Origin of the sequence: Staphylococcus sp. GDX8P114P-2 (assembly GCF_017892945.1) — a bacterium.
GTDB lineage: Bacteria > Bacillota > Bacilli > Staphylococcales > Staphylococcaceae > Staphylococcus > Staphylococcus arlettae.
Map to the genome: position 1 here is coordinate 115344 of NZ_JAESMB010000016.1, position 57671 is coordinate 173014.

The 57671-nt window shown below is 33.7% G+C and carries 49 protein-coding genes (2 of these 49 cut by a window edge); 46 read left to right on the top strand and 3 right to left on the bottom strand.

Annotation, left to right across the window (positions count from 1 at the left end):
- A protein-coding gene (locus tag KA845_RS09185; RefSeq protein WP_210127990.1) for a YfhO family protein crosses the window boundary here: on the bottom strand, positions 1-995 show its 5' portion. The gene continues 1603 nt to the left of window position 1, outside the view; 995 of the gene's 2598 nt are visible here — the first part of the coding sequence; the start codon lies at positions 993-995; its stop codon lies off the left edge, out of view.
- Positions 996-1289: 294 nt separating this feature from the next.
- Here KA845_RS09185 and ylqF point away from each other — a divergent pair, with 294 nt between their 5' ends.
- The 26 genes from ylqF (at position 1290) to KA845_RS09315 (ending at position 32623) form a co-directional block, all read left to right on the top strand.
- The gene (gene ylqF / locus KA845_RS09190) at positions 1290-2162 is read left to right on the top strand and encodes a ribosome biogenesis GTPase YlqF (RefSeq protein WP_210127992.1); all 873 of its coding nucleotides are present in this window, start codon (positions 1290-1292) and stop codon (positions 2160-2162) included.
- A complete protein-coding gene (locus KA845_RS09195; protein WP_052028142.1) occupies positions 2125-2940 on the top strand; it encodes a ribonuclease HII in 816 nt (271 codons plus the stop codon). The genes ylqF and KA845_RS09195 overlap by 38 nt, the downstream gene beginning before the upstream one ends.
- A gap of 95 nt (positions 2941-3035) precedes the next feature.
- Complete coding sequence (sucC, locus tag KA845_RS09200; RefSeq protein WP_002510974.1) at positions 3036-4202, top strand: ADP-forming succinate--CoA ligase subunit beta; 1167 nt, start codon at positions 3036-3038, stop codon at positions 4200-4202.
- A 21-nt stretch (positions 4203-4223) separates the two neighbouring features.
- Complete coding sequence (gene sucD, locus KA845_RS09205; RefSeq protein ID WP_002510975.1) at positions 4224-5132, top strand: succinate--CoA ligase subunit alpha; 909 nt, start codon at positions 4224-4226, stop codon at positions 5130-5132.
- 220 nt (positions 5133-5352) lie between these two features.
- Positions 5353-6228: a DNA-processing protein DprA gene (dprA, locus tag KA845_RS09210; RefSeq protein WP_021458863.1), complete on the top strand. Its 876-nt coding sequence runs from the start codon at positions 5353-5355 to the stop codon at positions 6226-6228.
- A 212-nt stretch (positions 6229-6440) separates the two neighbouring features.
- Positions 6441-8507: a type I DNA topoisomerase gene (gene topA / locus KA845_RS09215; protein WP_210127994.1), complete on the top strand. Its 2067-nt coding sequence runs from the start codon at positions 6441-6443 to the stop codon at positions 8505-8507.
- A gap of 174 nt (positions 8508-8681) precedes the next feature.
- Positions 8682-9989: an FADH(2)-oxidizing methylenetetrahydrofolate--tRNA-(uracil(54)-C(5))-methyltransferase TrmFO gene (gene trmFO, locus KA845_RS09220; RefSeq protein ID WP_002510977.1), complete on the top strand. Its 1308-nt coding sequence runs from the start codon at positions 8682-8684 to the stop codon at positions 9987-9989.
- 108 nt (positions 9990-10097) lie between these two features.
- Positions 10098-10988 (top strand): tyrosine recombinase XerC, encoded by an 891-nt coding sequence (xerC, locus tag KA845_RS09225; RefSeq protein WP_002510978.1) that lies wholly within the window; start codon positions 10098-10100, stop codon positions 10986-10988.
- Positions 10989-10990: 2 nt separating this feature from the next.
- Positions 10991-11533 carry an ATP-dependent protease subunit HslV gene (gene hslV, locus KA845_RS09230; protein ID WP_002510979.1) on the top strand — a complete coding sequence of 181 codons (543 nt, stop codon included), beginning with the start codon at positions 10991-10993 and terminating at the stop codon, positions 11531-11533.
- Between the two features lie 116 nt (positions 11534-11649).
- Positions 11650-13053, top strand: coding sequence for an ATP-dependent protease ATPase subunit HslU (hslU, locus tag KA845_RS09235; protein WP_103387951.1), 1404 nt, complete (start codon positions 11650-11652; stop codon positions 13051-13053).
- Positions 13054-13078: 25 nt separating this feature from the next.
- Positions 13079-13852, top strand: a complete 774-nt coding sequence (gene codY / locus KA845_RS09240; RefSeq protein ID WP_103387950.1) for a GTP-sensing pleiotropic transcriptional regulator CodY — start codon at positions 13079-13081, stop codon at positions 13850-13852.
- A 219-nt stretch (positions 13853-14071) separates the two neighbouring features.
- On the top strand, positions 14072-14863 hold the full coding sequence (gene rpsB / locus KA845_RS09245; protein ID WP_021458857.1) for a 30S ribosomal protein S2: 792 nt from the start codon (positions 14072-14074) through the stop codon (positions 14861-14863).
- A gap of 92 nt (positions 14864-14955) precedes the next feature.
- Complete coding sequence (gene tsf, locus KA845_RS09250; protein ID WP_210127996.1) at positions 14956-15834, top strand: translation elongation factor Ts; 879 nt, start codon at positions 14956-14958, stop codon at positions 15832-15834.
- Positions 15835-15969: 135 nt separating this feature from the next.
- Complete coding sequence (gene pyrH, locus KA845_RS09255; RefSeq protein WP_002510983.1) at positions 15970-16692, top strand: UMP kinase; 723 nt, start codon at positions 15970-15972, stop codon at positions 16690-16692.
- A gap of 15 nt (positions 16693-16707) precedes the next feature.
- Positions 16708-17262 (top strand): ribosome recycling factor, encoded by a 555-nt coding sequence (frr, locus tag KA845_RS09260; RefSeq protein WP_002510984.1) that lies wholly within the window; start codon positions 16708-16710, stop codon positions 17260-17262.
- A 253-nt stretch (positions 17263-17515) separates the two neighbouring features.
- The gene (locus KA845_RS09265) at positions 17516-18280 is read left to right on the top strand and encodes an isoprenyl transferase (RefSeq protein ID WP_002510985.1); all 765 of its coding nucleotides are present in this window, start codon (positions 17516-17518) and stop codon (positions 18278-18280) included.
- A gap of 16 nt (positions 18281-18296) precedes the next feature.
- A complete protein-coding gene (locus KA845_RS09270) occupies positions 18297-19079 on the top strand; it encodes a phosphatidate cytidylyltransferase (protein WP_031266489.1) in 783 nt (260 codons plus the stop codon).
- Positions 19080-19420: 341 nt separating this feature from the next.
- The gene (rseP, locus tag KA845_RS09275) at positions 19421-20707 is read left to right on the top strand and encodes an RIP metalloprotease RseP (protein WP_021458855.1); all 1287 of its coding nucleotides are present in this window, start codon (positions 19421-19423) and stop codon (positions 20705-20707) included.
- Between the two features lie 19 nt (positions 20708-20726).
- Positions 20727-22430 carry a proline--tRNA ligase gene (locus tag KA845_RS09280; RefSeq protein ID WP_002510988.1) on the top strand — a complete coding sequence of 568 codons (1704 nt, stop codon included), beginning with the start codon at positions 20727-20729 and terminating at the stop codon, positions 22428-22430.
- A 167-nt stretch (positions 22431-22597) separates the two neighbouring features.
- Positions 22598-26914, top strand: a complete 4317-nt coding sequence (locus tag KA845_RS09285; RefSeq protein WP_103387947.1) for a PolC-type DNA polymerase III — start codon at positions 22598-22600, stop codon at positions 26912-26914.
- Between the two features lie 215 nt (positions 26915-27129).
- Positions 27130-27597 (top strand): ribosome maturation factor RimP, encoded by a 468-nt coding sequence (gene rimP / locus KA845_RS09290; protein WP_002510989.1) that lies wholly within the window; start codon positions 27130-27132, stop codon positions 27595-27597.
- A gap of 19 nt (positions 27598-27616) precedes the next feature.
- Complete coding sequence (gene nusA, locus KA845_RS09295) at positions 27617-28795, top strand: transcription termination factor NusA (RefSeq protein WP_103387945.1); 1179 nt, start codon at positions 27617-27619, stop codon at positions 28793-28795.
- Positions 28796-28811: 16 nt separating this feature from the next.
- Positions 28812-29096 (top strand): RNase P modulator RnpM, encoded by a 285-nt coding sequence (gene rnpM / locus KA845_RS09300; protein ID WP_210127997.1) that lies wholly within the window; start codon positions 28812-28814, stop codon positions 29094-29096.
- Positions 29093-29410 (top strand): L7Ae/L30e/S12e/Gadd45 family ribosomal protein, encoded by a 318-nt coding sequence (locus KA845_RS09305; RefSeq protein ID WP_002510992.1) that lies wholly within the window; start codon positions 29093-29095, stop codon positions 29408-29410. Before rnpM ends, KA845_RS09305 begins: the two co-directional genes overlap by 4 nt.
- Before the next feature lie 4 nt (positions 29411-29414).
- The gene (infB, locus tag KA845_RS09310; protein WP_002510993.1) at positions 29415-31505 is read left to right on the top strand and encodes a translation initiation factor IF-2; all 2091 of its coding nucleotides are present in this window, start codon (positions 29415-29417) and stop codon (positions 31503-31505) included.
- Between the two features lie 140 nt (positions 31506-31645).
- Positions 31646-32623: a hypothetical protein gene (locus KA845_RS09315; protein WP_103387944.1), complete on the top strand. Its 978-nt coding sequence runs from the start codon at positions 31646-31648 to the stop codon at positions 32621-32623.
- Between the two features lie 45 nt (positions 32624-32668).
- Here KA845_RS09315 and KA845_RS09320 read toward each other — a convergent pair whose 3' ends face one another.
- Positions 32669-33538 carry a hypothetical protein gene (locus KA845_RS09320; protein WP_103387943.1) on the bottom strand — a complete coding sequence of 290 codons (870 nt, stop codon included), beginning with the start codon at positions 33536-33538 and terminating at the stop codon, positions 32669-32671.
- A 414-nt stretch (positions 33539-33952) separates the two neighbouring features.
- On the opposite strand from KA845_RS09320, the gene rbfA reads away from it, so the two are divergent.
- The 17 genes from rbfA (at position 33953) to rny (ending at position 53989) form a co-directional block, all read left to right on the top strand.
- Complete coding sequence (rbfA, locus tag KA845_RS09325; RefSeq protein ID WP_172604821.1) at positions 33953-34321, top strand: 30S ribosome-binding factor RbfA; 369 nt, start codon at positions 33953-33955, stop codon at positions 34319-34321.
- 94 nt (positions 34322-34415) lie between these two features.
- Positions 34416-35333 (top strand): tRNA pseudouridine(55) synthase TruB, encoded by a 918-nt coding sequence (gene truB / locus KA845_RS09330; RefSeq protein WP_021458848.1) that lies wholly within the window; start codon positions 34416-34418, stop codon positions 35331-35333.
- A gap of 13 nt (positions 35334-35346) precedes the next feature.
- Positions 35347-36318 (top strand): bifunctional riboflavin kinase/FAD synthetase, encoded by a 972-nt coding sequence (locus KA845_RS09335; protein ID WP_002510998.1) that lies wholly within the window; start codon positions 35347-35349, stop codon positions 36316-36318.
- 106 nt (positions 36319-36424) lie between these two features.
- Positions 36425-36694, top strand: a complete 270-nt coding sequence (gene rpsO, locus KA845_RS09340) for a 30S ribosomal protein S15 (protein ID WP_002510999.1) — start codon at positions 36425-36427, stop codon at positions 36692-36694.
- 184 nt (positions 36695-36878) lie between these two features.
- Entirely contained in the window at positions 36879-38978 is a 2100-nt protein-coding gene (pnp, locus tag KA845_RS09345) for a polyribonucleotide nucleotidyltransferase (protein WP_210127999.1), read from the top strand.
- Positions 38979-39203: 225 nt separating this feature from the next.
- Positions 39204-40877: a ribonuclease J2 gene (gene rnjB, locus KA845_RS09350; RefSeq protein WP_002511001.1), complete on the top strand. Its 1674-nt coding sequence runs from the start codon at positions 39204-39206 to the stop codon at positions 40875-40877.
- Positions 40878-41106: 229 nt separating this feature from the next.
- The gene (locus KA845_RS09355) at positions 41107-43518 is read left to right on the top strand and encodes a DNA translocase FtsK (protein ID WP_210128000.1); all 2412 of its coding nucleotides are present in this window, start codon (positions 41107-41109) and stop codon (positions 43516-43518) included.
- Between the two features lie 2 nt (positions 43519-43520).
- Positions 43521-44234: a GntR family transcriptional regulator gene (locus KA845_RS09360; protein WP_002511003.1), complete on the top strand. Its 714-nt coding sequence runs from the start codon at positions 43521-43523 to the stop codon at positions 44232-44234.
- A gap of 26 nt (positions 44235-44260) precedes the next feature.
- On the top strand, positions 44261-45526 hold the full coding sequence (gene yfmF / locus KA845_RS09365) for an EF-P 5-aminopentanol modification-associated protein YfmF (RefSeq protein ID WP_002511004.1): 1266 nt from the start codon (positions 44261-44263) through the stop codon (positions 45524-45526).
- On the top strand, positions 45526-46812 hold the full coding sequence (gene yfmH / locus KA845_RS09370; protein ID WP_021458845.1) for an EF-P 5-aminopentanol modification-associated protein YfmH: 1287 nt from the start codon (positions 45526-45528) through the stop codon (positions 46810-46812). Before yfmF ends, yfmH begins: the two co-directional genes overlap by 1 nt.
- 3 nt (positions 46813-46815) lie before the next feature.
- Positions 46816-47520 (top strand): elongation factor P 5-aminopentanone reductase, encoded by a 705-nt coding sequence (ymfI, locus tag KA845_RS09375; protein WP_210128003.1) that lies wholly within the window; start codon positions 46816-46818, stop codon positions 47518-47520.
- Between the two features lie 137 nt (positions 47521-47657).
- Positions 47658-48488 (top strand): DUF3388 domain-containing protein, encoded by an 831-nt coding sequence (locus KA845_RS09380; RefSeq protein WP_002511007.1) that lies wholly within the window; start codon positions 47658-47660, stop codon positions 48486-48488.
- A gap of 33 nt (positions 48489-48521) precedes the next feature.
- Positions 48522-48914 (top strand): helix-turn-helix domain-containing protein, encoded by a 393-nt coding sequence (locus KA845_RS09385; protein ID WP_002511008.1) that lies wholly within the window; start codon positions 48522-48524, stop codon positions 48912-48914.
- A gap of 44 nt (positions 48915-48958) precedes the next feature.
- The gene (gene pgsA, locus KA845_RS09390; RefSeq protein ID WP_002511009.1) at positions 48959-49537 is read left to right on the top strand and encodes a CDP-diacylglycerol--glycerol-3-phosphate 3-phosphatidyltransferase; all 579 of its coding nucleotides are present in this window, start codon (positions 48959-48961) and stop codon (positions 49535-49537) included.
- Positions 49538-49676: 139 nt separating this feature from the next.
- Entirely contained in the window at positions 49677-50825 is a 1149-nt protein-coding gene (locus KA845_RS09395; protein ID WP_167867913.1) for a CinA family nicotinamide mononucleotide deamidase-related protein, read from the top strand.
- A gap of 153 nt (positions 50826-50978) precedes the next feature.
- Positions 50979-52031 carry a recombinase RecA gene (gene recA / locus KA845_RS09400; RefSeq protein ID WP_107376835.1) on the top strand — a complete coding sequence of 351 codons (1053 nt, stop codon included), beginning with the start codon at positions 50979-50981 and terminating at the stop codon, positions 52029-52031.
- A gap of 398 nt (positions 52032-52429) precedes the next feature.
- Positions 52430-53989 carry a ribonuclease Y gene (gene rny, locus KA845_RS09405; RefSeq protein WP_002511012.1) on the top strand — a complete coding sequence of 520 codons (1560 nt, stop codon included), beginning with the start codon at positions 52430-52432 and terminating at the stop codon, positions 53987-53989.
- A gap of 77 nt (positions 53990-54066) precedes the next feature.
- On the opposite strand, the gene KA845_RS09410 is transcribed toward rny, so the two are convergent.
- The gene (locus KA845_RS09410; protein ID WP_107380317.1) at positions 54067-54282 is read right to left on the bottom strand and encodes a hypothetical protein; all 216 of its coding nucleotides are present in this window, start codon (positions 54280-54282) and stop codon (positions 54067-54069) included.
- 161 nt (positions 54283-54443) lie between these two features.
- Here KA845_RS09410 and KA845_RS09415 point away from each other — a divergent pair, with 161 nt between their 5' ends.
- The 3 genes from KA845_RS09415 to KA845_RS09425 form a co-directional block, all read left to right on the top strand.
- The gene (locus KA845_RS09415) at positions 54444-55235 is read left to right on the top strand and encodes a TIGR00282 family metallophosphoesterase (protein ID WP_002511014.1); all 792 of its coding nucleotides are present in this window, start codon (positions 54444-54446) and stop codon (positions 55233-55235) included.
- A 112-nt stretch (positions 55236-55347) separates the two neighbouring features.
- Positions 55348-57108, top strand: coding sequence for a 2-oxoacid:acceptor oxidoreductase subunit alpha (locus tag KA845_RS09420; protein WP_021458844.1), 1761 nt, complete (start codon positions 55348-55350; stop codon positions 57106-57108).
- Positions 57109-57671, top strand: partial view of a 2-oxoacid:ferredoxin oxidoreductase subunit beta gene (locus KA845_RS09425; protein WP_002511015.1) — the 5' portion only. The gene runs 304 nt beyond the window's last position; the window shows 563 of its 867 coding nt (coding positions 1-563); the start codon lies at positions 57109-57111; its stop codon lies beyond the right edge, outside the window.

Genomic DNA, 57671 nt, shown 5'->3' on the forward strand with positions numbered 1-57671 from the left:
ATATAAGGGATAAATGCAGCTATTATACAAAATAGAGTACATAAAGCAAATAATTTAAAATAAAAATGTTTATACAACTTAAATGCCAATAATGCTTGAATTGTAATAAAGATAACGACAATTAAGTAGTTATCATAAAATAAATTAGTGTTTTTATCTAACGGTTCAAACAAAGGGACCTCTCCGTTAAATGGGATACGACGATTATTTACAAAACTCATAACTCCATGGAAGAAGAAAAATAAGCTACAACCTAAACCTAATAATGCAGCTATGAATAACACACTAAAATGCTTAATAGAAAGTTTAATATCATTTTTATGTCTAAAAATTAAACGTAATGCCAAATAAATAATACCAGTTAAGCATTGGTAATATGCAAAATAAAAGTTATTAATCAAAGATATGGCAACTACGATGATAAATAAACCAATTTTTTTATGTTGTAAAAACCTTTCTATTGCTAGTAAGAGCAAAGGTAATAATATAAAAATGTCACTGAAAAATGGCCAATATACAGTGAATCTAAAATATAATGGTGATAAGACAAATAAAGCTGCAACTAAAATAGCAACTTGTCTATTACGTAATATGTAGTGAGCATAGTAAAAGGTTGCGCACATTGCTAAAAATGCTTTGGCAATAGACAGCACTATGGCATTTGTCATCCAAAACATTACATCAGAAGTTGGCATATGTATAAACAGTTTGCAAATAGAGATAATAATGACATTGATAATAAATAAAATATTAGTAGAAAAATAATATGCTAAATCAGTAAAAAAATCTCCACCTAATCCGAAATCTGTGGCGTAGAACCAATTGCCTTGAGACCAATTATCATATAAAAACATTTGTATTGGAATCATTTGTTCCATACCATCATTTGGGCCAGTAAATAAAATACCATCCACCCAAAATCTATAAATAATATAGCTATGTCCTATCACTGCTAGTACAAATAATAGCATGAATATTAGTAGTTTTTGTCTCATTCTATAACTCCTGTGAATTGGATATATAAAGCGATAAAAATTCAATTAAGAAATATGTAGTTACAAATCATTTTGCACTATAACAACGTATACAGTAACTATACCCGTATTTCTTAGAAGCAACAGCGTGATTTGAAAATTTGTGATTAACATCTAAATAAAATGTTGAACATAAAGAAATGCTATCATAATTTACGTTATCATATTAAAATATGTAATGGACATAATATAAACAAAGGTAAATTCGAAATAACTAAATCTAAATATAATTTTTAAAAGTGAAAGGTGATGTTTATGGTAATACAATGGTACCCAGGACATATGGCCAAAGCCAAAAGACAAGTGACTGAGCAACTTAAAAAAGTAGACGTAGTATTTGAGTTGGTTGATGCACGTATACCATATAGTTCGCGTAATCCAATGATTGATGAAGTGATACAACAAAAACCACGTGTAATTATTTTGAATAAAAAAGATATGGCAAACTTGAAAGAACTAGAAAAGTGGCAATCTTATTTTTCAGCACAAGGTAATTTTCCTGTAGCAGTTGATGCTAAGCATGGTAAAGAGTTAAAACAAGTAGAACAGGCAGCTATTCAAGCAACAGAAGATAAGTTTGCTAAAGAGCGTGAAAAAGGGTTGAAGCCACGTGCAATTAGAGCGATGATTGTAGGAATTCCGAATGTCGGCAAATCTACATTAATTAATAAATTAGCAAATCGAGCAATCGCTAAAACTGGAAATACACCAGGTGTAACGAAACAACAACAATGGATCAAAATTGGGAAGTCGTTACAATTATTAGATACACCAGGCATATTATGGCCTAAATTTGAAGACCAACTCGTAGGAAAAAAATTAAGTATAACAGGTGCGATTAAAGATAGTATTGTTCATTTAGATGAAGTTGCTATATATGGATTAGAATTTTTAAAACAACATGATTATGAAGGCTTAAAAAAACACTATAATATCGAAGTAGCGATAGATGCCGAAAACTTAGAATGGTTTGATGCTATTGGACGACGCAGAGGGCTATTACAACGTGGTAATGAAGTAGACTATGAAGCGGTTATTGAATTAATTATCAATGAAATTCGTAATGCTAAAATAGGCACTTATACTTTCGATGTTTTTAAAGAAATTGAGCGTGACTATTTTGAGTAAACAAACGATTAAAGATATCAAAAAAGAATTACAAACAATTACATCTTTAGAAAGTTTAGCGCAAAGTGAACATCAACTAGATGAACGAAAAGGTGTAAAACTAGCTATAACCCAAAGGCAGAAACAATTAGAAAAAGATGTAAGATTACGTGAACAATATGTTGAGATGACTCAGTTTGAGACTAATATAGCTAAACAACATCAGGACGCAGTGATATGTGGTATTGATGAAGTTGGCAGGGGGCCTTTAGCAGGACCAGTGGTGACGTGTGCAGTTATTTTAGATCCAACATATGACTTTATTGGAATTAATGATTCAAAGCAATTATCTGCCGATAAACGACAACAGCTACAACAAGAAATTCAAACAAACGCACTTGACTATGCCTATGGTGTCGCTTCAGTAAAAGAAATTGATACTTTGAATATATATCAAGCGACTAAACTGGCAATGCTCCGTGCAGTACAAAAGCTAACGGTAACCCCATCACACTTGCTTATTGATGCTATGGAAATTGATACAGATATTGCACAAACATCACTGATAAAAGGGGATGCGCGTAGTATCTCTATAGCAGCTGCTAGTATTTTAGCTAAGGAATATCGTGATCAATACATGAAAGATTTGGCAGAAACATATCCAGGTTATGCTTTCGAAAAAAATGTAGGTTACGGTACTCAAGCTCATTTAGATGGGATTACACGTTATGGTGTGACAGAGGTTCATCGAAAATCATTTGAACCGATAAAATCCAAGGTTAAAAACTTAGAAATTTAAAATAATTCTAAAGAAGATGGCTGAAACAGTTTACAATAGCGCTTACATTTCTTATAATTGAAATGCACTTAACCTAAGAAACAGGAGGATGGAGAATGAATATCCACGAGTATCAAGGTAAAGAAATTTTTCGTTCCATGGGCGTTGCTGTCCCAGAAGGACGCGTAGCATTTACTGCTGAAGAAGCGGTAGAAAAAGCAAAAGAATTAAGTTCAGAGGTATATGTGGTAAAAGCACAAATACACGCTGGCGGTAGAGGTAAAGCTGGTGGTGTAAAAATTGCGAAATCACTATCTGAAGTTGAAAGTTACGCTAATGAATTACTAGGTAAACAACTAGTAACTCATCAAACAGGTCCAGAAGGAAAAGAAATTAAACGCCTTTACATAGAAGAGGGCTGCGATATTCAAAAAGAATATTATGTTGGATTTGTTATCGATCGTGCGACAGATCGTGTAACACTTATGGCATCAGAAGAAGGCGGTACTGAAATTGAAGAGGTAGCTGCTAATACACCGGAAAAAATCTTTAAAGAGACTATTGATCCGGTAACAGGTTTAGCTCCTTATCAAGCTAGAAGAATCGCATTCAATATTAATATTCCAAAAGAGTCTATTAATAAAGCAGCGAAATTTTTAATTTCACTGTATAACGTATTTATTGAAAAAGATTGTTCAATTGTTGAAATTAATCCATTAGTAACTACAGGTGATGGTGATGTTTTAGCTTTAGATGCAAAAATTAATTTCGATGACAATGCGTTATTTAGACATAAAGATATCCAAGAATTACGCGATTTAGAAGAAGAAGATCCGAAAGAAATCGAGGCTTCTAAATACGATTTATCTTACATCGCATTAGATGGAGATATTGGTTGTATGGTTAATGGTGCAGGTTTAGCAATGGCAACAATGGATACTATTAATCACTTCGGCGGTAATCCGGCTAACTTCTTAGATGTAGGGGGCGGCGCTACAAAAGAAAAAGTTACTGAAGCTTTTAAAATTATTTTAGGCGATGATAATGTTCAAGGTATCTTCGTTAATATCTTCGGTGGTATTATGAAGTGTGATGTTATCGCGGAAGGTATTGTAGCTGCTGTTAAAGAAGTAGAACTAACATTACCATTGGTAGTTCGTCTAGAAGGTACAAATGTTAAAGAAGGTAAAGCAATCTTGAAAGATTCAGGACTTGCTATTGAACCTGCTGCAACTATGGCTGAAGGCGCACAAAAAATCGTTAAACTCGTTAAAGAAGCGTAAGGAAAGGATGGGAGCACTAAGATGAGCGTATTTATAGATAAAAATACAAAAGTAATCGTACAAGGTATCACAGGGTCTACTGCCCTTTTCCATACAAAACAAATGCTTGAATATGGTACACAAATTGTAGCAGGTGTAACACCTGGTAAAGGTGGACAAGTTGTTGAAGGTGTACCAGTATTTAACACAGTAGATGAAGCAAAAGAACAAACAGGTGCAAATGTATCAGTAATCTATGTACCAGCACCGTTTGCTGCGGATGCAATTTTAGAATGTATTGAAGCTGAATTAGATTTAGCAATCTGCATCACTGAGCATATTCCTGTAGTTGACATGGTTAAAGTTAACCGTTATGCAGAAGGTAAAAAGACACGTGTCGTAGGACCTAACTGCCCAGGTGTTATTACTGCTGACGAATGTAAAATTGGTATTATGCCTGGTTACATTCATAAAAAAGGTCACGTAGGTGTTGTATCTCGTTCAGGTACATTAACTTATGAAGCTGTACACCAATTAACAGAAGAAGGTATTGGTCAAACTACAGCAGTAGGTATTGGTGGCGACCCTGTCAACGGTACTAACTTCATCGATGTATTACAAGCATTTAATGAAGACGATGAAACAAAAGCAGTAGTAATGATTGGTGAAATTGGTGGTACTGCTGAAGAAGAAGCTGCAGAATGGATAAAAGCGAATATGACTAAACCAGTCGTTGGCTTCGTAGGTGGTCAAACTGCGCCTCCAGGAAAACGTATGGGCCATGCTGGTGCCATTATTTCTGGTGGTAAAGGTACTGCAGCAGAAAAAATCAAAACATTAAATGAATGTGGCGTGAAAACTGCTGATACACCATCTGAAATTGGAACAACATTAATTGAAGCTGCTAAAGAAGCAGGCATTTATGATCAATTATTAACTGTGAAACAATAATATTTAGAGTGCACAAATCCCGAAATATGTCGGGGTTTGTGCTTTTTGAGGTGCAGTAAATTCACGATGTAACACACTGTGACAACACAAGACAAACGTGTTGTCGCAGTGTGTTTTTACTTGTTAAAATTGGATGTCAATTCAGTGGAAAGTTAAATGTAATTGTAATATTAGAAAGTATAACGCCTTATCTATAATACATAGTAGAGGAGGTAACGTTATGTACCAAAAACAATATCTACGATTACTCTATAGTGGCTTAACTACCCAACAAATTTATAAATTAATAAATCAATTTCCTAATTTTTTCACAATTAATAACAGCAAACAAACCTCTGCTTTGAGAGGGTTTCTGACTACCACAAAGATCAATAACTATCATAAGCCACTGCAAAAATTTATATCGCTCGATGATAGTGATATTGCACAGCATTTATATCAATCACAAGTTAGCACAATATCCATTGATCACACTGCTTATCCCCAAATTTTAAAGGAAATAACTGATCCCCCATTTATATTATTTTATCAAGGACAGCGTGACTTGTTGCACAACATTCAAACAATCGCTATCGTCGGTTCAAGAAAAGCGAGTGCCTATACTACAAAAGTTTTGCAGAACTTATATCCTGCATTTAAAAACCATGGTTTAACTGTCGTTTCAGGTTTAGCAAAAGGTGCCGATCATATTGCACATCAGCTAGCATTAGATTATCGTATTCCTACCATTGCAGTATTAGCATTTGGACATCTCGTTCATTATCCTAAAGAAACTTTATGTACACGGAAAACGATGGAACAAATAGGGGTGGTTATTAGTGAATATCCACCATTTCAGCCAGTGCGCAAATATCACTTTGCACAACGTAATAGGCTAATTAGTGGGTTAGCAAAAGGATTGTTCATAACGGAATCAACTATTAAATCGGGGACTCAAATTACTGTAGATTGTGCTTTAGACCAAAATAGAGATGTATACGTAGCACCGGGAGATATGTTTAATGTATTAACACAAGGCAATATGTATATGGCTCAGCAGGGTGCAAAAGTTGTATTAAGTGCGAAAGATATTTTAATTGATTATATGGAAAATTGATATTTTTATTGAATTAATTGTATAAATGTACTAATGTATAGATACTTTGTAAAAATAAATGTGAAAATAGCGTAGGTTAACACTTTTTGCTTTAGGTAAATAAATAGTTGTTATTGATTTAATAATTAAAAACATTGACAAAATCAAAATACACCGTTTATTATTTATCTTTGTAAATTAGATGTAAAAAAATTGTGCAAGGGGGAACTACTTTGGCAGAAAATTTAGTCATAGTTGAATCGCCTGCAAAAGCTAAAACCATTGAAAAATATTTAGGTAAAAAATATAAAGTAATAGCATCTATGGGACATGTTCGAGATTTGCCTCGTAGTCAAATGGGCGTAGATGTGGATAATGATTATGAACCCAAATATATTACAATACGTGGGAAAGGTCCTGTTGTAAAAGAATTAAAAAAACATGCTAAAAAAGCGAAAAATGTTTATTTAGCAAGTGACCCAGACCGTGAAGGTGAAGCTATTGCTTGGCATTTAGCTAATATATTAGATTTAGAAAATTCAAATGAAAATCGAGTAGTCTTTAACGAAATTACTAAAGATGCAGTGAAAGATAGCTTTAAACATCCAAGAGGCATTGAAATGCAATTAGTGGATGCCCAACAAGCTAGAAGAATATTAGACCGTTTAGTAGGTTATAATATATCTCCAGTATTATGGAAAAAAGTTAAAAAAGGTTTGTCTGCCGGAAGAGTACAATCGGTGGCTTTACGACTTATTATTGATCGTGAAAACGAAATTAGAAACTTTAAGCCAGAAGAATATTGGAAAATTGAAGGTGAATTTAGATATAAAAAATCTAAATTTAACGCTAAATTTTTACATTTAAAAAATAAACCATATAAATTAACAAATAAACAAGATGTTGAAACAATAACGACACAATTGGATGGCGATCAGTTTGAAGTAACGAAAGTTACGAAAAAAGAGAAAACACGTTATCCATCAAATCCTTTTACTACGTCTACTTTACAACAAGAAGCAGCGCGTAAATTAAACTTCAAAGCACGTAAAACGATGATGTTAGCGCAACAATTATATGAAGGTATTGATTTGAAAAAACAAGGTACAGTAGGTTTGATTACTTATATGCGTACGGATTCAACACGAATTTCAGATCAAGCTAAAGCAGAAGCTAAACAATATATTCAAGATACTTACGGTAATACGTACACATCAAATCGCAAAGCTAAAGGGCAAGGCGATCAAGATGCCCACGAAGCTATAAGACCGTCAAGTACATTACGTACTCCAAATGAAATGAAAGATTTCTTGACTAGAGATCAACACCGTTTATATAAATTAATTTGGGAACGCTTTGTAGCAAGTCAAATGGCACCAGCTATTCTAGATACAGTTGCTTTAGATTTAACACAAAATGATTTGAAGTTTCGTGCGAATGGACAAACAATCAAGTTTAAAGGATTTATGACACTTTACGTCGAAGCAAATGATGATGGTGACAACAAACAAGAAAATAAATTACCTAAAATAGATGAAGGTGAAATGGTTACAGCTACAAATATCGAACCATCACAACATTTCACACAACCACCACCACGTTATACTGAAGCAAGATTAGTTAAAACATTAGAAGAATTGAAAATAGGTAGACCATCTACTTATGCACCAACGATTGATACGATTCAAAAACGTAATTACGTTAAAAATGAAAGTAAACGTTTTGTACCAACAGAACTTGGTGAAATAGTTTATGAACAAGTAAAAGAATACTTCCCGGAAATTATCGATGTTGACTTTACAGCTAATATGGAAACATTGTTAGATAAAGTTGCTGAAGGCGAAATCGAATGGAAGAAAGTAATTAGAGACTTCTTTAGTAGTTTTAAACAAGATGTAGAACGTGCTGAAGAAGAGATGGAAAAAATTGAAATAAAAGATGAACCAGCAGGGGAAGATTGCGAAGTTTGTGGCTCTCCAATGGTTATAAAAATGGGGCGTTATGGTAAATTCATGGCATGTTCGAATTTCCCAGATTGTAGAAATACAAAAGCTATCATTAAACCTATTGGTGTTACTTGCCCTAAATGTAAAGAAGGCGATGTAGTAGAACGTAAATCCAAGAAAAATCGCTTGTTTTATGGTTGTTCAAAATATCCAGAGTGTGACTTTATTAGTTGGGACAAACCGGTAGGAAGAGAATGTCCTAAATGTAGTGAATACTTGGTAGAACGCAAAAAAGGTAGAAGTAGTCAGGTTGTATGTTCAAACTGTGATTATAAAGAAGAAGTACAAAAATAATTGAATAATTGCTGTTATCTAGTATAGGAAAGATGTTAATATGTATTAGGATTAACTTTTGACTATCAAAGATAACAATAAGCAACTAACGATATCAGTAATGATTTTAGTTTTATAGTTATGTTATTACTATTGGTATCGTAGTTGCTATTTTAATGTATTGGAGGATTTTATATGTCACAAACAGTCAATGTTATAGGTGCAGGTTTAGCCGGCTCAGAAGCAGCATTTCAACTTGCTGAAAGAGGCATCAAAGTAAATTTAGTCGAGATGAGACCAGTTAAACAGACACCTGCACATCATACAGATAAGTTTGCAGAACTTGTTTGTTCTAATTCTTTACGTGGCAATGCATTAACAAATGCAGTAGGTGTATTAAAAGAAGAGATGAGACAACTTAACTCTTTAATTATCGAAGCTGCAGATAAAGCACGTGTGCCAGCTGGCGGAGCATTGGCAGTAGATCGTCATGATTTTGCTGGTTATATCACTGAAACTTTAAAAAATCATCCTAATGTTACGGTAATAAATGAAGAAATAAATAGTATTCCTGAAGGTTATACAATTATTGCAACGGGACCACTAACAACAGATAAACTAGCAGCTGAAATCGTGGAAGCGACTGGTAAAGATCAATTGTATTTTTACGATGCTGCTGCCCCAATCGTTGAAAAAGATTCAATTGATATGGACAAAGTATATTTAAAATCACGTTATGATAAAGGTGAAGCTGCATATTTAAACTGTCCGATGACCGAAGAAGAATTCAATCGATTTTACGATGCATTATTAGCAGCTGAAGTTGCACCAACAAATGAGTTTGAAAAAGAGAAATATTTTGAAGGCTGTATGCCATTTGAAGTAATGGCAGAGCGAGGACGCAAAACTTTACTTTTTGGACCGATGAAACCTGTTGGTTTAGAAGATCCTAAAACAGGTGAAAGACCATATGCAGTGGTACAGTTACGTCAAGATGATGCCGCTGGTACTTTATATAATATTGTTGGTTTCCAAACTCATTTAAAATGGGGCGCTCAAAAAGAGGTAATCCGTTTAATACCTGGCTTAGAAAATGTTGATATTGTACGTTATGGTGTGATGCATAGAAATACATTTATCAATTCACCGGATGTATTGTCGGAAACATATGCATTAAAAGGTAGAGACGGATTATACTTCGCAGGTCAAATGACAGGTGTAGAAGGTTATGTTGAAAGTGCAGCTAGTGGTTTATTAGCTGGTATAAATGTTGCGCACAAATTGCAAGATAAAGCTGAAGTTATTTTTCCACGAGAAACAATGATTGGTAGTATGGCTTATTATATTTCGCATGCGAAAAATGAAAAAAACTTCCAACCTATGAATGCGAACTTTGGATTATTGCCTGCCTTAGAAAATCGTATTAAAGATAAGAAAGAACGTTATGAAACATTAGCTCATCGTGCATTATCTTATTTAGAACACTACAAACAAACATTATAACTGTATACAGTGTTCGGAAAATTATGAATATTAGACACAATTTAATAGTTATTTTTAGCAGTCCCCTCCAACAATATGCTACAATGCTACATGATGGAGGGGTTTTTATTGGAAACAATTCAAGAAGCGTATCTTTATATGTTAAAAGTAGAACGTCAATTTTCCGAACATACACTAAAGTCATATTATGACGATATTGTGCAATTCAATTCATTTTTAGAGCAAGAATATTTGAATTTAAATACGTTTGAATATAAAGACGCAAGAAACTTTTTAAGTTTTTTATATTCAAAAAACTTGAAAAGAACTACAGTTTCGCGTAAAATTTCAACGCTGAGAAGTTTTTATGAATACTGGATGACACAAGATGAGACAGTTGTGAATCCATTTGTTCAGCTTGTACACCCTAAAAAAGAACAATATTTACCCCACTTTTTTTATGAAGAAGAAATGGAAGCATTATTTCAAACCGTTTCGACTGATGTTAAAAAAGGTATGAGAGACAGGGTGATATTAGAATTACTATATGCCACAGGTATTCGTGTATCAGAATTGGTAAATATTAAAATACAAGACTTAGATATGCAGACACCAGGAGTTAAGGTGTTAGGAAAAGGTCATAAAGAACGATTTGTACCTTTTGGTGAGTTTTGTAGACAAAGTATTGAAGTTTACTTGCAGGAATTTAAACCTAAACTAAATAGTAATCATGACTTTTTATTAGTTAATATGAATGGGGCACCTATTACTGAGCGTGGTGTACGTTATGTATTAAATGATGTGGTAAAAAGAACGGCAGGAGTTACAGAAATACATCCCCACAAATTACGTCATACATTCGCGACGCATATGCTTAATCAAGGTGCTGATTTGAGAACTGTACAATCGTTATTAGGACATGTAAACCTGTCAACGACGGGACGATATACTCACGTATCTAATGAGCAATTAAAGAAAGTATATTTAAATGCACATCCACGTGCAAAAAAGGAGAGTTAACAATGAGCACTTCATTACATGCAACAACAATTTATGCTGTGCAACACAATGGTCATTCTGCTATGGCCGGAGATGGACAAGTGACTTTGGGAGAACAAGTAATTATGAAGCAAACTGCTAGAAAAGTAAGAAGATTATACGATGGTAAAGTTCTTGCTGGTTTTGCTGGTAGTGTGGCAGATGCTTTTACATTATTTGAAAAATTTGAGACTAAACTCCAACAATTTAGTGGTAATTTAGAACGTGCTGCTGTGGAATTAGCTCAAGAGTGGCGTGGAGATAAACAATTGAGACAATTAGAAGCTATGTTAATCGTCATGGATAAAACTTCTATTCTTGTTGTGAGTGGTACTGGTGAAGTTATTGCTCCAGATGACGATTTAATCGCAATTGGCTCAGGTGGGAATTATGCTTTGAGTGCGGGAAGAGCTTTAAAACGCCATGCAACTCATATGTCAGCTAAGGAAATGGCCTATGAAAGTCTAAAAGTTGCATCTGACATTTGTGTATTTACGAATGACCAAATTATAGTAGAAGAATTATAGTCATAGTTGTTTAACGTAAAAAAAATCAGAATTACATGAAATTTGAAATTAATTCTAAAGTAATTCGTTGTTATAACATCAATTTTTGTGTTTAGAAGATGGAGGGAATCATTACTATGGATGATAATGGAATTAAATTAACGCCGAAAGATATAGTATCAAAATTAGATGAATATATTGTCGGTCAACATGATGCCAAACGAAAAGTAGCCATAGCATTGCGCAATCGTTATAGAAGGAGCTTGCTTTCAGACGAGGAAAAACAAGAAATTGCACCTAAAAATATTTTAATGATTGGACCAACAGGTGTTGGGAAAACAGAAATTGCCCGTCGAATGGCTAAAATTGTAGGCGCACCTTTTATTAAAGTTGAAGCAACAAAATTCACAGAAGTAGGTTATGTTGGTCGTGATGTTGAAAGTATGGTTAGAGATTTAGTTGATGTTGCTATTCGTTTAGTTAAAGAACAAAAGAAATTATTAGTTAAAGACGAAGCTGAACAAAAAGCTAATGATAAACTAGTGAAACTGCTTGTTCCGAGTATGAAGAAGAAAGCAAGTCAAACATCTAATCCGTTAGAATCACTATTTGGTGGTGCCATGTCAAACTTTGGTCAAAATAACGAAGAAGAAGAGGAACCACCTACAGAAGAAATTAAAACTAAAAGATCTGAAATTAAAAGTGAACTGTTGAAAGGTAAACTTGAAGAAGAAAAAGTTAGAATTAAAGTTGAACAAGATCCAGGTGCCATGGGTATGCTTGGTACTAACCAAAATCAGCAAATGCAAGATATGATGAATCAACTTATGCCTAAGAAAAAAGTAGAACGAGAAGTTCCGGTTAAAACAGCACGTAAAATTCTTGCAGATGAATTTGCAGATGAGCTCATTGACCAAGAAACTGCGAATCAAGAAGCGATTAATTTAGCAGAACAAATGGGTATCATTTTTATTGATGAAATCGATAAAGTGGCAACAAGTAACCAAAATTCTGGTCAAGATGTTTCACGTCAAGGTGTACAACGCGATATTTTACCGATTGTTGAGGGTGGCATGGTTCAAACTAAATATGGTACTGTAAGCACGGAGCATATGCTGTTTATAGGTGCCGGAGCCTTTCACGTATCTAAACCAAGTGATTTAATTCCTGAATTACAAGGTAGATTTCCAATTCGTGTTGAATTAGAGAGTTTATCAGTATCTGACTTTGTGAGCATATTAACTGAGCCTAAGTTATCACTTATCAAACAGTATGAAGCATTATTACAAACAGAAGATGTGACAGTGAATTTCACAACAGATGCAGTTCAACGATTAGCGGAAATTGCTTATCAAGTAAATCAAGATACAGATAATATTGGAGCTAGACGTTTACACACTATCTTAGAAAAAATGTTAGAAGATTTATCGTATGAAGCACCAAATATGCCAAACGCTGTTGTAGATATTACACCACAATATGTAGACGATAAATTAAAATCTATTTCAACTAATAAAGATTTAAGTGCATTTATTTTATAATTCAAATTAAAAAGGAGCAGCAATAATGAGTCTATTATTAAAAACAAGAGAGCTTAATACACTTTTACAAAAGCATAAAGGTATTGCAGTTGATTTTAAGGATATGGCGCAAACAATTAGTAGCGTTACAGTGACAAATGTATTTATCGTATCTAGAAAAGGGAAAATATTAGGATCAAGTTTAAATGAACTATTAAAAAACGAACGTATTATTCAAATGCTTGAAAATCGTCACATCCCTACAGAGTATACAGACAAATTAATGGATGTAAAAGAAACTCAATCTAATATCGATATTGCTAACGTATTAACAGTATTCCCACCAGAAAACCAAGAGTTATTTGCACAAAGTAAAACAACTATTTTCCCAATCTTAGGTGGGGGAGAACGTTTAGGTACACTTGTACTTGGACGTGTACAAGATGACTTCTCAGAAAATGATTTAGTCTTAGGTGAATATGCAGCGACAGTAATCGGTATGGAAATTCTACGTGAAAAACATAACGAAGTAGAACAAGAAGCTAGAGACAAAGCTGCAATTAATATGGCGATAAATTCTTTATCTTACTCAGAGAGTGAAGCTATCGATCATATCTTTGAAGAGCTTGGAGGCAAAGAAGGATTATTAATCGCTTCTAAAGTAGCTGATCGTGTAGGTATTACTAGATCAGTAATTGTAAATGCGTTAAGAAAACTTGAAAGTGCCGGAGTTATAGAGTCTCGTTCTTTAGGAATGAAAGGGACATTTATCAAAGTTAAGAAAGAAAAGTTCTTAGATGAACTATCGCGCTTTAAATAATTAAGACTAAAAACGACGTAATATTTTACAATGCGTCGTTTTTAATTTGAAAATCTTTAATATTATTTTATTGCTTTATATATTTTCTTATGATATATTTAATAACGGCTAAAGAGCCAATACGCACATAAACAGTAGAAGTATAAAGGGTGCGCTGTTAATACGTCGTGTTTATACGAGCTGTTTATGGAGGTAAAAACCAATAGGAGGATTTTAATTATGGCAGTAATTTCAATGAAACAATTACTAGAAGCAGGTGTTCATTTCGGTCATCAAACACGCCGTTGGAACCCTAAAATGAAAAGATACATTTTCACTGAAAGAAATGGTATCTACATTATCGATTTACAAAAAACAGTGAAAAAAGTTGAAGAAGCTTATAACTTCATCAAGCAAATCTCTGAAGATGGTGGACGTGTACTATTTGTTGGTACTAAAAAACAAGCACAAGAATCAGTTAAAGCTGAAGCAGAACGTGCTGGTCAATTTTACGTAAACCAAAGATGGTTAGGTGGTATTTTAACTAACTATAAAACAATTTCTAAACGTATCAAACGTATTTCTGAAATTGAAAAAATGGAAGAAGATGGCTTGTTCGAAGTATTACCTAAAAAAGAAGTAGTAGAACTTAAAAAAGAATATGACCGCTTAAACAAATTCTTAGGTGGTATTCGTGATATGAAATCTATGCCTCAAGCATTATTTGTTGTTGACCCTCGTAAAGAGCGTAACGCAATTGCTGAAGCACGTAAACTTAACATCCCAATCGTAGGTATCGTGGATACAAACTGTGATCCTGACGAAATCGATTACGTTATCCCAGCAAACGATGATGCTATCCGTGCCGTTAAATTATTAACTGGTAAAATGGCAGATGCAGTCTTAGAAGGTCAACAAGGTGTATCTAATGAAGAAGTAGCAGCTGAACAAAATATTGATTTAGAAGAATCAAAAGAAGAAGCTACTGAATCAGCATCAACTGAAGAAGACACTTCTGTTGAATCAAACTAAGAATAATGTAAAATGGGTGATAAGATAATGAAGCTTATCACCTTTTTTTAAAAATAAATATTATAATTCATGAAATAATGGAGGAATTCGAAATGGCAATTTCAGCTAAACTTGTTAAAGAATTACGTGAAAAAACTGGCGCTGGTATGATGGACTGTAAAAAAGCGTTAACTGAAACTGATGGAGATATTGATAAAGCAATTGATTACTTACGTGAAAAAGGTATCTCTAAAGCAGCTAAAAAAGCTGATCGTATCGCAGCAGAAGGCTTAGTACATGTAGAAGTTAAAGGAAAAGATGCAGCAATCGTTGAAATTAACTCAGAAACTGACTTTGTTGCTCGTAACGAAGGTTTCCAAGCATTAGTTAAAGAAGTTGCTACACAAGTACTTGAAACAAAAGTTGATTCTGTAGAAGCTTTACTTGAAACTAAATTAGCTGATGGTAAATCAGTAGATGAGCGCATGAAAGAATCAATTGCTACAATTGGAGAAAAATTAAGCATTCGTCGTTTCGCAATGAAAACTAAAACTGATAACGATGCTTTCGGTAGTTACAAACATATGGGCGGACGTATTGGTGTGCTTACAGTTGTTGAAGGTACAACAGACGAAGAAGCTGCTAAAGATGTTGCTATGCATATCGCAGCTATTAACCCTAAATATGTTTCATCTGAACAAGTTAATGAAGATGAAATTGCTCACGAAAGAGATGTATTAAAACAACAAGCATTAAATGAAGGTAAACCAGAAAATATCGTTGAAAAAATGGTAGAAGGTCGTTTACGTAAATATTTACAAGAAATTTGTGCTGTAGACCAAAACTTCGTAAAAGATCCAGATCAAACAGTTGAAGCTTACTTAAAATCTAAAGGTGGAAAACTTGTTGACTTCGTACGTTATGAAGTAGGCGAAGGTATGGAAAAACGTGAAGAAAACTTTGCTGATGAAGTTAAAGGGCAAATGAAATAATCTTTCATAATGTTGAACAAGAAAGAAGACACCTTTTGTGCCTCCGTATAAAAGACAACCTTTTGTATTGGAAGACCTATTGTGTCTTCTTTACTTGTATCAATTACATATCATTACAATAGAGAGGATAAGACAATGGCTGAAACTTCAAAATACAAACGTGTTGTTTTAAAATTAAGTGGAGAAGCACTTGCAGGTGATAAGGGTAGTGGTATTAACCCTATGATAATTAAAAGTGTTGCGAGTCAAGTTGCTGAAGTTGCAAAGATGGATTGTGAAATCGCTGTAATTGTAGGTGGAGGTAATATTTGGAGAGGTAAAACAGGTGCCGATTTAGGAATGGACCGTGGTACGGCTGATTATATGGGTATGTTAGCTACAGTAATGAATGCATTAGCATTACAAGATAGTTTAGAACAACTAGAGTGTGATACTCGAGTACTTACATCTATCGAAATGAAACAAGTAGCAGAACCATATATTCGTAGACGTGCGATTAGACACCTAGAGAAAAAGAGAGTAGTCATTTTTGCTGCTGGTATTGGTAATCCATATTTCTCTACAGATACAACAGCGGCATTGCGTGCAGCTGAAGTAGAAGCTGATGTAATTTTAATGGGTAAAAATAATGTTGATGGTGTTTATTCTGCAGATCCGAAAATCGACAAAGATGCGATTAAATACGAACATTTAACACATATCCAAATGTTACAAGAAGGGTTACAAGTAATGGATTCAACTGCTTCTTCTTTCTGTATGGATAATAATATTCCATTAAATGTCTTCTCAATTATGGAAGAAGGAAACATTAAACGTGCTGTAATGGGCGAGAAAATAGGAACATTAATTACAAAATAATTTGAGGTGTAAAAAATGAGTGACATAATTAACGACACTAAAAGTAAGATGACAAAGACTATAGACAGTTTTTCTAGAGAATTAGCTAACATTAGTGCAGGTAGAGCCAACTCAAATCTACTAAATGGTGTAACTGTAGATTATTACGGAGCGCCAACACCAGTTCAACAATTAGCGAGTATCAATGTACCAGAAGCACGTTTATTAGTTATTTCACCTTATGATAAATCATCAGTTGCAGATGTAGAAAAAGCAATCATCGCTGCTAATTTAGGTGTAAATCCTTCAAGTGATGGTGAAGTAATCCGAATTTCAGTTCCAGCTTTAACTGAAGAACGACGTAAAGAGTTAGTTAAAGAAGTTAAAAAAATCGCTGAAAATGCGAAAGTTGCTATTCGTAACGTGCGTCGTGACTCAAACGACTTCTTGAAAAAACAAGAAAAAGATGGCGATATCACTGAAGATGATTTAAGATCACAAACAGATGATGTTCAAAAATTAACTGATGATTCTATTAAAGAAGTTGACAGACTGTTAGAAGAAAAAGAAAACGATATTATGTCAGTATAATCATGGTTATTACTGTACCGATGACGATTTGTTCATGCATAAGTTAGTATACGTATTTGAAACTAGCATGTGTAATAATGCTTTCATACAAGTGTAGAGAGTATTATGTTATATATGGACTGTATCAAATCAGACTTTGGTACAGTTTTTTATTTGTTTATGCAACGTACTTATTTATTATGATAAAATGGTAGATAATTGTATAAATAAGCTATTATAATATACAGAGATGACCATGCTCGGAGGAAATACCATGTTTAAAAATCTTAAAAATAAGAAGAAATCACAGTCAATTCAAGAACATAGTGATTCAGACTTACATAATATACCAGAACATATTGCGATTATTATGGATGGTAATGGTCGTTGGGCAAAAAAACGAAAATTACCACGTATTAAAGGCCACTATGAGGGCATGCAAACAGTAAAGAAAATTACTAAAGCCGCAAGTGATATGGGAATTAAGTATTTAACACTTTATGCGTTTTCGACAGAGAATTGGTCAAGACCTGAAAGTGAAGTTAATTATATTATGAATTTGCCTGTAAACTTTTTGAAAACATTTTTGCCTGAATTAATCGAAAACAATGTTAAAGTAGAAACAATTGGATTCATCGATAATTTACCTTCTTCAACATTAAAAGCCATTGATAAGGCGAAAGAAGATACGAAAAATAATACGGGCATGAAATTAATTTTTGCAATTAATTATGGCGGACGCGCGGAAATTGTGCATAGTGTGAAATCACTATACGAACAGTTGTCAAAAGAACAAGCATGTGCTGAAGACATTACTGAAGCATTAATTTCAGAACATTTATTTACTAATAAGTATCCAGATCCTGACTTATTAATTAGAACATCTGGAGAACAACGTATTAGTAATTTTTTAATTTGGCAAGTGTCATATAGTGAATTTATATTTAATGAGAAACTGTGGCCAGATTTTGATAAAAATGAATTAGAAAATTGTATAAAAATTTATCAGTCACGCCAGAGACGTTTTGGTGGGCTATAAAAGATAGGAGAATAGTATGAAAGTTAGAACTTTAACTGCGATAGTTGCCCTTATTGTCTTTCTACCTATACTACTAAAGGGTGGATTCATACTGATGTTGTTTTCGTATTTGCTTGCTTTTATTGGATTAAAAGAATTGTTGAATATGAATATGATTAAGTTTTTATCAGTTCCTGGTATCATATGTGCACTAGGTATATTAATTATTATGTTGCCGCAAGATGCTGGCACGTGGGTCAATGACTTTCAATTAAAATCTTTAATTGCGATTAGTTTTATACTTTTAAGTTATACAGTATTATCTAAAAACAGATTCAGCTTTATGGATGCAGCTTTCTGTTTGATGTCAGTGGCATACGTAGGAATAGGTTTTATGTATTTGTATGAAACTCGCTCTGAAGGATTACACTTCATATTGTTTGCATTTTTAGTTGTGTGGTTAACTGATACTGGTGCATATATTTTTGGACGCTTAATGGGCAAGCATAAATTATGGCCTGTAATTAGCCCTAACAAAACGATAGAAGGATTTATTGGTGGATTATTCTGTAGTTTATTGGTGCCATTAATAATGATTTTATTTGTGGATTTTCAAACTGTAACATGGTTATTACTGATAATCACAATTATCTTAAGTGCATTTGGACAATTAGGTGATTTAGTAGAATCAGGATTCAAACGCCACTTTGGTGTAAAAGATTCTGGTAGATTGTTACCAGGACATGGTGGGATATTAGATCGTTTTGATAGCTTTATGTTTGTATTACCACTCGTTAACATTTTATTGATACAAGTGTAGGAGTTAATGAAATAGTTCAAGTTAAATGATCTGCACTCGTATGGAAATAAAATTGAATAATGTTTATAAAGTTGTAGCGAAGGAGTTAATGAGGTAAAATAACTAACAGTCATTGTAAAGTTATTTTATTTCTTAACTCCTTTTAACAAGGTGAAATTTAATAGTCACTGATTCATAGTAAAGTACTTTTATGTTAGTGTGAAAATTGCTTAACTAATGAAGTGTTATAATAATATTCATGTGTATAACATGATACAATTACTGTTCAACTTGAATGATTTAGACAGGTTGTAACACACATTTAAACATAATCTTAAATAAAAATACGAGGTGTAGTTAATTTGAGTTTCTTAGTAACGATATTTGCATTTATTGTCGTTTTTGGTGTACTCGTATCTGTTCATGAGTATGGACATATGTTTTTCGCTAAAAGAGCGGGTATTATGTGTCCTGAATTTGCCATAGGTATGGGGCCGAAAATTTTTAGTTTTAGAAAAAATGAAACATTATATACGATTAGATTATTGCCGGTTGGTGGTTATGTTCGTATGGCTGGAGATGGTTTAGAAGAACCGCCAGTCCAACCTGGTATGCATGTTAAAATAAAAACAAATGAGCAAGATGAAATTACGCACATTATTTTAGATGACCAACACAAGTTTCAACAAATCGAAGCGTTAGAAGTAAAACAGTGCGATTTTAAAGCTGGCATGTTTATTGAAGGTGTCACTGCACATGATCAAGAACGTCATCATTTTAATATTGCGAAAAAAGCTTATTTTGTGGAACATGGAAGTTTAATTCAAATTGCGCCACGTAATCGTCAATTCACATATAAAAAGCCATATCAAAAATTCCTTACACTATTTGCTGGGCCACTTTTCAATTTCTTGCTTACTTTAGCATTGTTTATTGGACTTGCCTATTATCAAGGAACACCAACCAATACAGTAGATAATGTACAAGGGAATTCACCAGCCGATAAAGCTGGCTTGCAAAGTGACGATACAATTGTAAAGATTGGTAGTCATAATATAGATGATAAAAGTGATATAGATGAGGCATTGCAAGACAATAAAGACAAAACAACACAACTTACCATTAAACGAGATGGTAAAACCGAAAATTTAAATATAAAACCAAAGAAAATAGAACAGCAATTAACAAAAACTAAAACAGAAACACGATATATTTTAGGTTTTGAATCTCAAACAGAACATACAATATTTAAGCCGATACTGTCAGGAATTACACAATCTGTAGAAGCTGGTAAATTGATATTTACTGCGATTGTAAGTATGATAGCAAGTATTTTTACAGGTAATTTCTCATTCGACATGTTAAATGGTCCGGTAGGTATTTATCACTCGGTAGATTCAGTGGTGAAAACTGGTATTATTAATTTAATTTCATGGACTGCATTATTAAGTGTTAACTTAGGTTTAATGAACTTGTTACCAATTCCGGCGTTAGATGGTGGCCGAATTTTATTTGTTATTTATGAAGCTATTTTTAGAAAACCTGTAAATAAAAAAGCTGAAACAACGATCGTAGCTATTGGCGCAGTCTTTGTTTTAATAATTATGGTATTAGTAACGTGGAATGATATACAACGTTATTTCTTATAAGATTAGGAGGAGCAATTAAATGAAACAATCTAAAGTTTTTATACCAACAATGAAAGAAGTACCTGCTGGTGCAGATGCATTAAGCCATCGTTTATTGTTGAAAGCTGGACTAATAAAACAAAGCACAAGTGGTATTTATAGCTATTTACCATTAGCGGCACGCGTATTAAATAATATTGAAACAATTGTGCGTGAGGAAATGGAAGCTATCGATGCAGTTGAAATTTTAATGCCAGCATTACAACAAGCGGAATTATGGGAAGAATCAGGTCGTTGGGGGTCTTACGGTCCAGAATTGATGCGTTTAACAGACCGTCATGGTAGAGAATTTGCCTTAGGACCTACGCATGAAGAAGTCGTAACATCGATTGTGCGAGATGAACTGAAATCTTATAAGCAATTACCATTAACATTATTCCAAATTCAATCTAAATTTAGAGATGAAAAGAGACCTAGATTTGGGTTATTACGTGGCCGTGAATTTATTATGAAAGATGCTTATTCATTCCATGCAGATGAAGCATCACTAGAAACAACATATCAGGATATGTCACAAGCATATACAAATATATTCCGTCGAGTAGGCTTAAACGTCCGTCCAGTAGTAGCTGATTCTGGTGCTATCGGTGGTAGCCATACACATGAATTTATGGCGTTGAGTGATATTGGAGAGGATACGATTGTTTACAGTGAAACAACAGACTATGCTGCCAACATTGAAAAAGCAGAAGTAGCTTATGTACCGAATGTTAAACACGATGATGTTAAAGAGTTAACAAAAATCGAGACACCTAATGTTCACACTGCTCAAGAGTTAGCTGATTTCTTAAATAAACCATTAGATGAAATTACAAAATCAATGATTTTCAAAGTTGATGGTGAATTTATCATGGTGTTAGTAAGAGGTCATCACGAAATAAATGATGTGAAACTAAAAGCTTACTTTGAAACAGATCACATTGACTTAGCGACACAAGCTGAAATTGTAAATTTACTTGGTGCTAATCCTGGTTCATTAGGTCCGATTTTTGAAAAAGATATTAAAATTTATGCAGATAACGCATTACAAGATTTAAATAATATTGTAGTCGGTGCCAATGAAGATGGTTACCATTTACTAAACGCTAATGTCGATAGAGATTTCACTGTAGAAAATTATGGGGACTTCAGATTTATTCTTGAAGGTGAATCATTAGCAAACGATGCTGGTATTGCAAAATTTGCAGAAGGCATTGAAGTAGGACAAGTGTTTAAATTGGGTACAAAATATTCTGAAGCAATGAATGCAACATTTTTAGATAACCAAGGCAGAGCACAACCATTATTAATGGGTTGTTACGGTATTGGAGTGTCTCGTACGTTGAGTGCAGCTGTTGAGCAAAATAATGATGATAGTGGTATTATCTGGCCAAAAGCAATAGCACCTTTTGATATACACGTCATAACATTGAATCCGAAAAAAGATGAACAACGTGAATTGGGTGACCAATTGTATGATGACTTACGTCAATCTTTTGATGTGTTATATGATGATCGTAAAGAACGTGCGGGTGTTAAATTTAATGATGCTGATTTAATTGGACTTCCAGTTAGAGTAGTCGTTGGTAAAAATGCGGCAGAAGGTATTGTCGAAGTAAAACGTCGTGACACTGGCGAAAGTGAAGATGTAGCTGTGTCTGAATTGGTAGATTATGTTACAGCATTGTATGCTCAAGTAAAATAAAACAGAAGCAAAACATACTAATTTTTGCTATAATATATAACGTATTTTAAATGTTCGAAAGTAAATGCATCATTGTAACTGTACAATGGTGCATTTATTATAGTTATAAATGCTAAATGTAGAGGTTTAATTATAAAAGTGTAATATAAAGTAAGGTGGTTTTCGTCATGACAATGACAAATCAGGAAAAATTTAGAATCCTAGCTGACCAAATAAAAATTGCAAACCAACTTGATTCTACTATCCTAGAAAATGGTGAATTAAAAAGGATAGATGTGTCATCAAAGAATAGGACATGGGAATTTCAAATTGCGTTGCCACATTTTTTATCCATTGAAGATTATCTGTTATTTACGAATGCTATAACTGAAGAATTTAAAACAATAGCCGATGTTAGATGGAGTTTTGAAATTACAGATACGTCACAACAAGATGAATATGTATTGAAGTATTTCAGTCATTGTATCGACCAAACACAACTTTCTCCAAAAGTAAAAGGACAGCTTAAGCAAAAACGTTTAATTATGTCAGGCGATGCTATTAAAGTTATGTGCCAAAATGATGTGGAACGTAACCATTTTGATAAAGCATGTAATGGTAGTTTAGTTAAAGCATTAAAAACATGTGGTTTTAACATTAATAAAGTGATATTTGAAACCGATAATGTCAGTACGGAAGATGATTTAGCTTCATTAGAAGCACATATACAAGAAGAAGATGAGAAAAGTGCTAAGGAAGCCACTGAAAAACTTGAAAAAATGAAAGCTGAAAAAGCCAAACAGCAAGATAATAATGAAAGTGCTGTAAGTAAGTGTCAAATAGGAAAACCAATTCAAGTTGAAAATGTGAGACCTATAGAATCGATTATTGAAGAAGAATTCAAAGTTGCTATTGAAGGTGTTATTTTTGATATTAACTTAAAAGAGTTAAAAAGTGGACGACATATTGTCGAATTAAAAGTAACAGATTACACAGATTCATTAGTATTAAAAATGTTCACACGTAAAAATAAAGATGATTTAGCACACTTCAAGGCATTAAGTGTAGGTAAATGGGTTAGAGCACAAGGTCGTATTGAAGAAGATACTTTTGTGCGTGACTTAGTGATGATGATGGCAGATATTGAAGAAATAAAAAAAGCATCAAAACAAGATAAAGCAGAAGACAAAAGAGTTGAGTTTCATCTACATACAGCAATGAGTCAAATGGATGGCATCCCTAATATTGGATCTTACGTAGAACAGGCTGCTAAATGGGGGCATAAAGCAATTGCTGTTACAGACCATAACGTAGTTCAAGCATTTCCAGATGCACATAATGCAGCTGAAAAGAATGGAATTAAAATGATTTATGGTATGGAAGGTATGTTAGTCGACGATGGTGTACCAATTGCCTATAAACCAACGGATAGAAATTTAAAAGACGCTACGTATGTGGTATTTGACGTTGAGACGACTGGATTATCAAACCAATACGATAAAATTATTGAACTTGCTGCGGTGAAAGTGCATGATGGTGAAATAATTGATAAATTTGAACGCTTTAGTAATCCACATGAGCGTTTATCAGAAACTATTAAAAATTTAACTCATATATCTGATGACATGTTAGTCGATGCGCCAGAAGCGGATGAAGTATTAACAGAATTTAAAGAATGGGTCGGAGATGCTATATTTGTAGCTCATAATGCATCATTTGATATGGGCTTTATCGACACAGGATATGAGCGTGCTGGATTAGGTGCATCAACAAATGGTGTTATTGATACGTTAGAGCTATCCAGAACAATTAATACCGAATACGGTAAACATGGATTGAATTTCTTAGCTAAAAAATACGGCGTAGAATTAACACAGCACCATAGAGCAATTTATGATACCGAAGCAACAGCATACATTTTCATTAAAATGTTGAAACAGTTAGAGTCACTGAATGTATCGAATCATCAAGATATTAATAAATCATTATCAAATGAAGATGCATATAAACGTGCACGTCCAAATCATGTAACATTAATTGTACAAAACCAAGAAGGTTTGAAAAATTTATTTAAAATTGTTAGCGCGTCATTGGTACAGTACTATTACAGAACGCCTCGTATACCGCGTTCTTTATTAGATGAACACCGTGAAGGCTTGTTAGTAGGTTCAGCATGTGATGAAGGTGAAATTTTTACTGCAGTTATGCAAAAAGATCAATCACAAGTGGAAAAAATTGCTAAATACTATGATTTTATTGAAATGCAACCACCTGCACTATATCAAGATCTAATTGATCGAGAATTGATAAGAGATAATAATACTTTACACGAAATATATGAACGTCTTATTCAAGCAGGTGCTGCGGCTAACATACCAGTGATTGCGACAGGTAATGCGCATTATTTATACGAACATGATGCCATCGCACGTAAAATTTTAATTGCCGCTCAACCTGGTAACCCATTAAATCGTTCGACACTACCGGAGGCGCACTTTAGAACTACAGATGAAATGCTTGATGAATTCCATTTTCTAGGTGAAGAAAAAGCTTATGAAGTAGTTGTAGCGAATACTAACGCACTCGCAGATCGTATTGAGCGTGTCGTACCTATTAAAGATGAACTTTATACGCCACGTATGGACGGTGCAAATGAAGAAATTCGCGAAATGAGTTATGGCAATGCTAAAGCGTTATATGGTGAGGATTTACCACAAATAGTTATCGACCGTTTAGAAAAAGAGCTAGCGAGTATTATCGGTAACGGTTTCTCAGTGATTTACTTAATTTCACAACGGTTAGTGAAAAAATCATTGGATGATGGCTATCTTGTAGGTTCTCGTGGTTCTGTAGGTTCAAGCTTTGTTGCTACTATGACAGAAATTACCGAAGTAAACCCATTACCACCTCATTATATTTGTCCTAAATGTAAAACAAGTGAATTCTTTAATGATGGTTCTGTAGGTTCTGGTTTTGATTTACCAGATAAATCTTGTGAAACATGTGGTAGCGAGTTAATTAAAGAAGGACAAGATATTCCATTTGAAACATTTTTAGGTTTTAAAGGCGACAAAGTACCTGATATTGACCTTAACTTCAGTGGTGAATATCAACCAGAGGCACATAACTACACTAAAGTGTTATTTGGTGAAGATAAAGTGTTCCGTGCGGGTACGATAGGTACTGTAGCTGAAAAAACAGCTTTTGGTTTTGTAAAAGGATTTTTAAATGACCAAGGCATCCATAAACGAGGTGCAGAAGTTGATCGTTTAGTAAAAGGATGTACTGGTGTTAAGCGTACAACTGGGCAACATCCAGGTGGTATTATCGTAGTGCCTGATTATATGGATATTTATGATTTTACACCGGTGCAATATCCAGCTGATGATCAATCATCTTCATGGATGACAACACATTTTGATTTCCATTCGATACACGATAATGTATTGAAGTTAGATATTTTAGGACACGATGATCCAACGATGATTCGTATGTTACAAGATTTATCAGGTATTGATCCAAAAACAATACCAGTAGACGATAAAGCAACTATGGGTATATTTAGTTCTCCTGAGCCTTTAGGTGTAACAGAAGATGAAATATTATGTAAAACAGGAACTTTCGGTGTACCAGAGTTTGGTACAGGATTTGTTAGACAAATGTTAGAAGACACAAAACCTACTTCTTTTTCAGAATTAGTTAGAATTTCTGGACTATCCCATGGTACTGACGTGTGGTTAGGTAATGCACAAGATCTTATTAGATCAGGAACATGTGATTTATCCAGCGTTATTTGTTGTCGTGATGATATTATGGTGTATTTAATGTATAACGGCTTAGAGCCATCATTAGCCTTTAAAACAATGGAGTTTGTGCGTAAAGGTAAAGGTTTAACAGATGACATGGTAGAGGCTATGGTAGATAACGAAGTACCAGATTGGTATTTAGATTCATGTCGTAAAATTAAATACATGTTCCCGAAAGCTCACGCAGCTGCATATGTATTAATGGCGGTAAGAATTGCTTACTTTAAAGTACATCATCCATTATTTTATTATGCAAGCTACTTTACAGTAAGAGCTTCTGACTTTGATTTAATTTCTATGATTAAAGATAAAGAAGGTATCAGAAATACGGTTAAAGATATGTATAGTCGATATATGGACTTAGGAAAAAAAGAAAAAGACACACTAACAGTATTAGAAATAATGAATGAAATGGCACAACGTGGCTATAGAATGCAACCTATCAGCTTAGAGAAAAGTAAAGCTTTCGAGTTTGTTATAGAAGAAGATAGTTTAATTCCTCCATTTATTTCGGTACCAGGATTAGGTGAGAATGTTGCGAAACGAATCGTAGATGCACGTGAAGAAGGTCCATTTTTATCGAAGGAAGATTTAAACAAAAAAGCCGGTTTATCACAAAAAGTTATTGACTACCTTGATGAATTAGGTTCATTACCAAATTTACCAGATAAAGCACAACTATCAATTTTTGATATGTAAAATTAAGCATGTATGAAGAAAATAAAGTTAAGCTAAATATTTATGTAAGATATGTAAATATACACTTCAGCTCAACGTTAATACGAGCTTGCATATATACTTATTTGTGCCCATCATGAACATATGGTATAATATATTTGTTAAAAGATTAGACTCAGGCAGGAAGAGTGGGCTTATTACCCGCTCTTTTCTATTTGCCAAAAAAGGAGGTCAGCATGAGTAAAATAATTCAACAAGTTGAAGCATTGATTCAACCTGTATTAACTGACTTAAATTATGAATTAGTGGACGTTGAGTTTACAAAAGAAGGTAAAGATCATTTTTTAAGAGTGTCAATCGATAAAGAAGGCGGCGTAGACTTAAATGATTGTACGTTAGCATCTGAAAAAATAAGTGAAGTTATGGATGAAAATGATCCAATTGAACAAATGTATTATTTAGATGTTGCTTCACCAGGAGCCGAAAGACCAATTAAAAATGAACAAGATTTCCAAAACGCTGTGAATAAACCTATTTTTGTCTCATTGTATGCACCAATCGAAAGTGAAAAAGAATGGTTAGGTACATTACAAGCTGTCAACGAGGAACATATAGTTATGGAAGTTAAAGATAAAGCAAAAACTAAAAATATTGAAATTCCAAGAAACAAAATTGCTAAAGCACGTCATTCTGTAATGCTTTAAGTGATTAGGAGGGGACAAAGTGTCAAGTAACGAGTTATTGTTAGCTACTGAATATTTAGAAAAAGAGAAAAAGATTCCAAGAGAAGTGCTGATTGATGCAATTGAAGCAGCTTTAATTACTGCTTATAAAAAGAACTATGATAGTGCGCGAAATGTTCGTGTTGAATTAAATATGGACGAAGGCGTATTTAAAGTTATAGCGCGCAAAGAAGTTGTTGAGGAAGTATTCGATGATCGTGACGAAATCGATTTAAGCACAGCACTTGTTAAAAACCCAGCGTATGAATTAGGTGATATATATGAAGAAGATGTGACACCTAATGACTTTGGACGTGTGGGCGCACAAGCTGCAAAACAAGCAGTTATGCAACGTTTAAGAGATGCAGAGCGCGAAATTTTATATGATGAATTTATCGATAAAGAAGAAGACATTGTTACTGGTCTAATCGATAGAGTAGATCATCGTTATGTGTATGTTAATTTAGGACGCACTGAAGCAGTACTTTCAGAAGCTGAAAGAAGTCCTAATGAAAAATACATTCCTAATGAGAGAATTAAAGTCTTCGTTAACAAAGTAGAACAAACAACAAAAGGACCTCAAATATATGTGTCTAGAAGTCATCCAGGCTTACTAAAACGTTTATTTGAACAAGAAGTACCAGAAATATTTGATGGCACAGTAGTTGTTAAATCAGTCGCACGTGAAGCGGGTGACCGTTCAAAAATTAGTGTGCACTCAGATAATCCAGACATTGATGCTGTAGGTGCTTGTGTAGGTTCTAAAGGTGCACGTGTAGAAGCAGTAGTTGAAGAGCTTGGTGGCGAAAAAATTGATATAGTGCAGTGGAATGAAGATCCAAAAGTTTTCGTTCAAAATGCGTTAAGTCCATCACAAGTGCTTGAAGTTATTGTAGATACTGAAAACCAATCAACAATAGTTGTAGTACCAGATTATCAACTATCATTAGCAATTGGTAAGCGTGGACAAAATGCACGTTTAGCAGCTAAATTAACTGGTTGGAAAATTGATATCAAATCTGAAAGTGACGCACGTGAAGCAGGTGTATATCCTCATGTTGCAACAGATGAAGATGAGGCAATTGCTGAAGAGGATACATTGTCATTATCTGAAGAAGCAGATGTAGCAATTGAACAAGATATAGACGCAACACCAGACGACGAAGAACAAGAAAAATAATTGGGGTGATTACTTTATGAAAAAGAAAAAAATTCCAATGCGTAAATGTATACTATCCAATGAAATGCACCCGAAAACTGACATGATTAGAGTGGTAATTAATAAAGATAATGAAATCTTCGCTGATGCTACAGGTAAAAAACCGGGACGCGGTGCATATGTTTCTAAAAATGTCCAACAAGTTGAAGAAGCACAGCAAAAAGGTGTATTAGAAAAATACTTTAAAGCTGATGCTGACACTTTAGCAACAGTATACCAAGAAATTATTCGATTGATTTATCGTGAAGAGATTCCAAAATGAATAAAGAAAATATCGTGAATTTTTTAGGATTAGCTATGCGTGCAGGCAAAGTAAAAACAGGTGAAGCTGTAGTTCTTAATGAAATAAAAAAGAACAAAGTTAAGCTTGTTATTATTGCTTCAGATGCTTCTGACAATACTACAAAAGTAGTGCAAAATAAATGTGAAAGTTACCATATATCATTTCGAATATTTGGAACTAGAACGGAATTAGGACAAGCTATAGGAAAATCTGACCGTGTGCACATCGGTATTACTGATCAGGGTTTTGCTAAAAAGCTATTGTCTATGATAGAAGAATATCGTAAGGAGTGACTATATGAGTAAACAAAGAATTTACGAATATGCTAAAGAATTAAATTTAAAAAGTAAAGATGTAATTGATGAATTAAAAAAAATGAATGTGGAAGTATCAAACCACATGCAAGCATTAGAAGACGATCAAATTGCCCAATTAAACAAGAAGTTTAAACCGAGCACTCAATCGAATAATAAAGCTAATGCGTCAAAAGCTGACAAACCAGCTCAAAATAATCAAAAACAACAGCAAAAAAATAACCAAAAACCTAATAAAAACAAAAAGCAACAGAACAAAAAGAATAATGGTAAACAAAATAAAAAACAACAACGTGACAGTCAACCAGAAGTAAAAGAAATTCCAGCTAAAATAACTTATCAAGATGGTATTACTGTTGGTGAATTAGCAGAAAAAATAAATGTAGATTCTTCTGAAATAGTTAAAAAATTATTCTTACTTGGCATTATGGCCAACATTAATCAATCATTAGATGAAGAAACACTTGAATTAATTGTTGATGATTATGGTGTTGAAATTGAAAAAGAGATAGTTATTAATGAAGAAGATTTATCAATTTATTTTGATGATGAAGAAGACGATGAAGATGCAATTGAAAGACCGGCTGTTGTTACAATTATGGGTCATGTTGACCATGGTAAAACGACTTTATTAGATTCAATTCGTCACACGAAAGTAACTGCTGGTGAAGCTGGTGGCATAACTCAGCATATTGGTGCTTATCAAATCGAAAATGATGGCAAGAAAATCACATTTTTAGATACACCAGGTCACGCAGCCTTTACGACGATGCGTGCACGTGGTGCTCAAGTTACGGATATTACTATTTTAGTAGTTGCTGCTGATGATGGTGTAATGCCACAAACAATTGAAGCTATTAATCACGCCAAAGAAGCAAATGTTCCAACAATTGTCGCAGTAAATAAAGTTGATAAGCCGACTGCTAATCCGGATCGTGTGATGCAGGAATTAACAGAATATGGTTTAGTACCTGAAGACTGGGGCGGCGATACGATTTTCGTACCACTTTCAGCATTAAGTGGTGATGGTATCGATAGTTTATTAGAAATGATAGTTTTAGTGTCAGAAGTACAAGAATTAAAAGCTAATCCTGATAAACGCGCAGTAGGAACTGTTATTGAAGCTGAGTTAGATAAATCACGTGGACCTTCTGCTTCTCTACTAGTACAAAATGGTACATTAAATGTTGGAGATTCAATTGTTGTTGGAAATACGTATGGTAGAATTCGTGCAATGGTCAATGATTTAGGTCAACGAATTAAATCAGCTGGACCATCAACACCAGTAGAAATTACAGGTATTAATGATGTGCCACAAGCAGGAGATCGTTTTGTTATTTTCTCAGATGAAAAACAAGCACGTCGTATTGGTGAAGCACGTCATGAAGAAAATATTTTACAACAACGTCAAGAAAGTAAAAATGTATCACTAGATAATTTATTCGAACAAATGAAACAAGGTGAGATGAAAGACCTGAATGTTATCATCAAAGGTGATGTTCAAGGTTCCGTAGAAGCACTTGCAGCATCATTGATGAAAATCGATGTTGAAGGCGTAAATGTACGTATTATTCACACTGCAGTAGGTGCGATTAATGAATCAGACGTAACATTAGCAAATGCTTCAAACGGTATCATTATCGGTTTTAATGTTCGTCCAGATACAGGTGCGAAACGTTCAGCAGAAGCTGAAAACGTAGATATGCGTTTACACCGAGTTATATACACAGTTATCGAAGAAATAGAATCTGCCATGAAAGGTATGCTTGATCCAGAATTCGAAGAACAAGTAATCGGACAAGCAGAAGTTCGTCAAACATTCAAAGTATCAAAAGTAGGTACAATTGCTGGTAGTTATGTTACCGATGGCAAAATCACTCGAAATGCAGGCGTTCGTGTCATCAGAGACGGTGTCGTACAATTTGAAGGTGAATTAGACACACTTAAACGTTATAAAGATGATGTTAAAGAAGTGGCACAAGGATACGAATGTGGTATCACAATTGAAAAATATAATGACCTTAAAGAAGGCGACATTATAGAAGCCTATGAGATGGTAGAAATAAAAAGATAACTTAGATAATGAAAAAATACACTTCTGGTTGTTTAAGAAGTGTATTTTTTCGTTAAAAAGGAATAGTTAATGATCGATTGACAATAAGTGTCTAGGCAATCGTTTAAACTTGTAAGTGAAAATGTGATGGAGGAATTTATATGACAACTAAGCAGTTAAATAATTTAAATCACTTTTGGAAACAATATCTTGCAAATTATAACAATGAGTACAGTGAGAAGACTTTGAATTTAATTGCTGACAATAATGACATTACTGCATTTTTACATCCTGAAGACCTAGAGTATTTTAAATCGCAATTTGGCAATGATTTTACAACTATTCCTAGATTTGAAAAAATGATAAATTTTGCAAATAATAAAATTTTCGTTGATAAGCAGCGACACAATATATTACTAAAAGACAAGCCGATTAATCCAATGATTCCTCAACCTTATTTTGGTAATCCAAAGAAAGCTGACATTATTATTTTAAATAAACAACCTGAAAATGACTTTCGCACAGACAATCCGTTAGTTGACGGTGAACGTAAAATCCGCTTGAGAAATCGTATTTTGCAAGATTTGCGCGGAAATGAGCTGGGATTTGATGAGAAAAAATTTCTACCATATGAAGATCAACACATATGGTTTATGAAATACTTTTACAGTGAATCCTCTATTTTAAAACAATTTAATATAGATCCAAACAGACTTATGTTATTTAACTATTTTCCGTATCAAACCAGTTACCAAGCCGGTGTGCCTAAAGAATTCTTAACACTAAGTGGACATACCTTACCTTCACAACGTAAAATTGGTGAATTATTTGCGAATATGGTAAGAGATGGTCGTAAGAGAATATTTATTGTACGTGAAGAAGAATTTTGGACTTCTAACTTTATAAAAGTATTTACACCTGAAGAATGTCAAATGTTAATAGATAATATGTTTGTTTTTGCTTCAAAACAAAACAAGTATTTAACATTAGGTAATATTTTAAGTTATAGAGAGCAGTTGGAAAAATTAAAACAAAAAAGGACATTGTCAAAAAGTGATTTTTATAAGTGGAAACAACATTTAAAAGAAGATCGCTTAATGGGTAAATCAGATATTTATCAAGCATTAAATAATTTTTAGACTAAAGGGGCGTCTGTACTGACGTCCCTTTATTTAACGTCTGATTTATGATGAATAGTGTGCTAAAGCAGCTGTTAAATGGTTGATATACGCCTCTTTATAATTTTGAGGGCTAATAATTTTAATCTTTTGAGGAAACCGTTTAGCTACAGATAGACATTCTATTTGCGACATAATAACTTCAGCAGTTTTAAAATTTTCGGTGGAATCGTAGTCAAGGATAACATATTCATTTTGTAAACAATGCCATAAGCTATTGTCACATTGAATTGTCACTATATTAGTAAGTTGCATAATGGAAATATCGTAAGATGTAGTAGTTGAAGTTAATTTGACAATATCACTAAAACGTATAGAACTTATTGTGGAGTTATAAATGTATGTCAGCCAATAATTGTCGTCGATATAATGTATGTATAACGGACTGACATAAATTGTAGTATTTTGGGATGTATGAATGTTTATATTAAATTTATTATTGATACATTGGGTTGCTTCAATTAATGTTTCTGAAAATATCTTGTTCTTACTCACCTGAAAATTATTAAGTAAATTATGTATATACCATTTATGATGCTGATTGGATAAAGAATATTGTTTTAAAAATCGATAACTTTCTTCTTGTATAAAGGGTAATGTTTCTTTCATTTGGTATAATAAGGCAATTATCATTTGCTTTCTAATTTTGATAGGTATCGTTTGTAAACTATGCATTGCTGTTGTGGTGTCATATGCTACTTTAGCTTTTTGATCAACCCAAGTGTCATCTTCGAAAATAAAATTATTTATATCACTAAAATCTCTTTGGATTGAACGTTCATTTACGTTTAATTTATGTGCTAACTCACTTTTGTTCAACTTCATTCCATGTAATAAACGAGTATATATGTATAAAACTCTTTCTGTTTTCTCCAACCAATTACTCCTCCCAATAATATTTTGAGCTTTTAAATTATACCACACTTAATTTATTTGGAATATAGTTTTTGTATTTAAAGTTATTTTACATTTTTATAAATAACATAACTTTATTGATATGAAATTGTGGTAAGTTAAAATTGTGATATAACAGTTAAGCAATAAAATTAAACAGTTAGGAAGTTAAATCGTTTTGAAAATCTTAATTTTATGTAACTTTATTACATGATTTAACAGTTAGGAATAAAAATAGTGCTTAACTGTATATATATATAGTACGATATAAATTTTTAGGTGATAGATTTTTACTATGCAAAAGTAAGATTTTATTAAACGAGTTAAATAATGGAGAAATAAGGTTTGACGTTAAAGATTGAACTATCTTATAATTTGAAGTAAGTAGACTATCTCATGAGTATATGCGAGGTGATATTAATGAATATGAGAGCAGAACGTGTCGGAGAACAAATGAAACAAGAAATCATGGACATCGTTAACAATAAAGTGAAAGATCCACGTATCGGATTCTTAACAATTACAGATGTGGAAGTAACGAATGACTTATCCATAGCAAAAGTGTACTTAACTGTATTAGGAAACGATAAACAAGTAGATGATACTTTTAAAGGTCTTGAAAAAGCAAAAGGCTTTATAAAATCTGAGTTAGGTTCAAGAATGAGATTACGTATAATACCTGAATTAAACTTTGAATATGATGAATCTATAGATTACGGTAATAAAATTGAACGTATGATACAAGATTTGCATAAAAAAGATTAATGGTGGGCTGGGACATAAATCAGTAGTGATTTGGAGTTCCAGCTTTTTCAATATTTAAAGCTAGTTGAAATAGAAAGTAAAGGACGTAGTGTATATGTATAATGGTGTATTGCCAGTATTTAAAGCTCGTGGCTTAACTAGTCATGATGTGGTTTTTAAATTGCGGAAAATTTTAGGCACGAAAAAAATTGGACACACTGGAACGCTTGACCCAGAAGTTTCAGGTGTCTTACCAATTTGCATTGGACCTGCAACTAAAGTCAGTGATTATATTATGGATATGGGCAAGACTTATCGTGCTACTGTATCAATTGGACGAAGTACTACGACTGAAGATCAAACAGGGGATATTTTAACTGAACAGCAAGTGGATACAACAATGATTACTACAGCAAAAATTGACGCAGTTCTCAAAGCCTTTGAAGGCACAATTACGCAAATTCCGCCGATGTATTCTTCAGTTAAAGTGAACGGCAAAAAACTATACGAATATGCACGTAACAATGAAGAAGTTGAGCGACCACAAAGACAAGTGGAGATATATGATATAATGAGATTGAGTGATTTAACATTTGACCAAGCACAATGTCATTTTGATATTCGAGTGTCATGTGGCAAAGGTACTTACATACGAACTTTAGCCACAGACATAGGTAAAGCATTAGATTTACCAGCGCATATGTCATTGTTAACGAGAATCAATAGTGGTGGTTTTGATATTGACGAGAGTATGACTTTGGAAACAATAGCGGAATTGCATGAGCAAGAAGCGTTACAAGATAAACTCTTTCCTATAGAATATGGTTTAAAAGGGTTGCAGGCCATTAATGTATCGTCTGAGAAACTAAAATCACAAATTCTAAATGGTCAAAAATTTGCGAAACAAACTTTTGAAGAAGTAATTGATGATACTGTTGTGATGATAGATAGTGCTACAAAAAAAGCACTTGCAATCTATGTACCGCACCCTACCAAATCAGATGAAATAAAACCTAAGAAAGTTTTTAACTAAAGGAGATATACACATGAAAGTGATAGAAGTGACTCATCCAATTCAAGCAGACCAATATATCACAGAGCCAGTAGCAATGGCATTTGGCTTTTTTGATGGTATGCATAAAGGACATGCTAAAGTATTCGAAACGTTGCAACAAAAAGCAGAAGCAAACAATTTGAAAAAAGCTGTCATGACTTTTGATCCCCATCCTTCAGTTGTGTTAAATCCTGAAAAGAAACGTACTGATTATTTAACACCAATAGATGATAAGATTGAAATAATGGATGAATACGGCATTGATTATTGTATTGTTATCAATTTTTCATCAAAATTTGCTGATGTGCTAGCTGAAACATTTGTTGAGGAATACGTTTTAAAAAACAATGTAAAACAAATTATTGCAGGCTTCGATTTTACTTTTGGTAAATTTGGTAAGGGCAACATGATGACTTTAGACCAATTAGAGCAATGTGAAACAACTATTGTCAGTAAACAAGAAATAGAATCAGAAAAAATTTCGACAACAGAAATTCGCAAAGCTTTAAAAGAAGGAAACTTACAAAAGGCAAATAATGAATTGGGCTATCACTATCGCATTAAAGGAACAGTTGTACAAGGCGAAAAAAGAGGTAGAACTATAGGCTTCCCAACAGCCAATATTCAGCCTAGTGGTGATTATGTGTTACCTAAAAAAGGGGTTTACGCTGTTAGTATGAATATTGGGGCTAGTGATAAATATTATCGTGGAGTTGCAAATGTTGGTGTGAAACCAACATTTCATGACCCATCAAAAGCACAAATAGTTATAGAAGTGAATTTGTTTGATTTTAAAGAGGATATCTATGGTGAACGAGTGACTGTTTACTGGCATCATTTTTTGCGTCCAGAAGTGAAATTTGATGGTATCGATCCACTAGTAGAACAAATGCACAAAGATAAAGATCAAGCAAAATATTTATTAGCTGTTGATTTTGGTGATGATATATCATATAATATTTAAGTCGAATGTAATTATTTACATTGCAATCCTTTCTCTTGGCAAGTCGAAACTCCGACGCTTTGCTCGGATTGAGGTGTATAGTTTAAATTAAAAGGAGGAAATTGATATGGCAATTTCACAAGAACGTAAAAATGAATTAATTAAAGAATATCGTACACACGAAGCGGACACTGGTTCTCCAGAAGTTCAAATCGCTGTATTAACTGCTGAAATTAACGCTTTAAATACACACTTACGTACGCATAACAAAGACCACCATTCACGTCGTGGTTTATTGAAAATGGTAGGTCGTCGTAGACACTTATTAAACTATTTACGTGGTAAAGATATCCAACGTTACCGTGAATTAATTAAATCATTAGGTATCCGTCGTTAATCTTTTGACGTATGCAAAAGGGAAAGAACCAAAAGGTCCTTTCCCTTTTTTATAATCTTTTGTAGTTTATTATCCATGTAAGTATAAATTTACATAATGAAATATAAAAAAACATTAGACTAATATAAAAATAATTAAATAAATGATATGATAGAAGTAATAGATATAGGAGAGGAGATTCATAATGTCTCAAGAGAAAAAAGTTTTTAAAACTGAATGGGCGAATCGATCATTAACAATAGAGACAGGACAACTAGCGAAACAAGCTAATGGCGCTGCACTTGTCCGTTATGGTGATACAGTTGTACTATCAACTGCTGTTGCTTCCAAAGAACCGCGCGATGGAGATTTTTTCCCATTAATGGTAAATTATGAAGAAAAAATGTATGCAGCAGGTAAAATTCCTGGTGGCTTTAAAAAACGTGAAGGTCGCCCGAGTGATGAAGCTACATTAACAGCAAGATTAATAGATAGACCTATCCGTCCACTATTTCCTAAAGGTTATAAATATGATGTTCAAATTATGAACACTGTACTTAGTGCTGATCCAGATTGTTCTCCAGAAATGGCGGCAATGATTGGTTCATCAGTAGCGTTAAGTGTTTCTGACATCCCATTCCAAGGACCTATTGCAGGTGTTAACGTAGGCTTTATAGATGGAGAATACATTATTAATCCAACAGTTGAACAAAAAGCAGTTTCACGTTTAGATTTAGAAGTTGCTGGTCATAAAGATGCAGTGAACATGGTTGAAGCTGGTGCAAGTGAAATCACTGAAGAAGAAATGCTAGAAGCTATCTTCTTTGGACATGAAGAAATTCAACGTCTAGTTGCTTTCCAACAAGAAATTGTTGACTACATTCAGCCAGTGAAAAAAGAATTTATTCCAGCAGAACAAGATGATTCACTCATAGCCAAAGTAACTCAATTAACTGAAGAACAAGGTCTAAAACAAGCAGTGTTAAGATTTGATAAACAACAACGTGATGATAAATTAGACGAGCTAAAAGCGGCAGTGATCGACCAATTTATAGATGAAGAAGACCCAGAAAATGAGACATTAATTAAAGAAGTACAAGGCATTTTAAATGATTTAGTAAAAGCTGAAGTAAGACGATTAATTGCTGAAGAAAAAATCAGACCGGATGGCCGTAAAACAGACGAAATTCGTCCATTAGATTCTGAAGTAGGCTTGTTACCTAGAGCACACGGTTCAGGGCTATTCACACGCGGACAAACGCAAGCACTTTCTGTACTAACATTAGGTTCATTAAGTGAATATCAAATTATTGACGGATTAGGTGAGGAAGCAGAGAAACGCTTTATGCATCATTATAATTTCCCTAACTATTCAGTCGGAGAAACTGGACCAGTACGTTCACCGGGAAGAAGAGAAATCGGACACGGTGCATTAGGCGAAAGAGCATTGAGTCATATTATTCCAGACCCTAAAGATTTCCCTTATACGGTAAGAATTGTAAGTGAAGTACTAGAATCGAACGGTTCTTCTTCACAAGCATCAATTTGTGGCTCTACACTTGCTTTAATGGATGCAGGTGTGCCAATTAAAGCACCGGTTGCTGGTATAGCTATGGGATTAGTAACTCGTGACGATAGTTATACAATTTTAACTGATATTCAAGGTATGGAAGATGCTTTAGGCGATATGGACTTTAAAGTAGCAGGTACATCTGAAGGTATCACTGCAATACAAATGGATATTAAAATTGATGGTTTAACAAAAGAAATCATTAAAGAAGCATTAGAACAAGCACGCGAAGGTCGTTTAGCAATCTTAGATCACATGTTACAAACAATCGATACACCAAGAAGTGAGTTAAGCGCATATGCTCCGAAAGTTGTCACTATGACAATTAAATCAGCAAAAATTAGAGATGTGATTGGGCCTGGTGGTAAAAAAATCAATGAAATTATTGATGAAACAGGTGTTAAATTAGATATTGAACAAGATGGTACAATTTTCATAGGTGCAGTCGATCAAAATGCTATTGATAAAGCAAAATCAATTATTGAAGATATTACACGCGAAGCTGAGGTTGGACAAATTTATGATGCAAAAGTTAAACGTATAGAAAAATATGGTGCTTTTGTAGAATTGTTTGCCGGAAAAGACGCTTTAGTTCACATTTCACAAATTGCACAAGAACGCATTAATAAAGTCGAAGATGTATTAGCATTAGGTGACATTTTGAAAGTTAAAGTTACTGAAATAGATAAACAAGGTAGAGTAAATGCTTCTCATAAAGTATTAGAAACTAAATAATCTATATAAACAAGAAACTAGTATACGTTGTGTTGATTATACACATTTTGAAAGTTGTCAAAAAACATAACGTTAATACTAGTTTCTTTTTTTATGTCACAAAAAGTAGAAGTAAGGATACTTTTAACATGGAAATTACTTTAATAGTGTACACAGAGCCTAATATAACTTATAATATAAAATGAGATTATATATGGTCGGGGATTAAAATTAGGAGGTACCATTTTGAGTTTAATTAAGAAAAATAATAACAATATTCGCATAATCCCCCTTGGTGGAGTTGGAGAAATTGCGAAAAATATGTATATCGTTGAAGTAGACGATGAAATGTTTATGTTAGATGCTGGATTAATGTTTCCAGAAGACGAAATGTTAGGTGTAGATATTGTTATTCCTGATATTCAGTATGTCATTGAAAACAAAGAAAAGTTAAAAGGTATATTTTTAACACATGGTCACGAACATGCCATTGGTGCAGTAACATATGTACTTGAGCAAGTTGATGCACCCGTTTATGGTTCGAAGTTGACTATTGCATTAATAAAAGAAAATATGAAGGCACGTAATATTAATAAAAAAGTAAGATACTATACTGTTAATAATGATTCGATTATGCGTTTCAAAGGGGTAAATATCACTTTCTTTAACACTGCGCATAGTATTCCAGATAGTTTAGGTATATGTATTCATACATCTTATGGTGCAATCGTGTATACAGGAGAGTTTAAATTTGATCAAAGTTTACAAGGTCATTATGCACCAGACTTAAAACGTATGACTGAAATTGGAGACGAAGGTGTCTTTGCCTTAATCAGTGATTCGACGGAAGCTGAAAAACCTGGATACAATACTCCAGAAAATGTTATTGAGTCTCATATGTATGACGCGTTTACAAAAGTAAAAGGTCGTTTGATTGTCTCTTGTTATGCTTCTAACTTCATTAGAATTCAACAAGTGCTTACAGTTGCAAGCAAACTAAACAGAAAAGTGTCATTCTTAGGTCGTTCATTAGAAAGTTCATTTAACACAGCAAGAAAAATGGGCTATTTTGATATTCCCAAAGATTTGTTAATCCCGATCAATGAAGTGGAAAACTATCCTAAGAATGAAGTTATTATTATTGCAACTGGTATGCAAGGTGAACCAGTTGAAGCGTTAAGCCAAATGGCTCAAAAGAAACATAAAATTATGAACATTGAACCTGGAGATTCTGTCTTTTTAGCAATTACAGCATCTGCAAATATGGAAGTAATCATCGGCAACACTTTAAATGAGCTAGTGCGAGCTGGTGCTGAAATTTTACCGAATAATAAAAAGATTCATGCATCAAGCCATGGCTGTATGGAAGAATTAAAGATGATGATAAATATCATGAAACCGGAATATTTCATTCCTGTAAACGGTGAGTTCAAAATGCAAATTGCACATGCTAAATTAGCTAATGAAGCCGGCGTGCAACCTGAAAAAATCTTTTTAGTGGAAAAAGGTGATGTCGTTAATTATGATGGCGAAGCTATGATTCTTAACGAAAAAGTGAATTCAGGAAATGTACTTATTGATGGTATTGGTGTAGGAGATGTTGGTAACATCGTCTTACGAGATAGACATTTATTAGCCGAAGATGGAATATTTATCGCTGTTGTTACGCTAGATCCTAAAAACAGACGTATTGCTGCGGGTCCTGAAATTCAATCACGTGGATTCGTCTACGTGCGAGAAAGTGAAGCACTCCTTAAAGAAGCTGAAGAAAAAGTACGTGAAATAGTAGAGCAAGGACTATTAGAAAAACGTATTGAATGGTCAGAAATCAAGCAAAATATGCGTGATCAAATTAGCAAGCTATTGTTTGAAAGTACGAAAAGACGCCCGATGATTATTCCAGTTATTTCGGAAATTTAATATAAACCTATGAGTAAAAGAGGTTGAGGCTAATGCTTTATAAGCATGTAAAAATAGTGGTTGGGATTGCATAAAAATGTCAATCTACAAAGCTGTTTATACCTGTAGGAGGTAGTCTCTGCCTCTTCTTATTATTCATAACGCTAATTGTGAGATAGAGCATGGTAGATGTTTTTAGCATTGTGCTATGTTTAGATTAGTTTCAACTTTTTAAAAGAGGTGTAAAGTTTTGGCACAAACCAAAAAACGAGCGACGACAAGAAAAAAGGGAGCGACGACGCGTAAAAAGTCTACAAAACAACAAAAGAAACAAAAAGATAATGCGTTAAAATATGTCTTTGCGATAATCATCACTATTTTAACAATATTAGGAGCCTTTCAGTTAGGCATTGTTGGACGAATGATTGATAGCTTTTTCAATTATCTTGTAGGTACGAGTAGATACTTAACGTATATATTAATATTAATAGCTACAGTTTATATTACTTTGTATCGCGGTCTTCCTAAAACACGTAGAACAACTGGAGCAGTGATGCTACAGTTTACTTTGATTCTATTAATGCAAGTGATATATCACTTTACTCATAATAGCCAATCGAAAAGAGAACCAGTCTTATCTTTTGTCTATAAATCTTATGAAAACTCACATTTTCCAAATTTTGGTGGTGGCTTGATTGGCTTTTATTTATTGGAATTATTTATACCATTAATTTCTATTGTAGGTGTAATTATCGTTACACTGTTACTTATAATTTCAAGCGGTATCCTTTTATTAAAGCAAAAGCATCGTGATGTTTCGAAATTATTTTTAGAATCTTTGAAAGTTAAAAGTGAATCAGCATCCGACAATCTAAAAGCAAAAAGACAGCAACAAAAAGTTAAAAAAGAAGCAAAAGCGCGTGTGAAAGCTGAAAAACAAGCACAGCAAGCTGCGAAAAATGAAGAGTTGAAAGATGTATCAAACTTACCTGAAGTTAATGAAGCATCTCAAAAAGCTCAACCGGCAATTCCGATTTATGGACATAGTGATAATGAAGATGAGCACACAGCAACAGCTAAACAACCTAAAGGGCATGGCGATACTCTAACAAATGATGTGTCAGCTACAGAGGAACGTCAGAAGCACAAACAACAAAAACAACTTGCGCCTACTGAAGAAAAAGTAGAGGACAATACCGATAGTGAGTTGTCTGGTTCGATTTCAGAAGCAGGTGAAGTAGAAAACGAAGCTTATAAAGTGCCGCCACTTTCGTTGCTAAATCAACCGGCAAAACAAAAAACGACATCTAAAGCTGAAGTGCAGAAAAAAGGGCAATTGTTAGAAACTACATTAAAAAACTTTGGTGTAGATGCTCGTGTCACACAAATCAAAATTGGACCAGCCGTAACTCAATATGAAATACAACCAGCGCAAGGTGTGAAAGTAAGTAAAATTGTAAACTTGCATAACGATATTGCGCTAGCATTAGCAGCCAAAGATATTCGTATTGAAGCGCCGATTCCAGGTCGTTCGGCAGTCGGCATCGAAGTACCTAATGATAAAATTTCGTTAGTATCCTTAAAAGAAGTATTAGATGAAAAATTTCCAGCTAGCAATAAATTGGAAGTAGGATTGGGCAGAGATATTTCAGGCGACCCTATTACCGTAGAATTAAATAAAATGCCGCATTTATTAGTTGCTGGTTCAACTGGTAGTGGGAAATCAGTATGTATTAATGGTATCATTACCAGTATATTGTTGAATGCTAAACCACACGAAGTAAAACTTATGTTAATAGATCCAAAAATGGTAGAATTAAATGTATATAATGGAATTCCGCATTTATTAATACCAGTTGTAACGAATCCACATAAAGCGTCACAAGCGTTAGAAAAAGTAGTTGCAGAAATGGAAAGACGTTATGATTTATTCCAGCATTCTTCTACACGAAATATAGAAGGCTATAATGAATATATTAAACGTCAAAACCAAGAACTAGATGAAAAACAAGCTGAGTTACCTTACATTGTAGTTATTGTAGATGAGTTAGCTGATTTAATGATGGTTGCAGGAAAAGATGTTGAAAATGCAATACAACGTATTACTCAAATGGCACGTGCTGCTGGTATACATTTAATTATTGCGACACAAAGACCTTCAGTTGATGTCATTACAGGGATTATTAAAAATAATATTCCTTCAAGAATTGCATTTGCTGTTAGTTCACAAACTGACTCTAGAACAATAATAGATAGTGGCGGTGCTGATAAATTATTAGGTAAAGGTGATATGTTATATGTAGCAAATGGTGGTTCGGTAAGGACAAGGGTACAAGGTGCATTTTTAAGCGACCAAGAAGTGCAAGAAGTTGTTAATTATGTTGTGGAGCAACAAAAAGCAAATTATGTTAAGGAAATGGAGCCCGATGCACCCGTAGAAAAATCAGAAATGAAAAGTGAAGACCCACTTTATGATGAGGCATATCTATTTGTTATAGAACAACAAAAAGCAAGCACATCACTACTCCAACGACAATTTAGAATTGGTTATAACAGGGCATCAAGAATGATGGATGATTTAGAGAACAACCAAGTTATTGGACCACAAAAAGGCAGTAAGCCAAGACAAATACTTGTTGATTTAGATAACGATGAGGTGTAAATATGGAATTAACATCAGTTTATAGAGTGAAAGAATGGATAATTAACCAAATTAAAGAAGGTAAATTAGCACATGGAGAAAAACTACCTAGTAATTTAGCAATTGCTAGAGATTTAAAAGTAAAAACAGATGATGTCTATGATGGTGTAGATGAACTAATTACTGAACAAGTCTTAACTAATAATTTAGAAGAAGGTGTGAGCGTTAAATCGCTACACCCTTTCTTCTATCCATTAGGTGAATTAGTAAGTATTAGTGAAATGATTACGAATCAAGGCTATCAAGCAGGTACTGAATTTATCAGCTTAGACGAAAAGCCAGCCACATCATTAGACGCAAAATATTTGACGTTACCTGAAAAAACAATGGTTACTATTATTGAACGTATTCGCACAGCAAACCAGTTTCCTGTGGTGTATTGTTTAGATAAAGTACCCACATCAGAATTGACGTGTTATCAATATCAAACAAATAATCAATCCATTATTAATGCCATCGAGCAAAATTCTAAACGCAAAATTAGTTATGCTGAAACAGAAATAGAAGCAATTAGTTATGAACCACATATTTCAGATATTTTAAATGCGTCACCACATGAAGGACTCATGTTATTAAAGCTTATTCATTATGATAATGAACATAATCCTGTATTTTATTCATTTAATTATTTTAAAAGTAGTTTAGTAAAGTTTAAAACGGTAAGAAATAGACTATAAGCAAAAAGAAAGCGGGGAATGACAATTTGAATAACAAGTCAACGAGCAATCTTCATATTAATGTATTACCAACTTCGAAATTTAAAACCACTACGATTACATTAAAATTTATGGCCCCTTTAAACCAAGATACGGTTACTGAACGCGCTATTTTAAGTAAATTATTAATGCGTGCAACTAAAAAATGGCCGTCAGATAAAGCCTTGAATCGTCGTTTATCAGAATTATATGGCGCTTATGTTAATAGTTTTGTGTCTAAATTTAAAGATAAACATGTTATTACGATTTCATTAGAATTAGTTAATGAAAAATACCTCAAAGATACTACTCCACTGTTTGAACAAGGCATAAAATTATTAACAGAAATTATCTGGAACCCCTTAATAACTAATCAACAATTTGATGAAGGATTTTTAGCACAAGAAAAATCTTTGCTGACAAAAAAATTAGCTGCTATAGAAGATAATAAGTCACAACTCGCTTTTCTAAATTTATTGAAAAACATGTTTGGCGATCAACCATACAGTCAATTAGCGAGTGGACAAGTAGAAAACATAGCTCACATATCAAGTGCAAGTTTATATGATACATATCAATCTATGATTACTAATGATTTCTGTGCAATTTATGTTGTTGGTAATGTAGATGAACGACAAGTTAAGAATTACATACAGCAATATTTCCAAATTCAACCATCTCACTTTGATACATTTGCAACAGTAGAACCAGTCGCTACAGAACACAAGCCGAATGTTATTATCGAATATGATGAAATCGATCAAGCCAAGTTAAATATGGGCTTCGAATTTCCGGTAACTTATGGTAGTGAGGCATATTTTGCATTAGTAGTCTTTAATATGATGTTCGGTGGTGACCCATCATCCGTATTATTTAATGAAGTAAGGGAACGACAAAGTTTAGCGTACTCTATTCATTCGCAACTCGATACAAAAAATGGCTATTTATTCGTTTTAAGTGGAGTTTCAGCTGATAAATATCAAGTTGCACAAGAGACCATTATTAAAGAATTTGAAAAGTTCAAATTTGGAGAATTTAGTGATGAAAAACTTGAGTTAGCGAAAAAAGTTATTATTTCACAGCGCCATGAAGGTGAAGATCGACCAAAAAGTATTATTGAACGGATGAATAACAATCTGTTATTAACAACGGATATGACAGATCAATCGTATGTAGATGCTATTATGCAAGTGACACGAGAACAAATCATTGAGTTAGTGAATGCAGCGACGTTAAATACTATTTATATTTTAACAAAAGGAGGGGAAGCGTAATGCGCGAAAAATATTACCAACAAATCGATGAACGCGTTTTTGAAAGTACCCTTAATAATGGTTTGAAATTATTTGTCATACCAAAACAAGGATTTCAAAAGACATTTGTTACATACACTACACAATTTGGTTCTTTAGATAATAAATTTAAACCGCACAATCAAGATGAATTTGTTACAGTGCCGGATGGTGTGGCACATTTTTTAGAACATAAATTATTTGAAAATGAAGAAGAAGACTTATTTACAGCGTTTGCTGAGGATAATGCTCAAGTTAATGCTTTTACAAGTTTTGATCGTACAAGTTATTTATTTAGTGCGACAGATAATATTGAGCGAAATATTAAACGTTTATTAACTATGGTAGAAACACCTTATTTCACTAAGGAGACTGTAGATAAAGAAAAAGGTATTATCGCTGAAGAAATAAAAATGTATCAAGAACAACCTGGATATAAATTAATGTTTAACACTTTACGTGCTATGTATGATTCACATCCGATAAAAGTTGACATTGCAGGTAGTGTTGAGAGTATTTACGATATTACTAAAGATGATTTATATTTATGTTATGAGACATTTTACCATCCATCAAACATGGTGCTATTTGTTGTAGGTGACGTTGAGCCTAATGCTATTGAACAAATCGTTACAGAACATGAAGATAAACGAGATAAAGAAGCGCAACCAGTTATTCAACGTGATCCTTTAGTTGAAAAAGCTTCTGTTAACGAAAAAGTCGTAACAGAAACTATGAAATTACAGTCACCTAGACTCATGTTAGGATTTAAAAATGATCCGTTAACTAATCTTCAACCAGAGCAATTTGTACGTAAAGATTTGGAAATGACTTTATTTTTTGAATTAGTATTTGGCGAAGAAACTGATTTTTATCAATCACTACTTACAGATGAATTAATAGATGATACTTTCGGCTATCAATTTGTACTTGAACCAACATATAGTTTTTCTATCATAACGAGCGCCACGCAACAACCTGATAAATTAAAAGATTTATTATTAACAGAATTGGAACAAAAAAAAGGTCAACTCGTGGATGAAGAAGCTTTTGAATTGTTGAAAAAACAATTTATTGGAGAATTTATTACAGGTCTAAATTCACCAGAGTACATCGCTAACCAGTATACTAAATTATATTTTGAGGGTGTCAGTCTCTTTGATTTATTGGATATTGTTGAAAATATAACATTAGAGAGTGTCAACAGTACTGTACAAACATGCTTGAATATAGAACAGATGGTTGATAGTCGTTTGGAGATGAAGTAAACTATGAAAGCTGCAGTAATTGGTGGCTCAGGTACGATTGGTAAAGCCATTGTGCAACGTTTATTAGATGATGGATATGAGGTAATTGTGCAGTATCATCGTGCAGAGGTATCGACCTTAATAACGCAATTCAAAGGTTATCCAGTACAATTTGTGCAATGTGATTTAACCGCAAGTCCACAATATGAAGAACTTTTCCAATCTATACAAAATATAGATTGTTTGATTTACGCTAGCGGTACAGCTCTTTATGGTCAACTTCAAGATACTAGTGATGAAGAGATTGATCGTTGCTATCGCATTCACGTCAGAGAATGTATCCGTGTTATTAGATATTTTGTAGATCAATTAAGAATGAGTGAACAAGGCAGAATTATTGTTATTTCATCTATCTGGGGAGAAACAGGAGCCAGTCTCGAAACAGTATATTCATCAATGAAAAGTGCACAGTTAGGATTTGTGAAAGCACTAAGTCAAGAATTAGCGATGACGTCAGTTACTGTTAATGCTATATCACCAGGCATTGTTAGTGGTAATATGTCTACAGTGTGGTCAGACGAAGAATTATCTGCTATTGTGAATGAACTACCACAACAGAGATTAATTGATCCACATGAAATTGCACATACTTGTGCCTACTTATGTCATCCAATGGCTAAAAGTGTGACAGGTACAGTTCAAAAAGTAAACGGAGCCTGGTACTTATAAGTACTTAATATTGATTTACAAATTATTATGTTTCAATGTTATAATGTTCATATAATTATACTTTTTAATAGATGCGTGTGCTATTACAGTTTTATTTACGGTTGTTGTAATGCATGAAAACTAAGGGGTGTTTAGTTATGGCAGTGCCAGTAAAAAAAGAATGGTATTTAGAATATGAAATTACAATGAATAGAGCAGGTTTATTAGGCGACGTTTCCAGTTTATTAGGTATGATGGGTATTAGCATTGTAACTATAAATGGTGTTGAACAAGCGCGTAGAGGTTTGCTTATTAAATCTGATAACTTAGAAAAAGTTAGTAGATTTGAGAACATTGTGACAGAAATAGACGATATCTCAATTACAAAATTACGACAACCTGAACTAAGAGATCGTTTAGCAGTTCGTCATGGCAGATACATAGAACAAGATGCAGACGATAAAAAAACGTTCCGCTTTGAACGTGAAGATTTAGGTTTATTAGTTGATTTTATGGCAGAGCTATTTAAGGAAGAAGGTCATAAACTAATCGGTATTCGCGGAATGCCACGTGTAGGGAAAACAGAATCTATTGTAGCCGGTAGTGTTTGTGCGCATAAACGTTGGTTATTTATTAGTTCCACGCTAATTAAACAAACGGTTAGAAGTTCACTCATCAAAGGTGAATATGATTCGGATCATGTTTATATTATTGATGGTGCCGTTACTGCGCGTGAATCAAGTGAAAAACATCAAGATTTAGTTAAAGAAGTTATGAGCTTACCAGCTATCAAAGTAGTAGAGCACCCAGATTTGTTTGTGGAGGCCAGTGAATATAATATGAGTGATTTTGACTATATTATTGAGTTAAGAGAAGATAAAGACCAAGAAATTCATTATGAAGAAATGAAAAAGAAAACCGTAAAAAGTAAAAATAATTTAGATTTTAATGAAAACGGATTTGGTGATGGTTTTGGTTTCTTTCAATAATACGTACTTTTACTGTCGAGGAGGACTACAACCATGAGCTCTATAGGACAAACTTTAAAAGGTCGACGTGAACGACTTGGTATGACGCTGTATGAATTAGAGTCAAAAACCCAAATTAAACAAGCAACGTTAAAGTTAATCGAAAATAATGATTTTGATGCATTATATAATTCTGCTTATGCTGAAGGTTTTATTGAAAAATATGCTAAAGCTGTGAATATTGATTCAACACAGCTAATAGCCGCGCATAAAGAAGAGATACCACAGCAAGATAACAATATTGATGTTACCATTAATGCATTTGCGCAAGAAGACAAGCCTACTTATAGAAGTAAAAATAAAGAACCGCTACAGTTAATTGTCGTTATTAGTGCTATCGTTATAATTACTGCATTAATATGGATTTCAGCGGTCATTGTGTTGTAAGAAGTATTGATTGTTAGATTTAAATAGAGAAATGAGGATTATACATGAATATACCGAATTGGATAACCGTTTTTAGAGTTATACTAATTCCGATTTTTTTAATTTTCGCATTAGCGGATTTTGGTTTCGGTTCAGTGTCTATAATAGGCGGATATAATATTAGAATAGAATTACTAATTGCTGGAATAATATTTATTGTTGCATCGTTGAGTGACTTTGTGGATGGTTATTTAGCTCGCAAGTGGCAATTAGTAACGAATATGGGGAAATTTTTAGACCCATTAGCAGACAAATTATTGGTGTCTGCAGCATTAGTTGCATTAGTACAAATTGATTTAACAAATTCAATAGTAGCTATAATTATCATTGCTCGTGAATTCGCAGTAACTGGATTACGTTTATTACAAATTGAACAAGGTTTTGTTAGCGCAGCAGGGCAACTAGGTAAAATAAAGACAGCTGTCACAATGGTAGCGTTAGTATGGATCTTATTAGGTGACCCATTAGCTAATTGGATTGGTTTTCCTTTAGGTCAAGTATTACTGTACATTGGAGTATTCTTTACTATATTATCAGGTATCGAATATTTTTATAAAGGACGAGACGTCTTTAAAGCAAAATAATAAGTTAAAGTTTGGAACTCAAGTAAGAAACTTGTATCCAAACTTTTTTTTAGATTTTTAGGAAACATTTGTTTTATAATAAAGTGTATTACATTCAAGTATTTGATAGTGTCATTTTCGACAAGGGGGAAGAACAGCAGTGCAAATTTCAATTATCGCAGTCGGATCAGAATTATTATTAGGACAAATCGCTAATACCAATGGTCAATATCTATCTAAATTGTTTAATGATATTGGTCATAGTGTAGTTGAGCATACGGTGGTTGGTGATAATGTAGAGCGTTTAACGCGTGTAGTAAAACATGCTTTAGACAATTATGATGCTGTCGTTTTGACTGGCGGTTTAGGTCCAACTAAAGATGATTTAACAAAACATACTGTAGCGCAGTTACTTAACCGTGAACTTGTAACTGATCAAAACGCAATGAACTATATTGAACAATTTTTTGCACAACATCAACAAGTAATGACCCCAAATAATAAACAACAAGCGCTAGTTATTGAAGGTTCAAAAGTGTTAGCTAATAAAGTAGGTATGGCGCCTGGAATGTTAGTAGATTACAACGATAAAAAAGTAGTGCTATTACCAGGTCCACCTAAAGAAATGCAACCTATGGCTAAGAATGAATTATTGCCGTATTTTCTAGATGGAGAAAAAAGTATTTATTCTGAATCGTTAAGGTTTGCGGGAATAGGTGAGTCAAGAGTGGAAACGGAGCTTATGGACTTAATAGATAATCAAAGCAATCCAACAATCGCCCCATTAGCTGGTTCGCATGAAGTCAATATCAGATTAACTGCCAATGCACCTTCAAAAGCTGAATGTGTTGCCTTAATAGCACCTATCAAACAAGAAATATTAAACCGACTAGGTGATTATTACTATGGCTCTAATGAAATTACATTAGCAGAAGCATTTATGCAACAAATTACTCACTCATTTGCACTTTATGATGGCGTGACTGAAGGGCTTCTATATAGCCAAATGAGTGATTATAATTGTGATCAATTGTTGCAAGGGGTACTTATTCATGCACCACAATTTATCGACAGTACCAAGTCAATAACAGAGCAATTAACAGTTGCGACAACAATCGTTCAAAAACTATATAATACCCAAATAGGTGTAGCAGTATTGCGTCATCAAAATAAAGTTTATATAGGTATATTGAAAAATCAACAATTGCATATCGAGTCATTTAATGTGGCAACACAACAAGTTACACTAAAATCGCGTACACCGAACCAAGTATTAATACGGTTGTTAACTTATATTCAAAAACTTTAAAATAGCATTGTTAAGCACGCATGTTCGATAATTTTGAGCATAACGAACATAATACGAACAAATATTCGCAAAATACTTGAAAAAACGATAGATAGATTGTATAGTGTGATTAAGATAATTAATTGAGATGAAACTCATTTAGGAGGTCCAACATTGGATAACGAACGTCAAAAAGCTTTAGATACAGTTATAAAAAATATGGAAAAATCATTTGGTAAAGGTTCAGTAATGAAATTAGGCGACAATAAAGCTCGCAGAGTATCAAGTGTTTCAAGTGGTTCTGTAACATTGGATAATGCCTTAGGAGTAGGTGGTTATCCTAAAGGAAGAATTATTGAAATCTATGGACCAGAAAGTTCAGGTAAAACGACTGTTGCATTACATGCTATAGCTGAAGTACAAAGAAATGGTGGAATTGCAGCATTTATCGATGCCGAACACGCACTTGACCCTGTTTATGCTGAAGCTTTAGGTGTCGATATTGATAATTTATATTTATCACAACCTGACCACGGGGAACAAGGTCTTGAAATCGCAGAGGCTTTTGTTAGAAGTGGTGCGGTAGATATCGTAGTAGTAGACTCAGTTGCAGCATTAACTCCAAAAGCTGAAATTGAAGGTGAAATGGGAGATACTCATGTAGGCTTACAAGCAAGATTAATGTCTCAAGCATTACGTAAACTATCAGGGGCAATTTCTAAATCTAACACTACTGCAGTATTTATTAACCAAATCCGTGAAAAAGTAGGCGTTATGTTCGGTAACCCTGAAACAACACCTGGTGGACGTGCATTGAAATTCTACAGTTCAGTGCGTTTAGAAGTACGTCGTGCAGAGCAATTAAAACAAGGTCAAGACATTGTAGGTAATAGAACAAAAATTAAAGTTGTTAAAAATAAAGTGGCACCTCCTTTCAGAGTAGCAGAAGTTGATATTATGTACGGTAAAGGTATTTCTAAAGAAGGTGAACTTATCGATTTAGGTGTTGAAAATGATATCGTCGATAAGTCAGGCGCATGGTATTCATATAATGGAGAGCGTATGGGTCAAGGTAAGGAAAATGTAAAAACTTATCTAAAAGAAAACCCTGAAATTAAAAAGGATATTGATCAAAAATTACGTGAAAAATTAGGTATTTTTGATGGTGATATCGAAGAAACCGAAGAATCCGAAGAATCAACACCGAATTTATTCGATGAAGAATAGTTGAAATTAAAATAAATAATTTTTTAAAGTAAGCTGTATAACTCAAAATATTGTTGTTATACAGCTTTTTTGGTAATCAATTACAACTGCACACTTGAGCACTAGATAAAATTAAACAGAATATGATTTTTTATCCTAATTATTAATTAACAATGGAAAATTTAGACTGTTATCATTTGTAAAGTTTGTTATAATCTAAATATACATATTATTATGTATAAATTATTTTAATATAGTATTAAAATCTCTGTTAATTGAAATTATATAATTGTAGTTCGATATCTTGACACTTCTTAGTTTTAAAACGTACAATTGGACTGTATGATTGTTATATAATTCATTAAAATCATATTTATTTTGATATAAAGAGCAAATCCTAGAAAAAGGGGGGTGTTTATGTGAATTTATTAGACCTCCTACTCATTTTGCTAGGTATTATTCTGGGAGTTGTTGTAGGGTATTTTAGTGCCCGTAAATTGCTACATCAAAAGCAATTACAAGCAAGACAAACTGCCGAAGATATCATCGATCAGGCGAATAAAGAAGCTGAAAACCTAAAAAAGGAAAAACTGCTTGAAGCCAAAGAAGAAAATCAGTTGTTAAAAGAACAAAGTGAAAATGAACTTCGTGAACGACGAGGAGAACTTCAAAGGCAAGAAAGTCGCCTACTTCAAAAAGAAGAAAATTTAGAGCGTAAATCTGATTTGCTTGATAAAAAAGATGAAATTTTAGAGCAAAAAGAATCTAAACTTGAAGAAAGACAACAACAAGTAGATGCAAAAGAGAGTAGTGTTCAATCATTAATAAATAAACATGAACAAGAATTAGAACGCATCTCTGGTCTCACTCAAGAAGAAGCAGCTAATGAGCAACTTAAACGAGTTGAAGACGAATTGTCACAAGATATTGCAATACTTGTTAAGGAAAAAGAGAAAGAAGCCAAAGAAAAAGTCGATAAAAATGCAAAAGAGTTATTAGCAACAACGGTACAACGACTAGCTGCAGAACATACTTCAGAATCTACAGTATCGGTTGTTAATTTACCTAACGATGAAATGAAAGGACGGATCATTGGTAGAGAGGGTAGAAATATTAGAACACTCGAGACACTTACTGGTATTGATTTAATTATCGATGACACACCAGAAGCAGTTATACTATCAGGATTTGATCCAATCAGACGTGAAATTGCTAGAACAGCATTAGTCAATCTCGTTTCTGATGGTAGAATACACCCAGGACGCATTGAAGATATGGTGGATAAAGCTCGGAAAGAAGTAGATGATATTATACGTGATGCAGGTGAACAAGCGACATTTGAAATAAATGTACACAATATGCATCCAGATTTAGTTAAAATCTTAGGTCGTTTACAATACCGCACGAGTTATGGACAAAATGTGTTAAAACATTCAATTGAAGTGGCACATTTAAGTGGCATGCTTGCTGCTGAATTAGGAGAAGATATAACTTTAGCCAAAAGAGCTGGCTTATTGCATGATGTTGGTAAAGCCATCGATCATGAAGTAGAAGGTAGCCACGTAGAAATTGGTGTTGAATTGGCTAAAAAATATAATGAAACTGAAACAGTGGTTAATGCTATTCATTCACACCATGGAGATGTTGAACCAACATCTATTATTTCTATTCTAGTAGCTGCTGCTGATGCATTATCTGCTGCAAGACCTGGTGCTCGTAAAGAAACTTTAGAAAACTATATTAGAAGATTAGAGCGCTTAGAGACGTTATCGGAAAGCTATGATGGCGTAGATAAAGCATTCGCAATTCAAGCTGGTAGAGAGATTCGAGTTATTGTTTCACCAGATGCTATAGACGACTTAAAATCACATCGCTTAGCAAGAGATATAAAGAGCCAAATTGAAGATGAACTTCAATATCCTGGTCATATAAAAGTGACAGTTGTTCGTGAGACTAGAGCAATTGAGTATGCAAAATAAAAACGGTTGCCTTTAAGGCGACCGTTTTTTATTAATATCAATATGCTTTCTAAATTGTACTAAAAAGTATATGGATACTAACTTAATTCCAGATCAGTAATTTTAACTTCTTGGATTACTTCTGCCGTATCGTAACAATTTGTAGAAAGATTAGCGTACCTTTCAGCTAAACGATATGCATTGATATATAATTCAAGACTGTCTTTTGCAATGTCTTCTGCATCCTCACTTTTCGATGGATTGGCTGAAACTACTAAATTTGCAAACTTTTCTGGATCAATGTTAATTGACATGTATAACTTACAACTCCTATATATTTGTTTTCAATACTCTACTTATATAAATACCACTTAGCCAAATTTTAAAACTAAATTTAACTATATCATTTTAATTATAATCCTTTTCAATATGTTTAATATACATTAAACTAACAATATGAGAGGATGAACTTGTAATGAGAATATTATTTATTGGAGATATAGTTGGCAAAATTGGACGTGAAGCCATAACAACATATTTACCAAAACTGAAACAAACATATAGACCGACTGTAACTATCGTAAATGGTGAAAATGCCGCACACGGTAAAGGTCTGACTGAAAAGATTTATAAACAATTGCTTCGTGAAGGTGTAGACTTTGTAACAATGGGAAACCATACTTATGGTCAACGTCAAATTTATGACTTTATAGAAGAAGCGAATAGAATGGTCCGACCAGCTAACTTTCCTGATGAAGCACCAGGTGTAGGTATGCGTTTTATTCAAATTAATGATATTAAATTAGCTATTATAAATTTACAAGGTCGTGCCTTTATGCAGGACATTGATGATCCATTTAAAAAAGCTGATGCCTTAATAAAAGAAGCTCAAGCAGTTACCGATTATATTTTTGTAGATTTTCATGCTGAAACAACATCAGAAAAAAATGCTATGGGTTGGTATTTAGATGGTCGAGTTAGTGCGGTAGTAGGTACACATACACACATACAAACTGCAGACGAAAGAATTTTACCTCAAGGTACGGGTTATATTACCGATGTCGGTATGACAGGGTATTATGATGGAATATTAGGTATAAATAGAGATGAAGTTATTACTCGTTTTATTACAAGTTTGCCACAACGTCACGTCTTGCCAGATGATGGTAGAAGCGTGTTATCAGGTGTAGTAATAGATATAGATAAAAATGGACGTACAAAGCACATAGAGCGTGTGTTAATCAACGACGATCATCCCTTTAACTAACTATCGTCCATTAGTATGAATTTAAATAACTACCATTCTATACATAGTAATAGAGTGGTTTCTTTTGGTATTATTAAATATGAACTATTTTTCCACTAGGAGGCAAGATGATATGAGATCACAAATATCATGGAAAGTGGGCGGTCAGCAAGGCGAAGGAATTGAATCAACAGGAGAAATTTTTGCCACTGCTATGAATCGTAAAGGATATTATCTCTACGGCTATCGTCATTTTTCAAGTCGTATTAAAGGCGGTCACACAAATAATAAAATTCGAGTATCAACAACACCAGTACATGCTATTAGCGATGATTTAGATTTACTCATTGCATTTGACCAAGAAACAATTGAAGTCAATCATCATGAAATGAGAGAAGATAGCATTATTATAGCTGACAGTAAAGCTAAACCAGAAAAACCAGAAGATTGTCGAGCGCAACTCATAGATTTACCATTTACTGCAACAGCGAAAGAACTTGGTACTGCATTAATGAAAAATATGGTAGCAATTGGTGCTACATGTTCAATTATGAATATTGATACTACTGTCATAGAAACTTTAATTACAAACATGTTTAGCAAAAAAGGCGATAAAGTAGTTGAAATGAATATTCAAGCATTGCAAGAAGGCTATCGCCTGATGCAAGAACAACAAAGTACATTAATTGGTGATTTTGAATTAACAGATACTGCGGAGCAACCGCATTTATATATGATTGGTAATGATGCGATTGGTTTAGGCGCTTTATCTGCAGGATCAAGATTTATGGCTGCTTATCCAATTACACCAGCATCAGAAATTATGGAGTATATGATTGCCAATTTACCAAAAGTTGGTGGAACTGTAGTACAAACAGAAGATGAAATTGCTGCAGCTAACATGGCAATTGGCTCCAATTATGCTGGAGTGCGTGCATTTACAGCAAGTGCCGGACCGGGATTATCATTGATGATGGAAGCTATTGGATTGTCAGGTATGACCGAAACACCATTTGTGGTTATTAATACACAACGTGGTGGTCCATCTACAGGATTGCCGACAAAGCAAGAACAATCAGACTTAATGCAAATGATTTATGGTACTCATGGAGATATACCAAAGATTGTTGTTGCGCCTACTGACGCTGAAGATGCTTTCTATTTAACTATTGAAGCATTTAACTTAGCTGAGGAATATCAATGTCCTGTTATTGTTTTAAGTGATTTACAATTATCATTAGGAAAACAAACAGTAAAACATTTAGATTATAATAAAATTGAAATTAAACGTGGCGCTTTATTACAGTCTGATATTGAACGCGATGAAGATGATAAACTCTACTTTAAACGCTATGCTTTAACAGAAAGTGGTATTTCACCTAGACCGATTCCTGGTTTGAAAGGTGGTATACATCATGTCACTGGAGTTGAGCATAACGAAGAAGGTAAAACGAGTGAAGCAGCTAATAACAGACAACAACAAATGGAAAAACGTATGCGTAAAACACAACATTTACTCATTAATAATCCAGTTGATATAGATGAACAACATGATGAAGCAGATATTTTATATATTGGATTTATATCAACTAAAGGGTCAATTGCTGAAGGTAAAGAACGTTTAGAACAGCAAGGTATAAAAGTAAATCATTTACAAATCAGACAATTACATCCTTTCCCAAATGAACTTGTGCAGCAAGCAGTAAATAAAGCATCAAAAGTAATAATTGCTGAGCACAACTATCAAGGACAGTTAGCAAATATTATTAAAATGAATGTGAATATAGGTAATAAATTGGTAAACCAGACTAAATATGACGGTACACCATTTTTACCTCATGAAATAGAAGAAAAAGGTTTAGCAGTGGCTAAAGAAATAAAGGAGCTGGTTTAAGTGGCAACATTTAAAGATTTTAGAAACAATGTGAAGCCCAATTGGTGTCCAGGATGTGGAGATTTCTCAGTGCAAGCTGCGATTCAAAAAGCAGCAGCAAATGTTGGTTTAGAACCTGAGGAAGTTGCAGTTATTACTGGTATTGGTTGTTCTGGACGTTTATCAGGCTATATCAATGCATACGGTGTACATGGCGTGCATGGTCGTTCATTACCATTAGCACAAGGCGTGAAAATGGCAAATAAAGATTTGACTGTAATTGCATCTGGCGGCGATGGTGATGGTTATGCTATCGGTATGGGTCATACAATACATGCATTACGTCGAAATATGAATATGACATATATAGTTATGGACAACCAGATTTATGGTTTGACTAAAGGACAAACATCGCCATCATCCGCTCCTGGTTTTATTACTAAATCTACACCTAAAGGTAATATTGAACAAAATGTAGCTCCTTTAGAGCTAGCTATCTCTTCTGGAGCGACGTTTGTAGCACAAGGATTTTCTAGTGATATTAAAGGTTTAACGAAGATGATAGAAGATGCAATTAACCACGA

Bases quoted from the DNA above. Each gene is read 5' to 3' on its own strand.
- KA845_RS09195 (WP_052028142.1), top strand. From the start codon at position 2,125: ATGTTTTTAAAGAAATTGAGCGTGACTATTTTGAGTAAACAAACGATT.
- KA845_RS09305 (WP_002510992.1), top strand. From the start codon at position 29,093: ATGAATAAAGAAAATATCGTGAATTTTTTAGGATTAGCTATGCGTGCA.
- sucC (WP_002510974.1), top strand. From the start codon at position 3,036: ATGAATATCCACGAGTATCAAGGTAAAGAAATTTTTCGTTCCATGGGC.
- codY (WP_103387950.1), top strand. From the start codon at position 13,079: ATGAGTCTATTATTAAAAACAAGAGAGCTTAATACACTTTTACAAAAG.
- KA845_RS09315 (WP_103387944.1), top strand. From the start codon at position 31,646: ATGACAACTAAGCAGTTAAATAATTTAAATCACTTTTGGAAACAATAT.
- KA845_RS09265 (WP_002510985.1), top strand. From the start codon at position 17,516: ATGTTTAAAAATCTTAAAAATAAGAAGAAATCACAGTCAATTCAAGAA.
- sucD (WP_002510975.1), top strand. From the start codon at position 4,224: ATGAGCGTATTTATAGATAAAAATACAAAAGTAATCGTACAAGGTATC.
- KA845_RS09280 (WP_002510988.1), top strand. From the start codon at position 20,727: ATGAAACAATCTAAAGTTTTTATACCAACAATGAAAGAAGTACCTGCT.
- hslV (WP_002510979.1), top strand. From the start codon at position 10,991: ATGAGCACTTCATTACATGCAACAACAATTTATGCTGTGCAACACAAT.
- KA845_RS09385 (WP_002511008.1), top strand. From the start codon at position 48,522: ATGAGCTCTATAGGACAAACTTTAAAAGGTCGACGTGAACGACTTGGT.
- pgsA (WP_002511009.1), top strand. From the start codon at position 48,959: ATGAATATACCGAATTGGATAACCGTTTTTAGAGTTATACTAATTCCG.
- truB (WP_021458848.1), top strand. From the start codon at position 34,416: ATGTATAATGGTGTATTGCCAGTATTTAAAGCTCGTGGCTTAACTAGT.
- rimP (WP_002510989.1), top strand. From the start codon at position 27,130: ATGAGTAAAATAATTCAACAAGTTGAAGCATTGATTCAACCTGTATTA.
- ymfI (WP_210128003.1), top strand. From the start codon at position 46,816: ATGAAAGCTGCAGTAATTGGTGGCTCAGGTACGATTGGTAAAGCCATT.
- KA845_RS09335 (WP_002510998.1), top strand. From the start codon at position 35,347: ATGAAAGTGATAGAAGTGACTCATCCAATTCAAGCAGACCAATATATC.
- infB (WP_002510993.1), top strand. From the start codon at position 29,415: ATGAGTAAACAAAGAATTTACGAATATGCTAAAGAATTAAATTTAAAA.
- tsf (WP_210127996.1), top strand. From the start codon at position 14,956: ATGGCAATTTCAGCTAAACTTGTTAAAGAATTACGTGAAAAAACTGGC.
- KA845_RS09270 (WP_031266489.1), top strand. From the start codon at position 18,297: ATGAAAGTTAGAACTTTAACTGCGATAGTTGCCCTTATTGTCTTTCTA.
- ylqF (WP_210127992.1), top strand. From the start codon at position 1,290: ATGGTAATACAATGGTACCCAGGACATATGGCCAAAGCCAAAAGACAA.
- frr (WP_002510984.1), top strand. From the start codon at position 16,708: ATGAGTGACATAATTAACGACACTAAAAGTAAGATGACAAAGACTATA.
- KA845_RS09360 (WP_002511003.1), top strand. From the start codon at position 43,521: ATGGAATTAACATCAGTTTATAGAGTGAAAGAATGGATAATTAACCAA.
- pnp (WP_210127999.1), top strand. From the start codon at position 36,879: ATGTCTCAAGAGAAAAAAGTTTTTAAAACTGAATGGGCGAATCGATCA.
- rnpM (WP_210127997.1), top strand. From the start codon at position 28,812: ATGAAAAAGAAAAAAATTCCAATGCGTAAATGTATACTATCCAATGAA.
- KA845_RS09410 (WP_107380317.1), bottom strand. From the start codon at position 54,282: ATGTCAATTAACATTGATCCAGAAAAGTTTGCAAATTTAGTAGTTTCA.
- rbfA (WP_172604821.1), top strand. From the start codon at position 33,953: ATGAGTATATGCGAGGTGATATTAATGAATATGAGAGCAGAACGTGTC.
- KA845_RS09420 (WP_021458844.1), top strand. From the start codon at position 55,348: ATGAGATCACAAATATCATGGAAAGTGGGCGGTCAGCAAGGCGAAGGA.
- rpsO (WP_002510999.1), top strand. From the start codon at position 36,425: ATGGCAATTTCACAAGAACGTAAAAATGAATTAATTAAAGAATATCGT.
- dprA (WP_021458863.1), top strand. From the start codon at position 5,353: ATGTACCAAAAACAATATCTACGATTACTCTATAGTGGCTTAACTACC.
- rpsB (WP_021458857.1), top strand. From the start codon at position 14,072: ATGGCAGTAATTTCAATGAAACAATTACTAGAAGCAGGTGTTCATTTC.
- pyrH (WP_002510983.1), top strand. From the start codon at position 15,970: ATGGCTGAAACTTCAAAATACAAACGTGTTGTTTTAAAATTAAGTGGA.
- KA845_RS09285 (WP_103387947.1), top strand. From the start codon at position 22,598: ATGACAATGACAAATCAGGAAAAATTTAGAATCCTAGCTGACCAAATA.
- trmFO (WP_002510977.1), top strand. From the start codon at position 8,682: ATGTCACAAACAGTCAATGTTATAGGTGCAGGTTTAGCCGGCTCAGAA.
- yfmH (WP_021458845.1), top strand. From the start codon at position 45,526: ATGCGCGAAAAATATTACCAACAAATCGATGAACGCGTTTTTGAAAGT.
- KA845_RS09415 (WP_002511014.1), top strand. From the start codon at position 54,444: ATGAGAATATTATTTATTGGAGATATAGTTGGCAAAATTGGACGTGAA.
- hslU (WP_103387951.1), top strand. From the start codon at position 11,650: ATGGATGATAATGGAATTAAATTAACGCCGAAAGATATAGTATCAAAA.
- KA845_RS09380 (WP_002511007.1), top strand. From the start codon at position 47,658: ATGGCAGTGCCAGTAAAAAAAGAATGGTATTTAGAATATGAAATTACA.